This window comes from Parendozoicomonas sp. Alg238-R29 (assembly GCF_947331445.1).
GTDB lineage: Bacteria > Pseudomonadota > Gammaproteobacteria > Pseudomonadales > Endozoicomonadaceae > Sansalvadorimonas.
The window spans coordinates 1-56,400 of the sequence record NZ_CAMZOG010000023.1 but is presented as its reverse complement, the minus strand read 5'-3'; the positions used below and the strand labels follow the sequence as shown (position 1 = coordinate 56,400).

General features: G+C 47.6%; 48 protein-coding genes, 2 rRNA genes and 1 pseudogene. 19 read left to right on the top strand and 32 right to left on the bottom strand.

Annotated features, from left to right (window positions below):
• The 3 genes and pseudogenes from QMA35_RS08055 to QMA35_RS08045 all read left to right on the top strand — a co-directional run.
• Nucleotides 1-436, top strand: a pseudogene (locus QMA35_RS08055) (hypothetical protein); the annotation flags it as partial.
• A gap of 60 nt (nt 437-496) precedes the next feature.
• A complete protein-coding gene (gene pta / locus QMA35_RS08050; RefSeq protein WP_281646631.1) occupies nt 497-2,599 on the top strand; it encodes a phosphate acetyltransferase in 2,103 nt (700 codons plus the stop codon).
• 83 nt (nt 2,600-2,682) lie between these two features.
• The gene (locus QMA35_RS08045; protein ID WP_281646630.1) at nt 2,683-3,570 is read left to right on the top strand and encodes an acyltransferase; all 888 of its coding nucleotides are present in this window, start codon (nt 2,683-2,685) and stop codon (nt 3,568-3,570) included.
• A gap of 79 nt (nt 3,571-3,649) precedes the next feature.
• Here the strand turns inward: QMA35_RS08045 and QMA35_RS08040 are convergent, their stop codons facing one another.
• The 3 genes from QMA35_RS08040 to QMA35_RS08030 form a co-directional block, all read right to left on the bottom strand.
• Entirely contained in the window at nt 3,650-4,300 is a 651-nt protein-coding gene (locus QMA35_RS08040) for an OmpA family protein (protein ID WP_281646629.1), read from the bottom strand.
• 126 nt (nt 4,301-4,426) lie between these two features.
• Nucleotides 4,427-5,074, bottom strand: a complete 648-nt coding sequence (locus tag QMA35_RS08035) for an MBL fold metallo-hydrolase (protein ID WP_281646628.1) — start codon at nt 5,072-5,074, stop codon at nt 4,427-4,429.
• Between the two features lie 24 nt (nt 5,075-5,098).
• Complete coding sequence (locus tag QMA35_RS08030) at nt 5,099-6,721, bottom strand: NAD+ synthase (protein WP_281646627.1); 1,623 nt, start codon at nt 6,719-6,721, stop codon at nt 5,099-5,101.
• A gap of 192 nt (nt 6,722-6,913) precedes the next feature.
• Between QMA35_RS08030 and QMA35_RS08025 the strand changes: the two genes are divergently transcribed.
• Together QMA35_RS08025 and QMA35_RS08020 are read left to right on the top strand one after the other, a co-directional pair.
• A complete protein-coding gene (locus tag QMA35_RS08025; protein ID WP_281646626.1) occupies nt 6,914-8,506 on the top strand; it encodes an ATP-binding protein in 1,593 nt (530 codons plus the stop codon).
• A 72-nt stretch (nt 8,507-8,578) separates the two neighbouring features.
• Nucleotides 8,579-9,949, top strand: coding sequence for a sigma-54 dependent transcriptional regulator (locus tag QMA35_RS08020; RefSeq protein WP_281646625.1), 1,371 nt, complete (start codon nt 8,579-8,581; stop codon nt 9,947-9,949).
• A 42-nt stretch (nt 9,950-9,991) separates the two neighbouring features.
• On the opposite strand, the gene QMA35_RS08015 is transcribed toward QMA35_RS08020, so the two are convergent.
• From QMA35_RS08015 to lspA, 10 genes are all read right to left on the bottom strand, one after another.
• Complete coding sequence (locus QMA35_RS08015) at nt 9,992-11,656, bottom strand: GGDEF domain-containing protein (protein WP_281646624.1); 1,665 nt, start codon at nt 11,654-11,656, stop codon at nt 9,992-9,994.
• Between the two features lie 92 nt (nt 11,657-11,748).
• Nucleotides 11,749-12,213: a type IV pilin protein gene (locus tag QMA35_RS08010; protein WP_281646623.1), complete on the bottom strand. Its 465-nt coding sequence runs from the start codon at nt 12,211-12,213 to the stop codon at nt 11,749-11,751.
• Between the two features lie 99 nt (nt 12,214-12,312).
• Complete coding sequence (locus tag QMA35_RS08005; RefSeq protein WP_281646622.1) at nt 12,313-12,618, bottom strand: hypothetical protein; 306 nt, start codon at nt 12,616-12,618, stop codon at nt 12,313-12,315.
• 2 nt (nt 12,619-12,620) lie between these two features.
• Nucleotides 12,621-16,685, bottom strand: coding sequence for a PilC/PilY family type IV pilus protein (locus QMA35_RS08000; protein WP_281646621.1), 4,065 nt, complete (start codon nt 16,683-16,685; stop codon nt 12,621-12,623).
• Between the two features lie 29 nt (nt 16,686-16,714).
• Nucleotides 16,715-17,284: a PilX N-terminal domain-containing pilus assembly protein gene (locus QMA35_RS07995; protein ID WP_281646620.1), complete on the bottom strand. Its 570-nt coding sequence runs from the start codon at nt 17,282-17,284 to the stop codon at nt 16,715-16,717.
• The gene (locus QMA35_RS07990; RefSeq protein WP_281646619.1) at nt 17,268-18,401 is read right to left on the bottom strand and encodes a PilW family protein; all 1,134 of its coding nucleotides are present in this window, start codon (nt 18,399-18,401) and stop codon (nt 17,268-17,270) included. The genes QMA35_RS07995 and QMA35_RS07990 overlap by 17 nt, the downstream gene beginning before the upstream one ends.
• A 22-nt stretch (nt 18,402-18,423) precedes the next feature.
• Nucleotides 18,424-19,005, bottom strand: a complete 582-nt coding sequence (gene pilV, locus QMA35_RS07985; RefSeq protein WP_281646618.1) for a type IV pilus modification protein PilV — start codon at nt 19,003-19,005, stop codon at nt 18,424-18,426.
• Nucleotides 18,995-19,609 carry a GspH/FimT family pseudopilin gene (locus QMA35_RS07980; protein WP_281646617.1) on the bottom strand — a complete coding sequence of 205 codons (615 nt, stop codon included), beginning with the start codon at nt 19,607-19,609 and terminating at the stop codon, nt 18,995-18,997. The genes pilV and QMA35_RS07980 overlap by 11 nt, the downstream gene beginning before the upstream one ends.
• Before the next feature lie 120 nt (nt 19,610-19,729).
• Complete coding sequence (locus tag QMA35_RS07975; RefSeq protein ID WP_281646616.1) at nt 19,730-20,182, bottom strand: peptidylprolyl isomerase; 453 nt, start codon at nt 20,180-20,182, stop codon at nt 19,730-19,732.
• Between the two features lie 16 nt (nt 20,183-20,198).
• Nucleotides 20,199-20,699 carry a signal peptidase II gene (gene lspA / locus QMA35_RS07970; RefSeq protein WP_281646615.1) on the bottom strand — a complete coding sequence of 167 codons (501 nt, stop codon included), beginning with the start codon at nt 20,697-20,699 and terminating at the stop codon, nt 20,199-20,201.
• Nucleotides 20,700-20,822: 123 nt separating this feature from the next.
• Between lspA and QMA35_RS07965 the strand changes: the two genes are divergently transcribed.
• Nucleotides 20,823-24,518 carry a hypothetical protein gene (locus QMA35_RS07965; protein WP_281646614.1) on the top strand — a complete coding sequence of 1,232 codons (3,696 nt, stop codon included), beginning with the start codon at nt 20,823-20,825 and terminating at the stop codon, nt 24,516-24,518.
• A 95-nt stretch (nt 24,519-24,613) separates the two neighbouring features.
• Here QMA35_RS07965 and ileS read toward each other — a convergent pair whose 3' ends face one another.
• From ileS to murJ, 5 genes are all read right to left on the bottom strand, one after another.
• Nucleotides 24,614-27,439 (bottom strand): isoleucine--tRNA ligase, encoded by a 2,826-nt coding sequence (gene ileS, locus QMA35_RS07960; protein WP_281646613.1) that lies wholly within the window; start codon nt 27,437-27,439, stop codon nt 24,614-24,616.
• A 138-nt stretch (nt 27,440-27,577) separates the two neighbouring features.
• A complete protein-coding gene (gene ribF, locus QMA35_RS07955; protein WP_281646612.1) occupies nt 27,578-28,519 on the bottom strand; it encodes a bifunctional riboflavin kinase/FAD synthetase in 942 nt (313 codons plus the stop codon).
• Nucleotides 28,520-28,695: 176 nt separating this feature from the next.
• Nucleotides 28,696-29,022 (bottom strand): DUF2147 domain-containing protein, encoded by a 327-nt coding sequence (locus QMA35_RS07950; RefSeq protein WP_281646611.1) that lies wholly within the window; start codon nt 29,020-29,022, stop codon nt 28,696-28,698.
• A 205-nt stretch (nt 29,023-29,227) separates the two neighbouring features.
• The gene (locus QMA35_RS07945; protein WP_281646610.1) at nt 29,228-29,437 is read right to left on the bottom strand and encodes a TetR/AcrR family transcriptional regulator; all 210 of its coding nucleotides are present in this window, start codon (nt 29,435-29,437) and stop codon (nt 29,228-29,230) included.
• Nucleotides 29,438-29,496: 59 nt separating this feature from the next.
• On the bottom strand, nt 29,497-31,065 hold the full coding sequence (murJ, locus tag QMA35_RS07940) for a murein biosynthesis integral membrane protein MurJ (protein WP_281646609.1): 1,569 nt from the start codon (nt 31,063-31,065) through the stop codon (nt 29,497-29,499).
• Between the two features lie 330 nt (nt 31,066-31,395).
• Between murJ and QMA35_RS07935 the strand changes: the two genes are divergently transcribed.
• Nucleotides 31,396-32,694, top strand: coding sequence for a WD40 repeat domain-containing protein (locus QMA35_RS07935; RefSeq protein WP_281646608.1), 1,299 nt, complete (start codon nt 31,396-31,398; stop codon nt 32,692-32,694).
• 256 nt (nt 32,695-32,950) lie between these two features.
• On the opposite strand, the gene QMA35_RS07930 is transcribed toward QMA35_RS07935, so the two are convergent.
• Both QMA35_RS07930 and QMA35_RS07925 read right to left on the bottom strand, forming a co-directional pair.
• Nucleotides 32,951-33,628 carry a type 1 glutamine amidotransferase domain-containing protein gene (locus QMA35_RS07930; protein ID WP_281646607.1) on the bottom strand — a complete coding sequence of 226 codons (678 nt, stop codon included), beginning with the start codon at nt 33,626-33,628 and terminating at the stop codon, nt 32,951-32,953.
• A 104-nt stretch (nt 33,629-33,732) separates the two neighbouring features.
• The gene (locus QMA35_RS07925; protein WP_281646606.1) at nt 33,733-34,746 is read right to left on the bottom strand and encodes an NADP-dependent oxidoreductase; all 1,014 of its coding nucleotides are present in this window, start codon (nt 34,744-34,746) and stop codon (nt 33,733-33,735) included.
• Between the two features lie 107 nt (nt 34,747-34,853).
• On the opposite strand from QMA35_RS07925, the gene QMA35_RS07920 reads away from it, so the two are divergent.
• Both QMA35_RS07920 and rpsT read left to right on the top strand, forming a co-directional pair.
• Entirely contained in the window at nt 34,854-35,804 is a 951-nt protein-coding gene (locus QMA35_RS07920) for a LysR family transcriptional regulator (RefSeq protein ID WP_281646605.1), read from the top strand.
• A 218-nt stretch (nt 35,805-36,022) separates the two neighbouring features.
• A complete protein-coding gene (rpsT, locus tag QMA35_RS07915; protein WP_281646604.1) occupies nt 36,023-36,289 on the top strand; it encodes a 30S ribosomal protein S20 in 267 nt (88 codons plus the stop codon).
• A 111-nt stretch (nt 36,290-36,400) separates the two neighbouring features.
• Here the strand turns inward: rpsT and QMA35_RS07910 are convergent, their stop codons facing one another.
• Nucleotides 36,401-36,940 carry a hypothetical protein gene (locus QMA35_RS07910; protein ID WP_281646603.1) on the bottom strand — a complete coding sequence of 180 codons (540 nt, stop codon included), beginning with the start codon at nt 36,938-36,940 and terminating at the stop codon, nt 36,401-36,403.
• On the opposite strand from QMA35_RS07910, the gene QMA35_RS07905 reads away from it, so the two are divergent.
• Complete coding sequence (locus QMA35_RS07905; protein ID WP_281646602.1) at nt 36,939-37,934, top strand: hypothetical protein; 996 nt, start codon at nt 36,939-36,941, stop codon at nt 37,932-37,934. The genes QMA35_RS07910 and QMA35_RS07905 overlap by 2 nt on opposite strands.
• Before the next feature lie 77 nt (nt 37,935-38,011).
• On the opposite strand, the gene proB is transcribed toward QMA35_RS07905, so the two are convergent.
• The 4 genes from proB to rplU form a co-directional block, all read right to left on the bottom strand.
• A complete protein-coding gene (gene proB / locus QMA35_RS07900; protein WP_281646601.1) occupies nt 38,012-39,181 on the bottom strand; it encodes a glutamate 5-kinase in 1,170 nt (389 codons plus the stop codon).
• 53 nt (nt 39,182-39,234) lie between these two features.
• Complete coding sequence (gene cgtA / locus QMA35_RS07895; protein ID WP_281646600.1) at nt 39,235-40,434, bottom strand: Obg family GTPase CgtA; 1,200 nt, start codon at nt 40,432-40,434, stop codon at nt 39,235-39,237.
• Nucleotides 40,435-40,624: 190 nt separating this feature from the next.
• The gene (rpmA, locus tag QMA35_RS07890; RefSeq protein WP_281646599.1) at nt 40,625-40,882 is read right to left on the bottom strand and encodes a 50S ribosomal protein L27; all 258 of its coding nucleotides are present in this window, start codon (nt 40,880-40,882) and stop codon (nt 40,625-40,627) included.
• Nucleotides 40,883-40,900: 18 nt separating this feature from the next.
• The gene (gene rplU / locus QMA35_RS07885; RefSeq protein ID WP_281646598.1) at nt 40,901-41,212 is read right to left on the bottom strand and encodes a 50S ribosomal protein L21; all 312 of its coding nucleotides are present in this window, start codon (nt 41,210-41,212) and stop codon (nt 40,901-40,903) included.
• 356 nt (nt 41,213-41,568) lie between these two features.
• Between rplU and ispB the strand changes: the two genes are divergently transcribed.
• The 3 genes from ispB to QMA35_RS07870 all read left to right on the top strand — a co-directional run bounded on the left by ispB (nt 41,569) and on the right by QMA35_RS07870 (nt 44,226).
• The gene (gene ispB / locus QMA35_RS07880) at nt 41,569-42,549 is read left to right on the top strand and encodes an octaprenyl diphosphate synthase (protein ID WP_281646597.1); all 981 of its coding nucleotides are present in this window, start codon (nt 41,569-41,571) and stop codon (nt 42,547-42,549) included.
• 243 nt (nt 42,550-42,792) lie between these two features.
• Entirely contained in the window at nt 42,793-43,890 is a 1,098-nt protein-coding gene (locus tag QMA35_RS07875; protein WP_281646596.1) for a GIY-YIG nuclease family protein, read from the top strand.
• A gap of 117 nt (nt 43,891-44,007) precedes the next feature.
• On the top strand, nt 44,008-44,226 hold the full coding sequence (locus QMA35_RS07870; RefSeq protein ID WP_281646595.1) for a hypothetical protein: 219 nt from the start codon (nt 44,008-44,010) through the stop codon (nt 44,224-44,226).
• Nucleotides 44,227-44,320: 94 nt separating this feature from the next.
• Here the strand turns inward: QMA35_RS07870 and QMA35_RS07865 are convergent, their stop codons facing one another.
• Entirely contained in the window at nt 44,321-44,515 is a 195-nt protein-coding gene (locus QMA35_RS07865) for a hypothetical protein (RefSeq protein WP_281646594.1), read from the bottom strand.
• Between the two features lie 504 nt (nt 44,516-45,019).
• Between QMA35_RS07865 and QMA35_RS07860 the strand changes: the two genes are divergently transcribed.
• The gene (locus QMA35_RS07860) at nt 45,020-46,285 is read left to right on the top strand and encodes an OprD family outer membrane porin (RefSeq protein ID WP_281646593.1); all 1,266 of its coding nucleotides are present in this window, start codon (nt 45,020-45,022) and stop codon (nt 46,283-46,285) included.
• A gap of 90 nt (nt 46,286-46,375) precedes the next feature.
• Here QMA35_RS07860 and gorA read toward each other — a convergent pair whose 3' ends face one another.
• Nucleotides 46,376-47,734: a glutathione-disulfide reductase gene (gene gorA / locus QMA35_RS07855; protein WP_281646592.1), complete on the bottom strand. Its 1,359-nt coding sequence runs from the start codon at nt 47,732-47,734 to the stop codon at nt 46,376-46,378.
• 356 nt (nt 47,735-48,090) lie between these two features.
• On the opposite strand from gorA, the gene QMA35_RS07850 reads away from it, so the two are divergent.
• Both QMA35_RS07850 and lpxL read left to right on the top strand, forming a co-directional pair.
• Nucleotides 48,091-49,380, top strand: a complete 1,290-nt coding sequence (locus QMA35_RS07850; RefSeq protein ID WP_281646591.1) for an NCS2 family permease — start codon at nt 48,091-48,093, stop codon at nt 49,378-49,380.
• 493 nt (nt 49,381-49,873) lie between these two features.
• On the top strand, nt 49,874-50,878 hold the full coding sequence (gene lpxL / locus QMA35_RS07845; protein WP_281646590.1) for an LpxL/LpxP family Kdo(2)-lipid IV(A) lauroyl/palmitoleoyl acyltransferase: 1,005 nt from the start codon (nt 49,874-49,876) through the stop codon (nt 50,876-50,878).
• A gap of 18 nt (nt 50,879-50,896) precedes the next feature.
• Here the strand turns inward: lpxL and QMA35_RS07840 are convergent, their stop codons facing one another.
• The gene (locus tag QMA35_RS07840) at nt 50,897-51,160 is read right to left on the bottom strand and encodes a DUF1040 family protein (protein ID WP_281646589.1); all 264 of its coding nucleotides are present in this window, start codon (nt 51,158-51,160) and stop codon (nt 50,897-50,899) included.
• Nucleotides 51,161-51,371: 211 nt separating this feature from the next.
• Here QMA35_RS07840 and QMA35_RS07835 point away from each other — a divergent pair, with 211 nt between their 5' ends.
• The 3 genes from QMA35_RS07835 (at nt 51,372) to QMA35_RS07825 (ending at nt 53,163) form a co-directional block, all read left to right on the top strand.
• Nucleotides 51,372-51,878: an 8-oxo-dGTP diphosphatase gene (locus QMA35_RS07835; RefSeq protein WP_281646588.1), complete on the top strand. Its 507-nt coding sequence runs from the start codon at nt 51,372-51,374 to the stop codon at nt 51,876-51,878.
• 139 nt (nt 51,879-52,017) lie between these two features.
• A complete protein-coding gene (locus QMA35_RS07830) occupies nt 52,018-52,470 on the top strand; it encodes an Hsp20 family protein (protein WP_281646587.1) in 453 nt (150 codons plus the stop codon).
• A gap of 192 nt (nt 52,471-52,662) precedes the next feature.
• The gene (locus tag QMA35_RS07825; protein WP_281646586.1) at nt 52,663-53,163 is read left to right on the top strand and encodes a hypothetical protein; all 501 of its coding nucleotides are present in this window, start codon (nt 52,663-52,665) and stop codon (nt 53,161-53,163) included.
• Between the two features lie 87 nt (nt 53,164-53,250).
• Here the strand turns inward: QMA35_RS07825 and QMA35_RS07820 are convergent, their stop codons facing one another.
• The 4 genes from QMA35_RS07820 to QMA35_RS07805 form a co-directional block, all read right to left on the bottom strand.
• Complete coding sequence (locus QMA35_RS07820) at nt 53,251-53,880, bottom strand: thiol:disulfide interchange protein DsbA/DsbL (protein ID WP_281646585.1); 630 nt, start codon at nt 53,878-53,880, stop codon at nt 53,251-53,253.
• A gap of 106 nt (nt 53,881-53,986) precedes the next feature.
• Nucleotides 53,987-54,943: an AEC family transporter gene (locus QMA35_RS07815; RefSeq protein WP_281646584.1), complete on the bottom strand. Its 957-nt coding sequence runs from the start codon at nt 54,941-54,943 to the stop codon at nt 53,987-53,989.
• A 188-nt stretch (nt 54,944-55,131) separates the two neighbouring features.
• Nucleotides 55,132-55,247, bottom strand: a 5S ribosomal RNA gene (rrf, locus tag QMA35_RS07810).
• Nucleotides 55,248-55,372: 125 nt separating this feature from the next.
• Nucleotides 55,373-56,400: ribosomal RNA gene (locus QMA35_RS07805) — 23S ribosomal RNA — on the bottom strand; the annotation flags it as partial.

The following is a 56,400-nucleotide window of genomic DNA, read 5'->3' as shown; positions in this document are numbered from 1 at the left end:
CCTGATCGCCTGTGGTACCCAGGCTCATATCGTCTGTCACTTTGATGACCATGCTATGGCCAGCCTTTTGAAAGCCCACGCGCCCCAGGTTGAGTGTCATATCAGTACCACAACAGAGATGTTGGTTCGCTCCGCTCAGGACCCTGGCTCTTCCCGTGTTCAGAGCCAGCTGCTGAATACTCTGGCCGGCCCGACTCAGTTTAGTCTCCAGGTACCAGCAGACTTTCCAGGGTGCACATTCAAGGAAATGATTACTTACTGTAAATCCAGTCACGATGCTCTTGTACTGGGGCTGGCAGATAGTATTCATGGAGATGATCTGGTATTGAATCCACCGGCCGAACATCCGGTTTTCGCCGGTCAGCTAGTGTACTACATGTCTAAACATCGACTTTTACCCAGCGAGATCGATTGGCAAACTGTGATCAACCAGTAGCTAAAAGATAAACTGACAATCCGCACTATTTTATAAGAACTCACAGGCAGGTTTGCGGTTATGCATATTTTCTACATCACGCCCACCAGTTATGGCGCCGGCCTAACATCTGTTGCACTGGGGCTGGTTCGTGCGCTGGAACGTGTTGGTCTTAAAGTTCGTTTCTGCAAACCTGTGGCACAACAACATGCCTCAGATCAGGGTCCTGAGCGTTCTACTTTATTTGCCAGAGAAACCCTGCACCTTGAGCCACCTAAACCACTGTCGTTCAGCCATGTGGAAGATATGCTTGGCCAGAACCGGCGCGAAGATGTATTGGAAGAGATTGTCAGCCTGCTGAATAATGCAGCCGGTGAAGATGCTGATGCTATGGTAATAGAGGGTTTAACACCAACCCGGAACACACCTTGGGTGACACGTTTTAACAGTGATATGGCCCGCACTCTAAGCGCCGATGTTCTGATTGTTTCCCGTGCCGATGAAAATACCCCAAGAGAGCTAGCCGATCATTTGCGGATCAGTGCCGATAATCATGGTGGCGTAAGAAACTCGTCCATTCTCGGATACATACTCAACAAAATGCCTGAGGAATTGGTAAGCCGCTTTGGCGATAAGCCTGGTGAGCTTAAGGCTCTTCCCAAGATGCCAGCAAAAAGCTTTCCTCCCATCGGTCATATTCCCTGGAATCCGGAGTTGGCGGCTCCTCGTACACGAGATATCTGCAACCGCCTTAATGCTGAAATTATTAATGAAGGAACAATTGATACCCGTCGTGTTGCCCGGCGCATTCTTTGTGCCCGCTCCTCTGCCAAAATCACCCAGCATTTAATTGCCGGCACCTTGATTATTACCCCTGGCGATAGAGACGATATTGTTATGGCAACCTGTATGGCAGCCAGCAATGGTGTTCCGCTGGCAGGACTTTTACTAACCAATGGTGAACAACCTCCAGAAGGCGTCATGCGCCTCTGCCAGCCAGCAATTACTGCGTCACAACTGCCAGTGATGTTGACGGATACCAACTCTTACGACACTGCCACTCTTTTAGACCGGATGAATCCGGAGGTTCCTACAGACGATATCGCTCGTATGGAAAAGGTGATGAACACTGTTGCGGAACATATCGATATTGAGAAACTCCGCAAACACTGTGGCGAGCCTCACAAACACTTCCTGACTCCACCTGCATTTCGTTACAACCTTGTGGAAAGATCTCAGAAAGCTGGTAAACGCATCGTGCTCCCCGAAGGAGAGGAACCCCGTACGATACAGGCAGCGATAACCTGTCAGAATAAAGGTATTGCCGATTGTGTTTTACTTGGAAACCCCGAGAGGATTCAGGAACTGGCTCGTGGGTTAGATGTAACTCTGCCCGACAACCTCTCAATCATTGACCCGGAAAGTATCCGTGAAAAGTATATTGCCCCCATGGTTGAGCTGCGCAAACACAAAGGGCTGAACGAAGCGATGGCAGAAGCTCAACTGGAAGATACGGTTGTTCTGGGCACCATGATGTTGGCACAAAAGGATGTCGACGGTTTAGTATCCGGCGCGGTTCATACCACGGCCAATACCATTCGCCCGGCTTTTCAGTTGATTAAAACCAATCCGACAGCCGGCGGGCTGGTTTCTTCCGTCTTCTTTATGCTGCTTCCCGATCAAGTCGTTGTTTATGGTGATTGCGCTGTAAATCCTGACCCAAATGCTGAACAGCTTGCCAATATCGCTATCCAAAGCGCCCGATCAGCTGAAGCCTTTGGTATAGAACCACGAGTTGCCATGATCAGTTACAGCACAGGGAAATCTGGTCAGGGTTCTGACGTGGAAAAGGTTCGAGAGGCAACCCGTATAGCCAAAGAGAAAGCGCCTGAGCTTTTGATCGACGGCCCGCTACAGTACGACGCAGCAGCTATAGCTTCGGTTGCCGCCAGCAAAGCACCGGACAGCCCAGTAGCTGGTCGCGCAACGGTCTTTGTATTCCCTGATCTGAATACCGGGAACACAACCTACAAAGCCGTTCAGCGAAGTGCCAATGTTGTGAGTGTTGGTCCATTACTGCAAGGGCTTAATAAACCGGTCAATGATCTTTCCCGGGGCGCACTGGTGGATGATATCGTCTATACCATTGCCTTAACGAGCATTCAGGCCAGTCAGAAGCCATGACTTGGATCTGTAACAAAAGTAATCAGATAATAAGAACAAAGTCTGAAACAATAAACGACTGAGAAAATTATAACGAGGTATACATGCTTAGCTTTTTGCCGCCGCTTTTGCGAGGTGTAATCGCCAGCTTGTTATTGGCACTTAATACGATACTGACTTCTGTCGTTCTTTTTTCACTGGCGCTTATAAAAGCGCTCGTACCAGTGAAACCTTTCCAGACCCTATGCAGCAAAGGCCTGGACCAGCTCGTATCCTTTTGGATCAGTATTAACCACAGCATTCTGCACCTGTGCAGCCCCATGAAACTGGAAGCATCGGGGTTTGAAAGCCTGTCTCTGGATCGCTCCTATCTAGTGACCAGTAATCACCAGTCCTGGGCGGATATCGTTCTCGCTCAGGTTTTACTTAACCGGCGCGCTCCACAGCTGAAGTTCTTCCTGAAGAAAGAACTGATTTGGGTGCCGATTCTTGGTTTGTGCTGGTGGGCTCTGGATTTTCCGTTTATGCAGCGTCATACCAAAGCCTACTTAAAAAAACATCCTGAAAAGAAAGGTCAGGATCTGGAAACTACCCGCAAGGCCTGCGAAAAGTTTAAGGATCGCCCGGTCTGTATTTATAACTTTCTTGAAGGCACCCGCTTCAGTGAAACCAAACACAAAAGGCAGAATTCGCCTTATAATCACCTTTTGAAACCCAAATCCGGTGGTGTTGGATTTGTGATTGGAGCTATGGGGCACAATATGCCTTACCTGCTCAATATCACTATTCAATATGAAGGCAAGGTGCCGGATTTTTGGGATTTCCTGTGTGGTCGCTGCCCTGCTGCCAAAGTTCATATGGAAACCATCGATATCCCTAAAGACTTTGTGGGTAAGAACTACATGGAAGACCGAGAGTTCCGGGCTGAAATGCAGTGCTGGGTAAACAATATCTGGGAAGAGAAAGATAAAAAATTAGAAGAAATGCACTGAGCATTTTTCGCTTTAACCACATAATGCAAAAAGCAAAAACGGCCTGTAAATGCAGGCCGTTTTTCGTTCTAAGCGAGGGTTATTGCATGGGTGGCTTCAGATCGATTTCCACCCGGCGGTTCTGTGCACGACCTTCCGGTGTTTTATTAGTTGCAATGGACTGACTTGAGCCAACACCATAGGGGGTGATCCGGCTGGCCGGAACCCCTTGCTGAATCAGGTAAGTGGCAACACTTTGCGCACGCGCCTGAGACAGAGGCATATTGGTTTTCAGTTCATTACCGGTGGAATCTGTATGACCGATGATGACGACAGGATTTTTTTCGTAGTTCTTCATCACTCGAGCAACGGAACTCAAGACTGAATAAAAACTGGTTTTAATGCTGGATTCATTACTGTCAAAAGTAATACTGCCCGGCATAATCAGTTTCAGATCATCACCATAACGAGCAATCTGAACGCCAGTCCCCTGCAACTCAGCACGCAGCGCAGCTTCTTGCTTGTCGGTATAAGCACCGTAGCCAGCACCCGCCAACCCTCCAAGAGCCGCACCGGCTAAAGCGCCATCTTTACCATTAGCTGCTGCACCGATCACCGCACCGGCCAAAACGCCGATACCTCCGTACTTGGCGGACTTGGCAGCTTGCTGTTCACCGGTATAAGGGTTTGTGCTCTGGCAACCAGCGACAATAACGCTGGTTATAGCCAGCACAGCAATCTTCTTCAGCATGAAAAACTCCTTGCAACATTCGCTGATCACATTCTAAACAGTCACAATATTACGACTTTTTTTTGCCGCAATATGTCACAAAATGTACAAATCACGCTGAGAAGATAGACAGAAACTGCCTGGCCGTTAAACGCCTCTGATTACCATATTCTCACGGACTTCCTCGCCAATGGTTGTGTCAGGCCCATGACCTGCCACTACAACAGCTTCTTCATCCAAGGTGTACAACCTTGTGCGAATGGATTTTTCAATAGTTGCTGAATCCCCACCCCAAAGGTCCGTTCGTCCAATCGAGCGACGAAACAATGTATCACCAGCCACCAGCAGCTTTTCATCACCAAACCAAAAGCTCATGGAACCTGGACTGTGTCCTGGCGTGTGCATGGCCACACCATCACAGCAAGGTAAAGCTTCATCATCCTTCAGCCACGCATCGGGGCCAGGAACAGGTTTGTAAGGAACCCCAAACATTTTGCACTGGGTTTCCAGAGCATCCCACAGGAATTTGTCTTCCTTGTGCAGGTGAATAGGTGCTCCGGTTTTTTCCTTCAGTTCACCACTGGCAAGGAAATGATCCAGATGAGCATGGGTATGAATCAGAGCCACAATGGTTAAACCATGAGACTGCACCTTTTCCAGAATCACATCAGCATCACCACCGGGATCAATCACGATGCCACGCTTGGTAATCGGGTCACCGATAATTGTGCAGTTGCACTGCAGAGGGCCTACAGGAAATGTATCCCTGATCATTGCTGGGCTCTGTTCTGTCATGTTTACTTCCTTTTACAATCCGTCTTACAGACCCGGACGCCAACCATTGGTTATGGGGTAACGGCGATCTTTACCAAAACCTCTGGAGGTAATACGCACACCAACCGGAGCCTGGCGGCGTTTATATTCGTTAACATCCACCAAACGCAGAATACGGTAAATAACTTCTCGCTCGTAACCCTGATCAATAATGGCTTCCGCACTCATATCCTGTTCTATATACAGCTCCAGAATGGCATCAAGAATGTCGTAAGGTGGAAGACTGTCTTCATCAACCTGATCTGGTGCAAGCTCTGCGGAAGGCGGGCGGTCAATCACTCGCTGGGGAATCACATAGGAAAGAGTGTTTCTGTATTCTGACAGGCGGAACACCATGGTTTTCGGCACATCTTTCAGCACATCAAAGCCACCGGCCATATCACCATAAAGAGTGGCGTAGCCAACGGCCATTTCACTCTTGTTGCCAGTAGTAAGAACCATGTAGCCTTTTTTGTTGGATATCGCCATCAGGATCACACCGCGGCAGCGGGACTGCAGGTTTTCTTCTGTGGTATCACGGCCAGTGCCAGCGAACTCATCCTCAAGAGTTTCCATAAAGGCATCGTACATTCCTTTAATTGGTAACTCTTTATAGGTGACGCCCAAAGCGTGAGCCTCTTCCGCTGCATCTTCTTTACTGATTTCTGCTGTGTACTGGAACGGCATCATGACCGCTTCTACACGATCAGCTCCCAAAGCATCAACAGCGACGGCCAGAGTCAGCGCAGAATCAATGCCTCCGGAAAGGCCGAGGACGACACCTTTAAAGCCATTTTTATTTACGTAATCTCGCACACCAAGAACAAGACTGTCGTATATACGGGCTTCCAGAGGCTTCAGCATCGCTTTTTCATTATGAAGAAACAGGCCGCTCTGCTGATCAAATTCAGCGATAAGCAGACTTTCCTCATGGGTTGGTGCAGATGTCGCAATCTCCCCATCTTTGTTCATTACAAAAGAGCCACCATCAAAGACCAGCTCATCCTGACCACCCACCTGGTTCACATACACAACAGGTAAATCGTTTTCCAGGCAACGTTCTTTCACAGCCTGATGACGCTCATCCTGCTTATCGACATGGAACGGAGATGCATTCAGGTTAAGAACGACTTCAGCGCCCTCTTCCTTCAGCTCTGCAGAAAGATCAGAGAACCAGATATCTTCACAGACGGTCAGACCAACAGTCACTCCACAGCAGTCAAATGTTTCAGCGGAGCTTCCGGAATGGAAGTAGCGTTTTTCATCAAACACCCGGTAATTGGGTAGATGCCACTTGGCATGACTGGCAATAATGTTTCCATCCCGAATAACAACGGCCTGATTTTCCAGCCCACTGTGAGTTCGCACAGGAACACCAACAACCAGATCAATACCTCTCACTTCGCCAAGAGTATCCAAAGCCTTCTCAATACGCAGATCAAGACTCGGACGCAGTAAAAGATCTTCCGGCGGATATCCGCACAGGGTCAGTTCAGGAAAGACGATAATATGAGCGCCGTGCTGAGAGCTCGCCTCCTCGGCAGCTTCAACGATTCGGCGGGCATTTCCCTCGATATCTCCTACCAGCAAATTCAGCTGTGCAAGGGCAACGCGCAGAGTCGCGGCCATGATTACCTCAAATGAGTCAGATGCAAATGCTGAGTATTCTATAAGTTCTTGCCCTGATTTTCAGTGTTAAAACACGGTCTACTGAGTGTGACGGTGTAGACGTCTTCGCAAATCCGGTGGTTCACGGCGGCGAGGGGGATGTGTAGAATCCACCAGAGCAATAACCAGTATAAAAGCAAGAAGAGAAGAATATTGTCTCCTTACTCTATGTCCTCCGATCACGAACATCCTTTGCCTGATCGCGTGTACAACCTCTACAACAGTTACCGTTTCCTGCTGGCAATTGTTCTTTTTCTGATTGTCATACTGCCGGAAGCGCCACGTTTATTCGCCTCTGCCAGTACTACCGACGCATTGATGTACTGCAGTGTTTATCTGCTGCAGGTTGTGGGTATTCTGATATTTTTCAGATCCCCCCCAGGAAAGACTACACTCTTTGGCATTACATTCCTGGATATCGTTTTACTGAGCATTCTTCTCACTATGGGAACCCATAAGGATAACGGCCTGACCAACCTTCTTTTTGTTCCCATTATTATTGGAAATATTCTAATCCCTGGGCGCACAGGCATTTTGCTGGCAGCCATGGCTTCGATTTTTCTGCTGGTTATTGATTATTACACAGGATCTATTGGGAAAACCTCCCAGCAAATTGACGCCGGACTCAAAGGTATTCTGTTTTTTGTTACCGCACTCATGATGCAAAGCTATAACCTTCGTCTGAAAAATACGGAGAAGTCTGCAAAACTGAACCAAAATCGGGCAGTTGACCTACAGAAACTCAGCCTAAGTATTATGCAGCATATGCGCACCGGCATTGTGGTTCTGCGTGAACCGGATCAGGTTGTTATGATGAATGAGTCCGCAAGTCATATGCTGGCTTGCAGCCAAACATCCGGCGATCTTTCGTCTTTGTCTAGCGAGCTGCAATCCGCTTACTGGCAATGGCGGGATAACCCTTTACTCAGACAGGAAAGTTTCAGGGCAACCCCAGATACACCAGATGTGCAGCCCAATTTTACCCGACTGGCCTATGACGCTGATGTTTATGTACTGATCTTTCTCGATGATAAGGCCACCATGTCTCAACATGCTCAGCAGCTGAAACTGGCAGCCCTGGGACAACTGACAGCCAGTATTGCCCATGAGATACGAAACCCCCTTGGCGCCATCAGCCATTCAGCCCAGTTGCTGTCTGAATCTGAAAACCTTGATAAAGCCGACCAGAAGCTGCTGAATATTGTTCATAAACACAGTCGGCGCATGAATGACATTATCGAAACGATTTTACAGCTTTCCCGAAAGGAAAACTGGAATCCAGAATTACTAGACTTAAATGCATGGATAAATCACTTTGTTCATGAAGAACACTTTACTGGTTTTGATAACCCGCAAATTTATTTTTCTCCAGCAACCAAAGAACTGATGGCTCGGTTTGATAACAAACAACTGCATCAAGTGATCATGAACCTTTGCCTGAACGGCTTACGGTACAGCATGCAGGAAACCGGTACTGCATGGCTGACACTGCAAACAGGAGTCAGCCCTTCTGGGCATCCATGGCTGGAAATTACCGACCAGGGCCCCGGTATTCCTGACAACCAGATCGACAGTATTTTTGATCCATTTTTTACCACAGATAAAAACGGTACTGGGCTTGGGTTATATATCAGCCGAGAATTGTGTGAAGCCAATCAGGCAAGTCTTGAACTGCTTCCTTCAGGGAAAGAGTCAGGATGCACATTCCGTATTTCGTTTGCGCATCCAAACAAACGAATCGAATAAGATAACCATATCATTTACTAACGGGATACCCATGCGCTCTGGCTGTATTGGAATAATAATAAGGGAAGCGGAATGAATCCTCCACGCGTTCTGATTATTGATGATGAACCGGATATCCGGGAACTACTGGAAATCACCCTTGGCCGAATGAAACTCGATACGGAAGCTGCGGCCACAGTGGGTGAAGCGGAACACTTTCTTGAAGAGCAGAAGTTTGATCTGTGTCTGACAGATATGAACTTGCCTGATGGCAACGGTATAGAACTGGTCCAGTTTATTCAGCAACATTGCCCGGAAACTCCTGTGGCCGTTATCACAGCATACGGTAGCATGGATACAGCAATTACTTCATTAAAAGCCGGAGCTTTTGACTTCGTATCGAAACCAGTAGAACTTCCTCGTCTGCGAGAACTGGTGAACCAGGCGCTGAAGCTGTCCCAAACAAAAACCAGAGCAACAAAAATAAAGATGCTGGGGAATTCAGCATCCATTCAAACACTGAAAAAGCAAATAGTGCGAATAGCCCGCAGCCAAGCTCCCGTTTATATCAATGGTGAATCTGGAACAGGTAAAGAAATCGTTGCCCGAATAATTCATGAGCAAGGCCCCCGCAATGACCAGCCATTTATTGCCGTCAACTGCGGAGCAATACCTTCCGAGTTGATGGAAAGTGAATTTTTCGGACATCGTAAAGGCAGCTTCACCGGTGCAGTGTCAGACAAAACAGGTTTGTTCCAAGCTGCTCACGGTGGCACTTTGTTTCTTGATGAAGTGGCAGACCTCCCTCTACATATGCAAGTTAAACTGTTAAGAGCTATTCAAGAGAAGAAAATCCGCCCTGTTGGCAGTCAGCAGGAAGTGTCTGTAGATATCAGAATTCTCAGTGCTACCCACAGAGACCTGAGTCGTGAAGTTCAGGAAGAGCGTTTCCGGCAGGATTTATTTTACCGAATCAATGTTATTGAGCTGAAAGTTCCTCCCTTGCGGGATAGAGGTGACGACATTATTCTTCTGGCCAAATACTTTCTTACAAGGTTGGGAGATGAATGCGACACTCCTCCTCCGGAGTTATCTGAAGAAGCTATTCAGGCATTATCAAGTTATAACTACCCTGGAAATGTAAGAGAACTGGAAAATATTCTCGAACGGGCATTTACGCTTTGTGAGGAGGATATTATTGAACCAGCTGACCTTTACCTGAATAACCAGAGCAGGATTCAAACTTCTGAGAATACGGAAGAAGAGATAGTTGCAACCCCACCAGCAAGTTTCGACAGCCTGGAAGATTATCTTGAGGGAATAGAAAAACAGGCCATTCTGCAAGCCCTTGAAGCCACCCGTTGGAATCGAACGGCAGCTGCAAAACAGCTGGGGATAACATTTCGAGCTCTTCGATACCGACTGAAGAAGCTTGAATTAGACGAACATGAAGTGCAGGAATAGAGCATAACTCCATCTCTGATCTGATGCGATGACACCTGCCCATTACTCATCTGCACTGAAGTCATAGTCCATATCAGGCTTTGGCTTCTGCAGGAAGTAACCCTGCACATAAGCAGCTCCGGTTCTCCAAACCTTGGTCATCACATTCGGGTTTTCGATTTGAGGTACAATGGTCTTCCTTCCCAGTTCCTGTAGTTTTTCAATCATCTCCTGAACTGGTTGTTCCTGTTCGGCATCTCCGGAAAGTGCCTCCGTCAGCTTGCCATCTAGTTTGATGTAATCTGTTTCCAGCTCTTCTGCGATACGCATTGGATTCATAGTGGTACCGAAATGGCTGATACTGGTTCTGCAACCAATTTTATTGAATCCCTTCAGCATTTTCAGAGCCTGATCTTTAAATCGGGCAATGTTTTCTTCGCCTAGCTGGAATATTAAAGAGCTTGGTGCCACACCCGCCTTTTTCAACAACAGGAACAACCAGGGCAAGAACTTGTTGTCCTGAATCGTTGCTCCACTTAAATGGATAAACAAGTGCGAGCCGCCACCGTTTTTCTTATGCTCAATCAAGCGCTTAATACTGTGCAGAATTACCCACTTATCAATTTTCTCAGCCAATGGCGTACGATCTATCGGCCCCATAAATTTACCGGCAGATACATTCTTGCCCTGAGGATCAATAATCCGCAGCAATACGTCGTAATGTTCTTCCTTATCACCACTCAAGCTGGCAACAGGCTGGAAGTACAATTGGAAACTGTTGTTATCAAGGGCATGCTGCACAAGGGCATGGGAATCACCTTCCGTAGCTTGCTTCTCAATAACAACGGCCTGTGAGAACACCTTGAATTTATTCGCACCCATAGCTTCAACCTCCTGTAAAAGTTCTTTTGCACGAGCATTCAATTCTTCATAATCTGCGAATGGGCAATCTAGCGGTACAACAGCCATGCTGATTCCCACTTGTAAACTGTGTTGATCAATATCAATAAACAACTGATCCATTCCACGAGTAATGTCGTGTGCTATTTCTTCCGAAGGCTTTTCTCCAACTTCTGCCATTGCGTAAATAAACTTTTCATCTACGATTTCTAGCAGGGAGTCATTACCAAGGTGAGGTTGGATGATATCAGTTACGGCTTTCAGGATAACGGAAGATTTTTCTTTTCCTACCCTGCTGATTAAACCAACCCAGTCTTGTATTTCGATCATGAAGAAAGTTTTTCCTGATCGACTCCCCATTGGAGTACTAAGCAATTGCGCCAGAGTTTCTCGCACACTGTCGTTTGCTTTTTCTTCTTCCGAGAAAAGACTTGTTGACATATGAGAAGATCTACTAAGCTCTCTCATAGTGACAAGAGCAATATGATCCTTGTTGCCATGGGGAACAACATCACAGGCACCAGCTTTCAGCCATTTAACGACAGTGGCAGATGAATACTCAGATGAAACAATAAATAAAGGCGTCTGGGGCTGGATGTTTTTCTGATGAATCAAAGACTTATCAGGAGCGACAATTGGATCCGATAAGTCGTAGGCAACAATAAGATCAAAAGTTTTTTCGTTCAGAAGTGATTTATATTGGTCGAGACTAGTCGGGTAGGAGAACTCAAAGTCCCCACCTGACTTTTCTAAGGTACTCGACCAAACCGCACAGTCATCCTCAGTGCCATTCAATACGAGTACTTTCCAGACTCGACTATCAGACATCTACACAACTACTTCCTGATAAAAAGACGCAGATATACACTTTTGAGTTTAGTTTGGAGAAGGAGGAGCAGGCAGGTGGTTAAACAGCGCTGTTACCAGCAGTCTTTGGGGTTATCACGAGCTCCGGTCGAGCCCTTGACACCGCGACTGTCAAAATAAACACATGTACAGTCACTGTCGCTTTCCTGAGACTTGCCCGTAACGGGCATAGCAAAGATGGTGTAAGAATTGGTTGCTGTCGTATCACTGACGGCCAGAGCACAATTTGAACCACTCCAGATACCAGTGACGGCAGACAGAGTATAAAGACCTTCCTGGGATTCTCTTCCCCCAAGAGAGTCCATATTCGCAGTATATTGACTATGCACGGCATAAACCCTTTCTTCCGCCATAGCTACCTTCTGAATAGCGACATGGGCGTCGGAACGGCTAGCCCTGATTATGTAATCACGATAAGAGGGGTATGCGAACGACATAAGAATGCTAACGATCGCAAGAACGATAAGAAGCTCAAAGAGGGTAAATCCATTTGGCTTTACTGCTTTTACTACTGCCATAATTCTGCACTTCGACTGCTGAACAACCCATGTCAAACGGCTGTAATCAAATCCCCTCTAGCAGGTTTCTTTCTGATTAACACGAGTTATCGGTACGTATTAATGCATTACAGCCTTACGTAATAATGAGTATGGCCCATGGATAACAATACGAGACACCTTTTTACCGTCTAAAGAATGAAGAGAGAGTGTGAGTCCTGGCAAAAGAAAGTAATGTTTTGACTTTAAATAGGGTGACTCAATTCTGACGTCATCTGTCATTGGGTATTCTTTTCCCGCACTGCCAATTATCAGGGAGCGAGTATTATCATTAATTCCTTTTAGCACGCCTTTCGTCAATTGTTTTTCCTCAGCATAACCAGACAAGGAAAAACACAGCATTAGAACAGATAGAATCCATTTCATTTTTAATCTCCTCTCAGCTCTCTCCATGACTGCCGTCCGAGGCTATTGCCACCAGGGTTTTCATCAACCTTCTCAATAGAACCATCAGAGCCACTCAGATATTTACATTCCATTCCTCTGCCACAAGAGATAATGGCGGGAGTCTGAACGATTCCGTCGTTATGAATTCCAGAAGGAGACTGACAATCACTATCCGGACAAAAGTTCACCAGTGTTTCCGCGGTCCAATTGGCATAATTCAAGTCATCACTATCGAACTCAGCATCCTGGTTAATATCAAATGGTGGTTCGAATAGGTAACTTCCATCGGTGGCACTAAGTTCCATTAGCCAGCTTGTGCCACCTCGTTCGCATGCATCACCAGATGGCAACAATGTTGTAAATACAACACGACCATTTCGCAGAACAGAGTTGGTAACTTGCCGTTCACCACGATTATTACCGGCAAGCTCCAGATTCAATACCCATCCTCTGTGGGTTGGGCCAGAATCACAATCACTCCAACAAATTTCATTATTGGAGGTCGCCCGGAACCTTACTCCATCATCATTGCTGTTATTAACACCATCTCCATTGGTATCGCTGGGATAAAACTCTTGTTCTGCCAGAATAGTTTGAACCAACAAGTCTGACATTGTGATAGAAGAGGAGAAGTTATTATCTTCTCGATTATCATCCCATATTCCAAAAAAGCCTTGGGTTGGTTCCCCAAGAACCTGGTTATCATCAACTTCCATATATTGACCAGAACCGAAATAAATAATGAATCCGGTTTCTGTGGGATGATGCCCGACTTCCGGTGCAGTCGTTATTTGCTTACCGGCACCTGCAGTAAACAGGGGTAAAGGATTACCGCTTGAACTATAAGCAACACCCCAGTTCGCAGCGTTTGAAGAACGTAAATCAAACTTCCATAAGTTACCCTTCAAGTCTCCCGCATAAACAAAGTCCACATCACCATCCTGATCGGTATCTACAGCTGTTGGGCTGGAAAGGCCATTTGAACCGTTGGCACCTGTATCAATTTTTCCGCCACCAGCAATAGGCTCACCGGTTTGTGCATCCAGGATAAACAGCACGGCTTTTCCATTGGTGCTGTCATATCCATTCGCTGTAATTACCCCCCATCTCCCGGTAGGCAGTTTTACTATGAGAGGACGAGAAAAACTGAAGCCCATATCCGCATCATTTTCTGAATTAAATTCCCACTGGAAAATGTTAGATGCCTGCGTTTCTGAAAACAGGCTGGGATCAGTCACATTCAGAGCAAAAATACCTTTACCACCGGAGCGCAGGCCGCTCACCAGCAAGCTCTTCCAGTTACAGCTTGGTGTGCCGGCACACACATCTCCAACGGTGATGGAGCCATTCACATAATATTTGTGGTTGTAGTTCGGGTCGGCCAAGTGATGGAGTTTACTCACCAGTGTGTGAGGTACAAACCCCAAAACCTCCTGCCCCGTTTCAGCATGAAACCCATGGAGCATGCCATCGTTAGCGCCCACATAAACCATAGGAGTACGGGTTGCATAATTGTTTTTAAAACTCTGATAGCCAGAGTCATTTAACAAGGCACTTGGGGCACCTACATACACAGGGTCGGAATGAACAATATCTCCAAGCTTGGAGGCTTTATCCCGAAATCCATAGTTGGTTGTTGTGCCTAAATAGCAGGCTTTTGCAACAGACGGCGCGGGATCACCAAAGACACTGTTGGCACACAGCACTGATGTGTCCATTAGCAGAGTGACCCACCGATTATTGACCCCGTAGCGTACCGTCTGGGTGCCAGACACACTGCAGACACTGCCTTCATCAGCACATTTTGTCCATGTCACCTGTGGCGCACCACCGGAGTTAGATGTGTCCCCCCGTATAAAGTCAGTCAGAGCATCAGCATAATCATCCACAGAGCCATTGATACCCAGAGACGTCATCCCTGCACTCAGCCGCCCGATATAATCATCGGACAACAGCGTGGAGCCACTGTGACGAAAGGGGACACCAACTAATGTGTTCGAGCTGTTTTTATCTGAGGTTAGAATCACTCGGTTGTTATAGCTTCGCGCATCCAGCAAAGAACCAGCCTGCCAACTAGGCGTAGTGCTCACGGCTCCATCAGCTTCCAATGGCAAAGCCCAAAGGTCACCATTCCACACCCCACTGTTAAAACGGGCTTGATAAACACTACTACTGCTTCTCAAGCTGCCGGAGCTTGTGGCTATAGAGGCAGCAGACCCCATGCGTTGAGCAACCTCAGCCAACGCGGAAGACAAACCTTCCACAACCTGGGCAGGGGTTTTGGCAGAGGTATAGAGGCCTTTACTGTTAAAGGCCGCATGCCACATATCATCAATCTTCTCACCGCCACTCCAGTTATGAGGATTTCCCCAATCAGAGCTCTCCGTGAGGTTTACGCCGCCTTGGTCAGGCCAACCATCTCTGTCTCCATCTGTCAGATCACCTTCCACTCCAAAGGCTACAGTGAAAGTTGACATATGCTGATGTTCGGCGCTATTAGTCGGTGAAGTAGGTACGCTATCTTCCAAATCCGGGCGAAGATCTTCCTTATAATAGTAATGAGCAATATCTGCGACAGTGTCTGAATACGGATCACCATCGGAGTTACCGATTGCTCCGTTTGAAAAATAACCTCCCCAATATCCGTCGGTAAACAGTATTGAGAAATTCTGCTGACAGTGTTCAGTAATGGGAGCGCTTGCACCTGTGGTTTTATAGTAATTCCCCACACGGTCAAGTCCCGCCCTCAATGGTGTACCACCGCTGCCCTGATAGGAGGAAAACATCTCATCCAGAAGGTTTGTATTGTGAGTATCCAGATCATCATTATTAGCCGGTGCATTAAACACCATGCTTGAACGGTTGATATAACCCAGAGAATAACGATAGTTCGGTGTCGTCGAAATCAAGGAACTTACAGAAGAAGCCGCCGAGAATAACCGCTTACGGTAATACTGATACCAGTTAGCATAGTTCTGCTTAATAGCACTGACTTCCGATGCATTGGTTATATCAGAAAGGCGAACCGAGCGTCGTACAACATTTTCACCCAGCGAATCATTTTCAAGAGTGAACGTCACGCTCCACCGGGAAATTGATGAACCATTGATCTGGTAAAGGATGTGATTATCCCAGGCATCAATAAATTCATTGGGTGTTGATGAGTAATTCGCATCCCCTTGAACAGGCTTGCTCCCAGTGAAGCCAGCCGAGTTATTAGCAACCGCATAGAAGGAACCCGTTAAATCGCGGGTGGTGGCATAACTTCCATTTGAAGGATGGGGGTGCATGCGCCCGGAAGTAAAGGAGGCATCGGGATAGCCATCCCATGGTGCATAGTTCTCGGCTGGGTCAAAGTAGAGAACATTCAAAGCACTGGCAAAAATGCGCCAGTCCCCATATTCTTCATCAAAAAAATTAACATCTGTGGTGTTGTAGTTGGAATAGCTGCCAAACATGTAAAAGGCGGAAATCCCATTATGAGGATAAAAACGACCACCACTATCAAATTCATTGTTCACGCAACTGCTGTCAGGGCTTGGGGGGTTGGTTGTATAAACTTCAAAGGTTGATACAAGGTCATCAAACCCCGTTGGCATTCTCACTCTGTCAGAAGCTATATCTGTCGTAATACCGCCTTTAGCGAAGTGCTCAAATACGCGCACACCATATCCCGAGCGAACCCTGATAGAAGACCATGTATCATTTATACTTGCCGGAATTCCTCCTGACTGCTTATAGCACCTTTTTGCCCCTCCATAGTTTTCATGCTCATAAAAACAGACCTTGTCATCGTTATCACTAGATGTATCAATTGGCGGATCAGATACGTTCAAGGTAGGTACAATGGCCGGAAGAAATGAGCAATACCGATAATGGTTGTTACTCAAAATCTCCCAGTCCATTGAACCAGAATCATCCAGCATCAAAGAGACATTAGGCAGTGAGCCTGTTGCAAGAAACAGAGGTGTTTCAGAGAGATTCAAAGCTGGTGTCCTGGTTCCCACCAGCAGTAATGAAAAAACCGCAAGCGTCGACAGTCGCATATCCTTATCCTCCCTGTCGCATTCTTATATTAGTCATGCCGAACGGCATAGATGCTTTGCAAAACAACAATGGAACGACTCTTTCTATAGTTCTCGCCATTCCCGTCATCTAAATACTTTGCGTAGCCCGCATCAGTTCCACGGGCAGTCACACGGTAATATTGAATACCTGTTGGATTTTCAGAACCAACAGAAAGGCTGTCAGCAATGAATCGCCACCGTTTCACAACAATTTTCACAAGGTAGTCATTGTCGTAAAAATCCTTTGAATTCCAATAGATACTGTCGTGGTAATCAATTGTGCTGGTTTCCAGATGGATATTTGCGCTGGCTAACAGTGTTTCTGCTTCGTTACCACTTTGTGCACTTTGCAAAACTTCTTCCGCCAGCCTCAAGCCTGTTTCTGCTGCCTGGAACGCATGATTCTGATCCTGGAAACCCTTGCTCAAGTGCATATCCAGCATTGAGGTTCTCATACTGTCTGTACCCATCAGGGTTAACAGCGTCAGCAAGACCATGGCAACAACCAGAGCTGCGCCTTTTTGGTGAGATGGGCTCTGATATCCTTTCATCGCGCTACCCTCACGGAGCTGATTCATCAGCATCGCCTGTCACAATCAATCCTAGTGACCGGTTTCTGAGTGTTACGGTTGTCGTATACTCCCTGCGAATCCTTTTATCCTGAGAGTTCGCAGGGGAATAGGTTCGTCCAAAGAAGAAGAACTCCATGCCATCGGGAACAGCGTCCTCAATCTCAGTTTCCACCAGCATATAAATACGCACACTGATCACATTCGACCAGTCACTGACCTCATTGGCATCAACATAACGATCCGCCGAAAGCTCTGTATCTGTGTTTTCACCAAACTGGAACTGAAGATTCAAAACTCCGGGCAATACTTCTATGGCATTTCTGTATGTGCCATCTGCGTTGACTTCTTTCTTATAAAGAGAGGGTCGATCACGATCCGAGGGAATCGAGAGGTAATACATAATTCCCTGGATCATCACGGCTTGAGGTTGACTCATGGATGTTAGTTGTGAGGAATGACTATTGGTCTTTATAGAATCAAGAGTAACCAAACCAGTAGAACCAAAGGAATCAGCCTTTACCAGAATATTTCTGGAACAGTCACTGACCAACAGCAACCTCTCTGGATCCGCTTCGCTACTATCAGGAAAACCATCCATAGTTGAAGGAACCGCGGTAAGCTGTTTCAGGGAATCAGTTATTGTTGCCCCGGAAATATCCATAACAAAAGGCTGAGCCACCCAAAGCTCCAGCACATCACTTCTCTGGAGCATATCAATACCCGTACCTTTACTCCCGGGGTCATTAGGCTGCCAGTTGCCGGTTGTAAAGGCAGACTGCTGGAGGGAGTGAACATCCAGATCATCACCATACTCAGTATTACTGAAGGCCCACCCTCTGACACCAAGCTCCGGCTGAACCCAGTCCGAGGAAATGTCTACGGCTCTGATAATGTCCTGCCCGCCACTTGATACACAACCTTTATAGCCAGCTAATCGAATATCATCAGCCACAATTTCCACTGCCAGCCGACCACGTTCCTCAATACGAGACAACCCTTCTCTGGCCTTAAAACTGATCCGGCTATTGAGCATAATGGAGAGGGCACCATAGAGAAGCAGGGTTCCAATCAAGCTGGAAACCATCACCTCAACCATAAGAGAACCGCGCTGAAATCCTTTCATAACACGCTCCTTGTCCCTTTACCTACGGCTCGAAAACCATAATGAAATGGCCATCAGACTTTTCAGGATTTGATGTCAGAACCACTACCCCATCACGTTTTGGATCCATATCCCAAACAATGTGAATGACGTAAGTATCCCCCTGGCCATCGCAAGAATTGGGAATCACAGTAAATGGATCGCCGTAATAATCTTCCGGATCCTGGCTGGGAGTACTGTCTTGGCAAACATAGGCATTCCCTTTAGGAAGCACTCTCTCAACAGTATCTCGCCATTCGGTGATGTCATGCCCAGCCATTTCAATTGGCGTACAACCATTCGCAGTACAATCAGAGTCCATAGAAAGGCTCACTCCTTCAGCAGGACTCTTCAGGTCATAAGCACCAGCCTTAGCCGCTTCCATATTGGCTCTTACTCGATCTGAGAACCCCTGAGCCAGAGAGAGGGCTTTATGGTAGTAATGACTGGTCTGCTGTGTTTTCATGGCAACAGCCTGCATGCCTGCAACACCCAGCAACCCAACTGACAGCACAAAGAGCGTCACCAAGTTTTCAACTAGGTTGAAGCCACGCTCTTTACCAGCCCTTACGCAATTAAATCGCATTGCAGTCCTCCTGAGCTTCATCCCGATCAGACATACGTACTCGCCCATGATGAACAACTGTAAGCCCGGCAAAATCTACATCGTCGTACTCATCTTTCAGACAGATCAATACTGAAAGAGTCGAAGGAGCACTCCCTCCTTTCGAGGTGAAACGGACATTGTCCAGCTGGCCGCTACCACTGTTGGTGATGATGATATCCAGAGTGTCATCAACTTCATCGTAAACTTTAAGAATCTGATCGCCTTCACTCTCATCAATGGATGATGGGGAATTGCCACGATCAACAAACAGTAACCAACCCTGCTTCCAAACCCGCTCCTCTTCATCATCAGAGCCGATGCCACCGGCATGACACATTTCAGTATTAGCTTGTCTTGGGCAAAGAACGACATTAGCACGGCGAACAATGGCTTCTGCTCGCGCATAAGAGACAGCACCGCGAAAATTACGGAAGGCAGATTCCGCCTCCAAGCGATTGGTCATACCAACCATGGAGGGAACACCTGCAGCAATAAGGACACCAAATAAGGCCATGGCCCAAAGCAATTCTGGAAGAGTAAGGCCACTCTGGTTTCTTTTGGCAAGCCCATTGAAAACAGGCATGGGCACCTCCCTGTACCTTCTTCGCCGTTATTCACAGCCTAGGCAGGGACATTGAAACCATCAGAACAGGAGAGGTTCAGGCCGATAAACGGCCTGAAGGGGAGGATAAGTGGCTGAAAATCAATCTATAGAGATAATTTCCACATCAAAAATCAAGGCCTTACCAGCCAAAGGGTGATTAAAATCCACGGTCACCGTTTGCTCGTCAAACTCCTTAACAACACCAGGTAATTCACTGCCAGCCTGATCAGCAAAAGAGATCACCAACCCTTCTTCTAAATCCATATCAGGAGAAAAACGGCTACGTCCGATTGTTTGAAGATTACTGGGGTTATGCTGCCCAAAGGCATTTTCAGGCTTAATCCTGAATATTTCACTAGCGCCAGCATCCAGACCATAAAGGCACTTTTCGAAGCCTGCGGGTAAATTGCCATCACCAATCACAAGAGTGGCTGGTTCCCGGTCGAAGGTACTGTCGACTACGTCGTTGTTTTCCAGCTTCAGGGAAAAATGGAGGGTCACTTTGCTTCCCGCCTGTATTGTCTGTACGCCCTGCTCCGCTGTTATCGTCATTATTGCAAAATCCTGTTTACTGCTGTTTTTTGACTTCAGGATTAATAATCATATCGAGAATCATTAATCCGGCACCAGTGGTAATACCAATATCGGCCAAATTAAAAGCCGGAAAAAACCACTCCCGTTTGTAATGCACCAGAATAAAATCGACCACATGGCCTAAAAAGGCTCGGTCTATCAGGTTTCCCACAGCTCCGCCAAGAATAAGGGTCAAAGCAACAGCCTGTAGCTTCTGCTTTTCTTCCAGCCTGGCAAGCCAGAAGGTTAGAACCGAGCTAACGCCAACAGCCACAGCAACAAAAAACCAACGCTGCCAGCCTCCAGCTGTACTTAAAAAGCTGAATGCTGCGCCCTTGTTATAGGCCAGAGTCAAACTAAAGAAATCAGGGACAACAATAACCTGTTGATACATAAAGAAATTATTATCAAACCAGCCTTTAAGAAGCTGATCTGCGACGATAATCAACAGACTTACAAATAAAGAGGTAGCAAAAAGCCGCTTACTGCGAACCATGCATGATTTCCAATCCAGATTTTAATGGCCTGTATTTTAACCACCACCCACGCCACAGCACCAACCATTTTAGAATCCTGATCCATAATAAATAAATACAACCTGCTGGAAAGCACAATTGCCATGGACGGTCAAAATCGCTCTGTCTCGCCTCGCCGGTTTGCACGCCCCTCAACCTTACGTCGTGGTACTCTGGTTGAAAGAGGAGAGCAGCCGCCCCTTAAGAGAAGCCCCAGCCGCCGCTGGTCTCATTCAGAAGCACCAGTGCAAAGCCACTTTGCCAAACACCCCATGGTTTTCCGTCTGCAGCTGCAACAGGCTATCAGCAGCAGGGTTGTGACCAGACTCCGGGAGATGCAAAAAAACACCAGTTTCCTTACTGCATTAATGGAACAAGGCAACAACGTGAGTGAAAGCGAAACTCTGGAAATCGCTAAAAAACATGCCCTGATTCTCAATGATTTATCAGATGAAACGACAGATGATGATGAACTCCAGTATCTGCTGGAAAGCCTGCTCCATGGCAACAGTCTCCACCCAGATAAAAAGAAGGAACTTAAATCCCTGCTAAGAGCTTTGGTTGATGAAACCCCTGAAGCACTCGCCACCCAGGAAGGTGTCGAAGAATTCAGTACGCTGATGAAAGAGTACACTCCACGGGCTCTGGCGATCTTTCTTAGTACAGGCTTTGGCAGCTATGTGCTGGAATGCTTTAAAACAGGTGAACCACTCTCCAATGATGACAGAATCAAAATGGGCAAAGGGCTTCTGCAGATTAAGGCTCGCCTTAATGCCAGAGCCTCTCACCTCCCGGATAGCCCTTTAATAGAGTATGCCAACTTGTTCATGGGGGAGGACATTAACCTCTCTACCCCCGAACACACTGTGCCTATAGTTATGGACACTCTTGAAAGTATCCGAGAACAACACGAAGAATCCCTTCAAGTGGCTGAAGAATTTAAAGAGGAGTTATCTTCAGAAAACCTGGAGAGGCATTTACCCATAGCGCTGAAAAAAATTGACCAGCTCAGAATGCAGGATCTGGAACGGTCTCGAAGGAATGAACCTGGTTCAACACACCCGGTTGTCAACGTTGCACGCCACATAGATAATCACCCTGAACTCAGAGTCCTGCTAAAAGACGAACAGCTCTCAGTTGCGGATCTTAAAGAAGTCACCAGCCATTTAAAGACACTGATGACTAACGACCAAAAAGCTGTTGAAGGCTTAAAGATTCTGGAAAACAAGGTTGCCAATCTTCCCGAAGAAAAAGATGACCTCTCCGATACCTTGTTGGTTGAACTGAGAAAAATTCTGGAAGAAGCTGCCAAGCTAACAAACTCAAGACTCAACAGCCAAACTCTTAACCTCTTGAGAGACCAAATAGACTCGCAAATCCTTAATCGTACCAAGGCGCGTTTTGAGAAAGAGTTCTATAGACAATTACGATTTCTTGAAAAAGGCGGCAGCGAAAAAACCTTTACAGTATCTATTGATGTTGGCGGTGCAGCTTCCATTGCAGGAATAAGTGGCATCTCGGTAGGAGCAAAGCTCGAATATACCTTCAAAGTTACTGGCAACGACGATACGAAAATCATAGAGTGTCATATCGTTAAACCTTCCCTCTCAGTGACCGGGGGGGATGACAAAGTTATTTCAGCTGCAATCGAAGCAGGGACAGCTCATTCTAGTGGGCGAATATTCCAAAACCTTGAAGACTTTGTCCAATTCCGCAGCAATGATTTGGTTCCCATGCTTATGGGAACACTAAGCCATGTAGCGGCAAACACCAAGGGCAGCATTGATTCACGCAGAGCACGTAATCTACAGCAAAAAGTAACAGCTGATGGCCAACTTCTTTCACAAAGGCTGGCGGAGTTAGGCGTTATTCACCCTGGAGACCAAATAAGAGTTTCTCAGGACAGACGTGTAAACTACGCCAACTTTAAACAACACGCTTTTTCCACAAGCCTTAAGGTCAAAGCACTGGCTGGCGTTATTAAAAGTGAGGTAGCAATACAGAACAAAGCTACACACTTTAAAACAAAAACAAATCTTCTTTATATGCTGCGCAATAACCCAGACAAAGCAGCTCCTCCCAAAAAACACAGGAAATACATATCATTCATGGTTCCGGCTTCACCGATAGAGGAACTTCGATACTATGATTTGAAACTACGAAGTGGTATCTCAAGCGAATCTGTCAACCCAATACAGCCTGCAGGAGATGCAGACACGTCATCAGATACTCAGGAACCTGAAGATAGGGCAGTCAATCCTCTTACCGATCAGGAACAAATTCTATTCTCCAATTTCAAAGAAGAGGATGGTGTTATCAGTTTGCGCAAAAGCAGTCAGGATGCTGCAACCTGGATGGATGAACAGGCGGAAACCTTAAAAGATCTTAGAGAGAAAGAACTGGAACTGAACCAGAACCCTGATTCAGAGATATCCTTTCGTGAACAAACAGCCTGCAAAGAGCAGAGACTGGCTATTCGGGAAGTCTTAAAGAAAGCCATGGTCGACCAGTTTATTGAGCGGGATATGTATTATTTCACGGTTAATGCCATGGAGGGTCGTGTTGGTGAAGAGTCTTCGCAAACGCCTTTTCATACAGCCAAACACAGCTTGCAAAAAGTCTATGGAGCTAAAGACAGAGGGGAGTTTATAGCCGCACATATCTACTCATTTTTCCACTTGCACCAGCTCTACAAAGACACATTCCTTCCAGGAGAAACACCAGAGGGCGATGACCCGGTATTTAATAAAGTCCTTCAGGACAATATTGAACCATCATTAGACACTCCCCAACTCAGCCTGAAAGACAATAAACATGTTCGCCAGAGCTTGACTGCAGCTTCCGTTGCCAAGAGTACGGAGAAGACAGCCTCAATGAAGCTCAGTCTGGTCATACCAAAAACCAATGTAGGGATTTCCGCAGATATTAAGCATTCAATCATTGGTAAACATGTTAACCCAGACAATGATGGTAACTATTTCACGTTTGGCCTGAATATTAATTCAGGCTCAACCACGACGGCCTTGGCTATGAAAACCCTGCAAGCCGCTATAGAAAAAACTAAAGGCCGGAATAGTTCAGAAGATAGCGACATACCCGAATTCGCCCTTTCGGCACTCTCCGAGCTAATCCCCCAGATGTCCAGTTTATCTATCGAAGCAGGAATGAGAATAGAGTGCCATTTGGTTAAACGCCATAAAGGCTGGCGCCTGCAATTTACCCGGATACTGGCCAATGACAGTATAGGGTTCTCTGCACCAGACAGCCTAAGCATTCCAACAGGTCCTATAGGCAGTGTAAATCTTGGAGCCAGTGCTTCTATTGCCAGCGTTCATAACTGGTGGGAACAACCAGGAAATAACACTCTCACCTACATATATGCCAAATACAATGGCTGGAGGGGTGGGCACATGCAAAAAATCCCCGCATGGTCTGCCAAGCCTGAAGAGTTCGATAAGTTAACAAAACAAGATGGTGGCAACCCTCTTATCCGATACACCACCCAGCACAAACAAGCGATATCTGAACTTCTTGCCAACCTGGGCAAGGACGGTATGAGTATAAATCAAGAGTTCTATGAAATGCTCGGTCAAATAGATGAGTCAGTACCACCGGGCTATATCGGATTTACTGAGATGTTCGCACGCATGATTGATGAACACGCAAGAAACCCATCGACAGACAATCTCCCCAAAATTCTGCCTGAATTTGAGCGCTTTATGGCAATGCAGTATGAGGTTTACCTCAAGGAAGCCCGCAGCCGTTACAAGCCACACTTCCGTAAAGGTGTCATTATTTAAACTGGCTGTGGCTTTGTAGAAAGTTTAATACCCATAAAAAATGCCAACACGCTTTCACATGTTGGCATTTTTATTTCCAGAGAAAGTATCTTTAATTATGCAAAGTGGCGGGTTTCGCCCTCACCTTCCACGTTGGTTATACAACGGCCGCACAGGTCGGTGTACTTCTCATTAGAACCAACATCTTCCCGGTGATGCCAGCAGCGCTCGCACTTCTCATGTTCAGATTTGCCAACAACAACCTTCAATCCAGCTACATCAGTTTCAACCGCAGCTTCAGGAGCATCGGTCAGAGCAGCCACATCGGCACGAGAGGTAATCAGAACAAAGCGCAGCTCATCACCCAGCTTTTCAAGCTGTGTTTTCAGTTCATCTGAAACATATAGAGTGACATCCGCCTGCAGGCTGCCGCCGATAGCACCACCATTACGGGCATCTTCCATGGCTTTGTTGACAGCGGTTTTCACCACCATAACCTGCTCCCAGTATTCACGAGACAGTTCGGTTTCACCCAAAGCCACAAGCCCGGTGTACCACTCCTGAGTATGAACAGTTTCCCCTCGCTCACCCGCCGGCATAACTTGCCAGATCTCATCAGCGGTATAGCTCAGTACAGGAGCAATCCAGCGTACGAATGCTTCCATGATATGGAACATTGCTGTTTGGCAGCTGCGACGAGCCAGACTGTCAGTCTGAGTGGTGTACTGGCGATCCTTAATGATGTCCAGATAGAAGCTACCCAGATCCAGCGCACAGAAATGGTGAACCTTCTGGTACACATTTACGAAGTTATAAGAATCATAGCTGGACAGAATGTCTTCCTGCAGCTTCAGTGCACGATCCACAGCCCAGCGATCCAGTGGCAGCATTTCGCTCCAGTCCACCGCATCAGTTTCAGGGTTGAAACCATTCAGGTTGGACAACAGGAAACGAGCGGTATTACGAATACGGCGATAACTGTCTGCTGCACGCTTGAGGATGTCGTCAGAAACAGTCATCTCAGTGGTGTAATCGGTGGAAGACACCCACAGACGCAGAATATCAGCGCCGAGGCTATTCACAACCTTCTGTGGAGGAACAACATTACCCAGAGACTTGGACATCTTGCGACCCTTAGGGTCTACAGTGAAGCCGTGTGTCAGCAGCGCCTTGTAAGGAGGTACGCCATTCATGGCGATACCGGTCTTCAGAGAAGACTGGAACCAGCCACGGTGCTGGTCGGAACCTTCCAGATACAGATCAGCGGGAGTCTGCAACTCTTCACGACGATCACACACAGAGTGATGGGTTACGCCGGAATCGAACCATACATCCAGAGTATCCGTTACCTTCACATAGTTAGCAGCATCATCAGCGGAAAGAATGTCTTCCGGATTCAGGTCGAACCAGGCATCCATTCCTTCTTTCTCTACCAGCAGGGCAACCTTTTCCACCAGCTCAGCAGTCTGCGGATGCAGCTCTTCCGTATCCTTATGGATAAACAGAGTAATAGGTACACCCCAGGTACGCTGACGGGATACACACCAGTCAGGACTCTGACCCAGCATGGACTCCATACGATTGCGACCCCAATCAGGAGTGAATTTCACACCTTCCAGAGAAGCCATAGCGGTATCCAACAGACCTTCTTTAGTCATGCTGACAAACCACTGAGGAGTCGCACGGAAAATCAGCGGAGTTTTGGTACGCCAGCAGTGAGGGTAGCTGTGTTCCATCTTGGATTGCGCCAGCAGGCGGCCTTTCTCTTCCAGAACAGCAACAACCTTGGGATCAACCTTGTAAACATGTTCGCCGGCAAACAGTTCTACCTGTGTGCGGAACATTCCGTGATCATCCAGATAGTTCAGTGTGCCAATGTTGTACTTTTTACCAACATTAAAGTCATCCACACCATGGTCAGGTGCAGTATGTACACAGCCAGTGCCGGCGTCGGTAGTTACGTGGTCGCCCAAAATGATTGGCAACTCTTTACCATAGAACGGATGATGAACCATCAGGTTTTCGAGCTTGGCACCGACAGTGCGGCCGAGAATCTTATAAGTCTCACAACCGTAACGCTGCATAGCGCCTTCCAACAGTTCTTCGCCCAGCACCAGACGTGCAGGTTCACCGTTGATCTCACATTGAACCAGTGCATAACCTAAGTCAGCGCCAACTGTTACTGCCTGAGAAGAAGGCAGGGTCCAGGGAGTCGTCGTCCAGATAACCGCGGCGATTTCACCTTCGCCATCTTCATCACGATCAAAGGCATTCAGTACAGCGCCCTGATCAACAGCGGCATAACGCACATCAATCTGGAAAGAAGTTTTATCCTGGTATTCCACTTCTGCTTCAGCCAGAGCGGAGGCACCAACAACACTCCAGTAAACAGGCTTGTAGCCTTTGACCAAGTGGCCATTTTCAGCAATCTTGCCAAGGGAACGGATAATGTCAGCTTCGGTCTCGAAGTTCATAGTCAGGTAAGGGTTGAACCAGTCACCCTGAATACCCAGACGGATAAAGTCTTTACGCTGGCCATCAACCTGGGTCGCCGCATATTCACGGCACTTCTGACGGAAGGTTTTATAATCAACCTTATCACCCGCCTTACCAATTTTGGTTTCTACCTTATGCTCGATAGGCAGACCATGACAGTCCCAACCTGGGATATAAGGCGCATCAAAACCACTCATTGTTTTTGACTTAACAATGATGTCTTTCAGAATCTTGTTAACCGCATGACCAATGTGAATGTCGCCGTTGGCGTAAGGGGGGCCATCATGAAGAATAAACTTGTCACGACCGGCACGGGCTTCACGAATTTTTCCGTAGAGATCCATCTCCTGCCAGCGTTTGAGCATGTCAGGTTCACGTTTCGCCAGATTACCACGCATAGGGAACGCGGTTTCCGGCAGGTTTAGCGTAGGCTTGTAATCGCTCATCAGTCGTTTACCAGAAAATACAAATTCAGCTCAGGGCCGTTTATTCAGCTCGAGGCCGCTCAATCAGCGAATTGCTGCTTCACTTTGGTTGCGGCCAGAATCTTGGGTTCCCGCAAGAACCTTCAGCACCTAAAATTTTTAAACCCCGGCCAGAATAACCCGAGCTCGGGCAATATCCTTCTCAATAGCCTGTTTCAACTTATCAAGATGATCAAATTTTTGTTCACCGCGAATTTTGTTAACAAACTCCACGGAAATCCTGCGACCATAAAGATCACCATCATAATCCAGCAGGTGAGCTTCCAATCGTTCAACCTTACCATTTACCGTGGGTCGCATACCGATATTCGCCACACCACAATAAACTTTTTCGAGGCCGTGCACCCGAACAGCATATACCCCCTGCACCGGACAGTGGCGCCGCCCGATGCGCAGATTAGCTGTAGGTACGCCAAGCTGCCTGCCCAGCTTCTGCCCATGATTCACACGACCAGAGATTGAAAATGGTTTACCCAGCAACTCTTCTGCTTCGACAAAATCTCCATCGGACAACAGCTGTCGAATACGAGTACTGCTGACGCGATCACCATTAACAACCACCGTACGGGTATGATCCACGGTAAAACCATACTGCTCACCAGCAGCCTGCAAAGATTCAAAATTACCTTTGCGGTCACAGCCAAACCGGAAATCATCCCCAACGACAAGATGGTGTATAGCCAACCCTTCAATCAGAACCTGACAAATAAATTCGTCTGCAGTCAGGCTGCGCAATGATTCATTGAAAGGCAAACACAACACTTGATCAACACCGGCTTGCTCCAGCGCTTCCAGTTTGTCGCGAAAAGTCTGTATGCGGGCAGGTGGATTATCATCTGAACCTGATATCCGGGAGAAATACTCCCGGGGCAAAGGCTCAAACACCATAACACAGGTTGGCACGCCTTCCTTTCTGGCAAGTTCGCGCACCTGCGCAAGAATATCCTGATGGCCCAGATGAACGCCATCAAAGTTACCAATGGTGGCAACACACCCACGGTGCTCTTCTGTGATGGCGCCGTGCCCTCGAATCAACTGCATCGACTCTCCATCGATCACTATCAGTCCGCAGAATCAAACGTGGGATTATATAAAGGAAAGCAAGCAAAAGTCAGTGGTGTTCGAAGAAAACAGCCCTAAAAGCAGATTATCTTACTCTTGGCGCTGACCTCCTCACCCTCTTCAGTCAAAAGTTTACAGGACAACGACTGCAGGCCTTAACACACTGACTGCTGTTTAAATGTCAGTCCGGTAAGGTTCACAATACCCAGCAAGTCTCGGTCACGCAGAGATTCATCGGGATTGTGAACATCCCCCCTGGAGGTCTTACCGTCTTCCTCAATCACTTGCGCTCCAAAAATAAGGCGAGAACCATAACGGCCATCTTCAAGTTGAACAAACTCGAAAATGGCATTCCTTTCTTCACTTTGCCATACACCCAAAATGGCATTTTCAGCATATTTATTAGCTGACAAAGGAAAGCTATTAAGAAAAGAACGCGCTTTTTCATGACCTTTATCTTTCCAGTTAGTTATTTCAGTCATTTATCTGGTGATGCACAGCTCACCATCCTCCATAACAGCGAGAAAGAATGTTCGGACTTATCAACTGACGGTAAGGGGACGACATAAACTGCTGAAGGTATGCAAAGTCATTATGGTGCGACTGGGCCCGGACCAGCGTAGAAACATACAGTAGAAACATACAGATGCTGCATCTTCTGCTTAGTGGAATCATCCCGAAACTGCTCTAGCAACATATGATGAAGTGCTCTTTAATATCCAGATACAGTGCCAGAATCAGGCTGTCTTTATTCTTGTAATCATGCAACAGGGTGCCGTTTGATACCCCCGCAAGGGCTGCAATCTTACTTGTCGGTGATGAATGAAAGCCGTGCTCACAGAACAATTGCAAAGCAGCACTGAGAATACTCTTTTCTTTTTCATTGCTGAGCGTCATTGATAACTCTGGACAACGACTAGATTGACTCATCACTCCATTGACGACAAAACACTCGATTAGTGCCGCAAATGCCCTGGACGTAATCCCGATACAATTAATGCCAGCCCATAAGCGCCAAGGCCAGCAACAACCAAAATAGTAAGGTTTTCAATACGCTCCAAAAGCGTCCAGTCGAGCCATACATCCGGGGAGTGTCCGAGCCAGATCAGCACACCGGCCATGGCACCGTTTGCCAACAACAAACGAGATGCATAAACACCCCAACCACTATGTACTTTGAACACACCGGTGCGCACCAACCCCCAAAGAAGCATACCTGCATTCATAGCGGCCGACAGTGATGTTGCCAAAGCCAAACCTGCGTGTTGAAGCGACCAGACCAACGCCAGATTAAACACCATATTCGAAACCATGGCATATACGGCGATTTTCACTGGCGTTTTCGTATCCTGACGGGCGAAATAACCGGGAGCCAGCACCTTAATCAACATAAAAAACAGCAAGCCAGCAGAATAAGCCCGCAGACTCATGGCCGCCATAATGACATCTCGATCTTCCATTCGTCCGTGATAGAACAACGTTGCAATTAACGGTTCTGCCAGCAGAAACAGAGCGATACCAGCAGGAATCCCAATCAGCAGAACCAGGCGAACCGCCCAATCCAGAGTGGCAGAAAATGCCTTCGGATCATCTCCCGCATGCTGGCGGGAAAGACTGGGTAGAATCACTGTGGCAATGGCGATACCAAAAATACCTAGCGGCAACTCCATCAAACGGTCGGAATAATAAAGCCAGGAAATACTGCCGGTTTGCAGGAAGGACGCCAGCACCGTATCCAGCAGCAGGTTAATCTGGGCTACAGACACACCAAACATGGCCGGAGCCATAAGTTTCAGAATGCGGCGAACGCCCTCATCTTTCCAACCCCACAATGGTTTGGGCAACAGATGAATCTGCTTTAAGAAAGGCACCTGCAAAAGCAGTTGGGAAATACCGGCGATCACCACTCCCCAGGCCAAAGCCATAACAGGTTGTTCAAAATAAGGCGTTAGCAGAATCGTTGAACCAATCAGACTCAGGTTCAATAGCACCGGCGTAAAAGCCGGAACCGCAAACTTCCCATAACTGTTAAGAATGGAACCTGCAAAAGCAGTCAGGGAAATCAGCAAAAGATAGGGAAAGGTAATGCGTAACATATCCCCGGCAAGGGCAAGCTTTTCCGCTTCAGCATGAAAACCAGGAGCAAACACCAAAATCAGCAAAGGTGCCGCCAACATAGCTAAAACGGTCACAAGAGTAAGAGTTACTCCCAGTGTCCCGGCTACCCGGTTTACTAACTCCTGAACGGCCTCCTTCGGCCGCTTGGTGCGGTATTCAGACAGAACCGGAACAAACGCCTGAGAAAACGCCCCCTCGGCAAAAAGGCGACGAAGAAAGTTAGGGATTTTAAAGGCAACAAAAAACGCATCGGCCTCAGCCTGAGAGCCGAAGTACACCGCAATGACCACATCCCGAGCCAAGCCCAGAACACGGGAAAGCATGGTCATCACTCCCACAACAAGTGATGAGCGCAACAGGCCACCGCCCGCCTTGTTTTCAGCAGTATCCTGCTTTTCAGACGTCATAAATTCCTGACAATGAGAAGATCAAATCAATAAAGTGTACCTGCCTAAGACCTCAGGATACCAGACGTGCATACAACCATAAGAATCTGTAGACCCGCATCACTGACCAGAGCAGAATTCCCGGCGTATATTTCAGTAACTTTACGAGCTGCCCTACGTCTTACACCAAACATACGGCAAGAAGCATCGTAGCTAAAGCCGGTGATTTTAACCTTTTAGGGGACTCATAAAAATGAACCTGCCCCCAATTAAGCTCAGGAACTAAATACCATCAGCACGGTCAATAGCCTGGTGAGGTAAACATCGTGAATAACAAGGAGGTTCAAGATCATGATATCAGCAGCAGAGGGCACAGCGGGATATTCCACCTATCAGCACGAGATTGGGACGCATGCATCAGCATCACCTTTTGGTAGGGATATTACTCCCAAAGAAAGAGAGACATTACTTTCAAGCAAAGAACTGACAGCGACCCCTATCTATACTGTCAATCACACTGGTCGGATCAGGAAAGTGACCTTCAGCCCTCATGGCAATTATTTGGCCACTTCCAGTCAGGATGGTACCACCAGTATTAGCAAACTCCATGGAGGGCAATGGGCGAAACTCTACACTGTCCCTAAAGCGCCTAACCAGGGTTATAGTACGTACAATTGGGCTCTTTGTGCCAGTTTCAACCCTCAGGAAACCCGGGTTGCAACCTCAAACCACTCAAATGAGATAACAGTTCATAGAATCACCGATAATGGATGTGAAATTGAGGAAATTCTTCGCCCTGGTGGTACTCTTGGCTGCGCAGAAACTATTGCTTTTAGCTCCAGTGGGGAGCGTATAGCAGTAGGAACGTTTCTTCGTCATTCGCACCTTAAAATTTATAAGCTCGATAATGAACACTGGAGTGAAGAAGCCTCAATAAATCTCAAAGGTATAGATGGATCGAATAATCCGCATAGTGTGTCGAACCCGGTTTTCAGCCCTGACGAGAACTACATCATGGCTTCTTATGGTTCCCTTGCTCTCCTTTTCAAGAATGCTGGCAACGGACAGTGGAACAAGGTCGCCGGTACTCTTCATGCTGACTTCGTCACAAGTATTAAATTCAGCCATGATGGACAACGCATTATTTCATCCGACCAAAAAGGGTTCGTCAAAATCCACCAGCTTGAAAATGATCAACTGCTGTTAGAAGATTGCCTAGAGCATGGTAACTATGTGAAAAGTGCTGAGTTCAGCCCCGACGACAAACGTGTTGTCACAGCTTCCTGCGACAAAACCGCCAGAGTCACACAGCTCGCCAACGGGCGGTGGCAAACTGAGCATACCATAGCTCATGACAACACCGTTGAGGATGCCAGATTTTCCCCCGACAGCTGCCATGTTGTCACAGCCTCTTTCGATGACAAGGCTCACGTACACGGGCTGTATGGAGGAAAGTGGGTAAGAAAAGTCACCCTTGAAAATGGTGGCCCTCTGATGAGCGTCAACTTCAACCACAATGGCACTCAGGTTATTACGGGGGGTACGGGTGCAAGAACAGGGGAGAGAGTTGAGCTGGTTGGAGGGGGCTGGGTAGATCGGTTTGCAAAAGACAATGAAGCCAAAGTCTGGTTGCTGGAAAAAAAGAGTTGATACCAGGGGACATGGAGGCATTCTCAATTAAACATACGACTCAGTGGCGCTGAAAGTCGCCAGGCGTTAGGAAGGCTTGTGAAAATCGTAGTTATTCTACATTGAACAAGCCTGACGCAGCGTATGGCGGCTTTCAGCACCACCCGAAGGATATTGCCTAATTGATTTCCCTAGCTCTTCAAGAAGCCAGGTAACACGGGTTGACCGGGATTTTTTTTCAGATGGTGAACCTTCATCATTTTCAACAGCTCCAGCTTTACTTAAGAAGAGATAAAACAGCTTCGGCAACGGCTTGTGAAGACGCTGGGTTTTGCCCTGTAATCAACAAATCATCTTTCACACAGTAAGGCCCCCAATCTTCACCTTTGCTGTATTTCCCTCCTTTTTCTACCAAGGCATCTTCTAATAAGAAAGGCACCACATCGGTTAAAGCCACAGCGGCTTCTTCAGTATTCGTAAAACCGGTAACAGCTCGACCATTAATAAAAGGTTCACCGCTGACAGACTTTGCATTCAACAGCACGCTCGGAGCATGACATACAGCCGACACAGGCTTACCTTGTGTCGCGAATGCTTCAATCAATGAAATCGAGTGTTGGTCATTTGTAAGATCCCAAAGCGGCCCATGACCTCCCGGGTAGAAAATGGCATCAAAGTCATCTGCTGATACTTCTGCCAACTTGATCGTCGTGGAAAGCTTGGCTTGTAATTCTTCATCATTATCAAAACGACGGGTTGAATCTGTCTGAAAGTCAGGCAGCGCACTTTTGGGATCAATCGGTGGCTGCCCACCTGCAGGAGAAGCCAGCACAACCTGAGCACCTGAATCACTGAAGGTGTAATAGGGCGCGGCAAATTCTTCTATCCAAAACCCCGTTTTTTCGCCTGTATTTCCCAGCTGATCATGAGATGTAAGAACAAATAAAACTTTCATAGATATCCCCTCGAAGAAGTGATGCGCCGTGGGTGACACACAAACATCCACAGCACATAACCCTTCTTTATTACTATTCGTGCTCGTGATTCAACAGAAGATTGTTACAGTGCCAGTTTCACTAACATCTTGCCGGTATTCTTCCCGGTAAACAGGCCAATAAATGCATCAGGTGCCTGAGCTATACCGTCGTACACTGTTTCCCGGGCAACAATCTGACCACCTTGCAGCCATTGGCTCATCTCTTGTACAAATGCGGGATATTCATCCCAGTGATCAAAAACAATAAAGCCCTGCATTTTTAGTTTTTTGATAATCAACTGAGAAAGGTTAGAAGGCCCAGCGACAGGAGTCGTTGCGTTGTACTGGTCAATCATCCCGCATACAGCAATACGGCCATAGTCATTCATCAGATCAAGTACAGCTTCCAGGTGAGCGCCGCCAACATTCTCAAAATAAACATCAATACCATTTGGGCAGGCTTTGGCAATATCGGCTTTCAGGTTTTTTGTTTTCTTATAATTCACGACAGCATCAACACCGAGCTCATCCTTCAGATAGGATTCTTTTTCATCAGAGCCGACACTACCTGCAACATAACAGCCTTTCAGTTTGGCAATCTGGCAAACAATAGCTCCCACTGCCCCAGATGCCGCAGAAACAAACACCTTATCACCTTCTTTCAGCTCTGCGATTTTTAACAACCCGGTATAAGCCGTCATACCAGGCATCCCCAGAACACCCAGAAAAGACTGAACTGGAGCGGTGGTTTCAGGAAGGCTCTGCAACCCTTCTCCGTTGGAAATAAAAAACTCTCTCCACCCCTGCATACTGGACACCTTGGTACCCTCTGGAAAGCTTGGGTTGCGTGATTCAACAACCTCCCCGACAGCGCCACCCTCCAACACTTCGCCAATCGCAAAAGGAGCGATATAACTTTTCCGGTCTGTCATACGCCCACGCATATAAGGATCAACAGACATCCACAGATTTTTAACCAGAACCTCACCATCTTTCAGCTCTGCGATTGAGTCTGAGACCAGTTCAAAATCTTCAGAAACAGGCAAGCCTTGTGGTCGACGGGTTAAGTGAATTTTCTGATTTTTCTCAATATACATGAAGCACCTTGGCTGTTCGTGTTCTAAGCGACGTGGCTACTCTATTCCTGTTATCATCATGCATCTAATGCATTACATGCATAATCGGTATAACCAGAAATCATTGCATGAGTATTTCCAGCCTTTCATCAAAAGATCTTAACCTTCTGCCCGTACTCCAGATGCTTCTGGAAGAACGCAATGTCACCAGGGCTGCCGGGCGACTCAATCTATCCCAACCGGCCATCAGCAGAAATCTTTCACGTTTGAGAGAATTATTTAACGACCCTCTTTTTACTCGCACCCCAAAAGGGCTAACGCCCACTCCACGTGCAGAAAAGATTGCCCTGCAACTGCAGCGCTCACTACAAGACCTGAGCCTGTTAATAGAACCCGACGAGTTTATTCCGGCCAAAGCCACAACACGCTTCCGCTTGGCAACAACAGATTACGGTTCACAGGTTCTGCTGCCTTCAGTTATTCGCCGCCTGAGAGAAGAAGCCCCGGGAGTCAATCTGGAAATCACGCCTTGGAAGGAACGCTTTGTCCACATACTGGATCAGCAGGATATTGATCTGGCTGTTTGTACAGTCAGTGATGCGCCGTCTATGATTCACGGCCGAGGCGTGGGGGAAGATCAGTTTGTTTGCGTGGTGAACCAATCGCACCCCTTGGTCAAACAGTCACAGATAAGCGAAAGTTATCTTCAGAATTATGCCAGCCATGCGCACACTCTGATTACAATGGGGGGAGAAGCAAAAGGAGCTGTCGACCACCTCCTCGAAGAACAGGGGCTCGAAAGACGCATTGCTCTGCGGGTTCCTCACTTCGTTGCCGCTCTGGCTTTAGTGGCCACAACAGACCTGGTGCTTACCATTCCTTATGGCCTGGCTACCAGCTGTGCCACCCATTACAACTTGAAGACCCTACCTTTACCCCTCAGACAAAAGCCATTCACTTACTCAATTATCTGGCACGAACGCCATAGGAAAGATCCCGGACACATATGGTTTCGCCAGCTCGTATACGAAGAACTCTCACAAACCATCAGGGATATACAGGCCAGATACGTGTTTTGAAGCCTATCTCTGGCGGCAGAGGCTCTTGACCCACAGGGGCATGAATGCCAGAATCCGCGCACCCGTATTTTTATCTCCCGAAATGTGTCATCGGGATGCAAATCACTGGCTTGATTCAATGTCATTTTGGCGCGGCTGCTTGAAATTGACAAAAACTGATCAACCCGGCATATTTGCGCGTTTTTTAAATACAACCGAATTTTCGAGGAGCTATCCAGATGGCAAATTCTCCATCCGCAAAGAAGCGTGCACGTACTCAAGAGAAGCGCCGTCAGCACAAAGCTGGTCAGCGTTCCATGGTTCGCACCTACATCAAGAAAATTATCGCCGCTGTTGAAGCTAAAGACTTCGAAGCTGCAACGGCCGCTTACGCTGCTGCTGTTCCTGTAATCGATCGTATGGCTGACAAAGGCCTGATCCACAAGAACAAAGCTGCTCGTAACAAGAGCCGCCTGAACGCTAAGGTTAAAGCTCTGGCCGCTTAATTTGCCGCCTGACAAACCTTATGAAAAGGAGCCAGTCGGCTCCTTTTCTTTTGCCTGATTTTCTCCACTTGCAGCTCTACCTCCGCAACCTCTCCTCAAGCCAGACGCATATCAACCGAAAGCTCTGATATGTCCAACCTGATACCCACAAAACCCGGCCAGTTCGTTGAAGGGCGCCTGATCAATACCACGATCAGCCCGGGCGCTGTACACCGCTACTGTTACCTCATAGCCGGAACCCACGGCGATGAGCCAGATGGGCTGACCGCCAGCACCAAAACTAACGCCAATGGCGCTGATCTTGACCACAACCTGCCAGCCCCCAATTGGATTCCAGAGCAAAGGTGCGACCACTACAACCCCGGCAGCAAAGCTGGCAACGAACCGGAATACCAGCACCTGCTGAGACTTTTTGAGAGGCATCCAGCAGGGTTTATCATCAGTTTTATGTCTGGAAACCTTTTTTAAAACAGCAATGGGAAATACGAGGAGATTCTCACCCTTCTCCACAAGGTCAATCATTACCCAATTATTCGGGACGAAATTGAGGGGCTCTGCGGACTTATCAACCCAGACTGATTGAGAAGAAACTGCAAGAAATACAAAGCCGATAGACACAAAACCGATCTGGCACCAAGGAAGGATAGCCATGCGTATCACAAATCAACTGACCACTATACTGCTGGCATTAGTTATTTCTCTGCCAGTGTTTGCCAGCCAAAGCATCCTGCACCTGCCGGGAGGCTATTTCTTCACACCAGCCACTCTTGTGGGTACACCAGCAACTGACGAGGACAACCCTAAAATCAATATCGACAAGCTTCAGGCCAAAGCTCTTTATCCATACGCTCTAGCCAGCCACATGGCTCACAGCTACAAACTAGAACGCTCCAAGCCGGCAGATCATCACTGGAATTTCGATCGCTTGGAATTCCTCAAGCTTGAGCAAATAAAAGCTATCGACTTGCCAGTGTCCGCAAGCAAAACCTTTAAACCCAGAGTCACTAAACGTTTTGAGCACTCTCACTCTGGATTACAGGCCCGAGGATTTATCCACAGGCCCACCAGCACAGTTATTCTTGCCTTTGCCGGTACAGATTTTGATGCCACTTACCGTAGCGCGGTAACCATCTCAGCTTCATCACAGATTGCCTATGGGTTTCGTCATCAGATACTCACTGAAGCCAGGCGCTTATGTCGGCATCTGAAAAACACACCCTCTATCAAAAGCATTGTTTTAACGGGGTCCTCACTGGGGGGAGCTGTGGCACAGTATGCAGGCCTGGCCTGCAATGTACCGGCCGTTGCTTTTAACAGCCTTGAACTGCCAGACAGCCTGAGGCGCGATGCCATTTATCACCGGTCAAAAGAAAACCTAACAGAAGAGACTGCGACAGAAGCGATTAACACCTACAACAAAAACTGGTTAATTCTGGCAGAAGTGGAAGGCGAGTATCTCAACAACAAAAGCACATGGGGAAACACCCTCTTCCAGAACCCTCATCCAGAGGGCGTACCTGTTTACGTTATTCCTGCAAACACCACAAAACTCTCCATCAAAAAACGCCACTGGACCCCAGCCTTGGTGGACTCAATAGAAAAAGCGAGCAACTATCAATTCCTTCAGAAACCCACAAACAAGTAATCCGCATATATGCAAAGAGCCGCTCCAGATATCCGGGGCGGCTCTTTAAATCAGAGAAACAATAAAACAATAAACGGTTAATCTATGACCATATTATCCCGGTGAACCAACTCCGGCTCACCAGTAAAACCAAGCACTTCAGCCATTTGACTGCTGGGCAACCCCAGAACCTTACCCACCTCGCCTGATGAGTAATTCACCAGGCCGCGGGCAACCTCTCGGCCTTTCTCATCCACACAAACCACCATTTCACCACGCTGGAAGACACCTTCAACTCCGCGCACCCCAACAGGCAAAAGACTAGAGCCAGCATTACGCAACGCTCTGACGGCTCCTGCATCCAGCTTCAACCTGCCCTTCATTTGCAAATGGCCAGCCAACCAGCGTTTACGCGCTACAGTTCGCTCCTCATCAGGAAGAAGTAGTGTACCTAAAGATTCAGCCTTGTAGAGGCGCTCAATCACATTCTCAATGCGCCCACCCACAATAACCGTACTGGCACCAGAGCGAGCAGCCAATCGAGCAGCCCGAAGCTTGGTAAACATGCCACCTCGACCGAGCACACCTTTACTTTCACCGGCCATTGCATCAAGAGAAGAGTCACTGGCATGACGCAAATCTACCAACTCAGCATCAGGGTTACTTCGAGGGTCAGCCGTGTAGAGACCATCCTGGTCAGTCAAAAGAAGCAATGCATCCGCTTCAACAAGATTGGCAACAAGAGCGCCCAAAGTGTCGTTATCACCAAAACGGATTTCATCGGTAACCACACTGTCGTTTTCGTTCACAACCGGGATTACCCCCAATCCCATCATGGTATTCAAGGCACTACGGGCATTCAGATAACGCTGGCGATTGGAAAGGTCGGCGTGAGTCAAGAGAACCTGGGCCGTTTCTATACCATGCTCGGCAAAGGCACTCTGCCAGGTCTGGGACAAACCCATCTGCCCAACAGCGGCAGCTACCTGCAGCTCATACATAGCTTTAGGCCGAGCCTTCCACCCAAGGCGAGTCATTCCTGCAGCCACTGCACCAGAAGACACCAATACAGGCTGTATCCCTTTTGCTTTCAAGGCTGCGATCTGCGCTACCCAACAATGGATACCTTCAGCATTCAGTCGGGTACCATCGTCAGTTAGCAGAGCACTGCCAATCTTAATCACCCAACAACGACTGGCAGAGAGCAGGCCGCGAGCGACCTCAGGATCATTATATTTTACTTCTAAATCCACGTTACTCTCCCCCATGTTTTACCCCCTCGGGAATAATACTGCTTAGCGCTCGCTCATGACTATTTATGCTATGGCACGTAGAAGACTTCTACATCATGGTCATCATCGTCTTCTTCTGCTTGTGCAGCCATTTTTTCAGCCTGACGACGAGCACGACGCTCAGCAGCCAACTCTTCAATACGAACACGAGCTTCTTCTTCCATGCGCTCACGCTGTGCCTGCTCAGCTTCAGCGTATTCTTCATCCTGATTTTCCTGAAGATTACGCTCTTCGATGAAAGTCATCATGTTCTGACACATCTGCATGGTGCCATCGCTACTAATTGCGGAAATGCGATAAACAGGGCCTTCCCAGCCCAGCTCACTGACAATGCGATCGCAAAGCCCATCGCGCTCTTCTTCTGGAACCAGATCCAGTTTATTCAGAACCAACCAGCGCTCACGGCCAGCCAGCGCTTCACTAAACTCTTCCAGCTCACCAATAATGGCTTTGGCAGAATCAACGGGATCAGTGCCATCAATCGGAGCAACATCCACAAGATGCAATAGAATCCGGCAGCGGGCCAGGTGCTTTAGGAATCGAATGCCCAAACCTGCACCTTCAGCCGCCCCCTCAATCAAGCCTGGAATATCAGCAACTACAAAGCTGCGGTGCTTCTGAACACTTACCACACCAAGATTTGGCACCAGCGTTGTGAACGGATAATCCGCGACCTTCGGTTTAGCGTGGGAAACAGAACGAATAAATGTTGATTTACCAGCATTGGGCATACCCAGCAGACCAACATCAGCAATAACTTTCAGCTCCAGCTTGATGTTACGAGCCTCACCAGGTTTTCCTGGAGTTGCAACACGGGGTGCACGGTTGGTACTGGACTTAAAACAGGTGTTACCAATGCCGTTATGCCCACCCAGAGCCACCAGCAGTTTTTCACCAGCCTGAGTCAGATCACCAATCACTTCCTGGGTGTCTTCGTCAACAACAGTTGTTCCTACCGGAACTCGCAGAACAGTGTCTTCGCCCTTGGCACCGGTACATTGCCCGCCACGGCCCTGCTCACCATTCCTGGCCTGATAACGACGCGTGTAACGGTAATCCACCAACGTGTTCAGATCGTTATCTGCCACCATATAGATGCTGCCACCAACACCGCCGTTCCCCCCATCAGGACCACCTTTGGGGATATATTTTTCCCGCCGGAAACTTATACAGCCATTACCACCCTTACCAGCTTCAACATGGATATGGGCTTCATCAACAAATTTCATTCTTAACCTCCACACCAGCGCTACAACTGCCAGTGCTATCAATCCAGGCGCCTGTCGGCTTATGTTAGATATCTCTGATCAAAACACGAAATAACTAACATAAACCGGGCGCTGACTTTTGTTACCTACATAATAAAAAAGCCCCGCAAGCGGGGCTTTGGGGCTTTTAATGAAAAAAGCCAGACGCCAATTAAGCCGCTTCTACACGAATGTACTTGCGGTTCTTGGGGCCTTTTACTTCGAAAACAACCTTGCCGTCAGCTTTAGCGAACAAGGTGTGATCCTTGCCCATACCAACGTTTTCACCAGCATGGAACTTGGTACCACGCTGACGAACCAGGATGTTACCAGCCAGTACAACTTGGCCGCCGAAACGCTTCACGCCAAGGCGTTTACTTTCCGAATCGCGACCATTACGAGTACTACCGCCTGCTTTTTTGTGTGCCATGAGTCAATACCCTCCGAATCAGGCGCTGATGCCAGTAATTTTGATTTCAGTGAACCACTGACGGTGGCCCATTTGCTTACGGTGATGCTTCCGGCGACGGAACTTAACGATAGTCACCTTCTTGCCACGACCGTGAGCAACGATCTCAGCGTTAACCTTTGCACCTTCAACAACAGGAGCACCGATCTTAACGTCTTCACCGTTGGCAACCAGCAGAACCTGGTCCAGCTCGATGGCTTCACCAGTGGCAATGTCCAGTTTCTCAACCTTCAGGGTTTCCCCTTCGGCTACACGGTACTGTTTGCCACCAGTTTTAATAACTGCGTACATGGAATTCTCCGAAAAACCTAGCCTTTTTGTCAAAGGCATCCACACAACGTGGAGTTTTTTTGTTAACCGCCTGCTTACGAGATAGCGCCCATGAAACGAATTCCTGAATCTGGTTGACTCAACAAGCCTCCAGCTTCCTGACCGATCATAACAAACAGCTGCTATCAAGACTTTCAGAACGGATCGCGCATTGTAGAGAATGACTCACACTGAAACAAGCCATTCTGGCACCCAAAGCGGACATCTACTGCCAACAATCAGTACGACTGCCTTCCAGACCGTGTATTTCCTTGACACCCCTGTGGGCACCCCATACGATCAGCCCGTCTACCAGATTCACACAAGTATCGCCACTAATGCCTCAGAACGACGATCTCCGCCGTATCTACTCTACGGTCAAAGAGGAATTCCAGACCGTAAACGAATGCATCATGAATCAGCTGCACTCGGATGTTACGCTGGTAGAAAAAATCGGCCACTACATTATAGATGCTGGAGGCAAACGCCTGCGCCCTCTGCTTGTTTTGCTCAGCGCCGGTGCCTGCGGCTACAAAGGCAAACAGCAGGCTACCCTTGCAGCCGTTATTGAGTTCCTTCATACCGCCACACTGCTTCACGACGATGTAGTGGATTCTTCCGATCTGCGCCGAGGCCGATCTACCGCCAACGCAAAATGGGGCAACTCACCCAGCGTACTGGTTGGTGACTTTTTGTTCTCCCGTTCCTTCGAGATGATGGTCAGCATTGGCGATATGGATGTCATCTCCGCACTCGCTACCGCCACCAACGTTATTTCTGAAGGTGAAGTGATGCAGCTTATCAATGTACGCTCTCCTGACCTCAGCGAAGAACAGTACATGGAAGTCATTCGCTGTAAAACCGCCATGCTGTTTGAAGCATCTACCCATACAGCCGCACTTCTCGCCAAAGCCTCACAAGAAGAAACCGAAGCACTGAAAGCTTATGGCAACCATCTTGGTCTGGCTTTTCAGTTAGTCGATGACCTTCTGGACTACACCGGTAACAGTGAAACCATGGGTAAGAATGTGGGCGATGATCTTGCGGAGGGTAAAGTCACCTTACCTCTGATTTACGCTATGAAAAATGGCAACAGCGATCAAAACGCTGTTATCCGTAAAGCCATTCGCGGAAACGGTATGGATCATCTCGACGAAGTCATGAATGCGATTAGCGCTACCGGCGCATTGGGTTACACCGCTCAACGCGCAAAGGAAGAAGCTCAAAAAGCGATTCATGCAGTGAGTATTCTGCCAGAAAGCGCACACCAGCAAGCCATGATTGATCTTGCTAATTTCTCAGTAAGCCGAACCGCCTAACCACACGACCCTATCGGCCTGAACGCATCTTTCAGGCCGAACCTATTTTTTAAACCACCTTTTTATTTTCGCAACTTATACGACAACGGTTATTCCCACTCCCATTCAATAACCCAAAGTTCCAACACAATAAAATATTCGTGAAATACTGACTAAAAACCCACTTCACACTCTCGCCAAGGTCGCTATAATGTCGCGCCTCGCGCTTCAGTCATTACTCCAGTCAAACAGGGTTGCAGCCTCTTGATAATTTTTACCGTCACCAACACGATTACCCACCAGGTTTATGTCGGCTCCACCCGCAACGATCTGGATGCTCAATGGGAACGCATGGTGGCCGCTGCTGAGCAGAATCTTGATTTCCCTCTTTACCGTGACATTCGCACCTACGGTTGCGATGCTTTCATCCGTGAAATCTACGATATGGCGGACTCTCGCCAAGAGCTTGCGGAACTTGAACAGGACGCCCTTGAAACCCTGAATGCCATTAGCCTTCGCGGTCACAAAACCAGTGTTGTTGTTATCAAGAAAAAGACACCGGTTAGGCGCAAAAAATCAGAAGCTGAAAAAGAACTGCTCGATCTACTGGACACATTCGCTACTGACAGTGACAACGCCACTGACGACACTCCAACAGAGCAAACAAAAGCCAAAGTTTCTGAAGAAGCTAAGCCTGCAGAAGCAAAAGGCCGGGTTATCAAGGCAGAAGCCCCTGCCCAACCTGCCATCAAACAAAAAACCAGCATTCCGAAAGCCGCCAAGCCGACAGCCACAAAATCTTTCAGCACCAACTCTTCTTTTGATGCTGTTGCCGCAGCCAAAGCTATTCTGGCCGCAGCCGCAAAAGAAGAAGATCAAAAAGCGGCCGCGCAGCCAAAGCCTGTTGATCCAAAGCGTACATCCCGTACCACGGGCAACGTGAAGCTGGACGTAAGCATTGACGATACCATTAATGCTCAACTAGCGGCTATTACCGCTGCGGTTGATGGCGTTCTTGCTGGTAACGCTCAGGCAGCCAGCCAACTGGAAACACAGAAAAGAACCCAGCCTGTTGAAGCTGACTCTTTATCTGAAGCGCCTAAAGCTTTCCAGCAAACGGAAGCCTCAGCAGAAGAGCCCACTGAACCAGAGACCATTGAACAACCACTGGAAAAACCCGCCAAGGTTTTCAGTGAAAAAGAACTACGACTCATAGAAGCTATGGAGCGCCACCGTGAACTACGCGTCAAGCGCACCAGTGATGTAATTGATGCCGAAAAGAATCAGATCAAAGAGCTGTTGGCCGAGCTCAATAACCGTGTAGCTTCCATGCCAGTAGATACTGCCGCTCTTTATCATTAATTAAATACCATAACGTTCTGAAACCCGGTTCTGCCGGGTTTCTTTTTATCTGACCATCCAGCTGCCCAGACTGGTCTAAACTGAAATCTGAACAGATAAGAGACGGATTTCGGCAGAATGAACAATCAGAATGCACAACACAACACGGAGCAGGAATACACCGACAAACTTCAGAAGGCATTAAAAAATCTGAAGAAGATGAATTTCAGTCTGATTAGGCTTGAAGAAAAACTGGCTCGGCAAAACGCCCGATGCCAAAAGGTGACGCAGGATATGAAAAAGCTGCAGCAGTCTCTTTCACAAACAACAGCCACAACCCGAAGACCATCAAATTAGTTGAAGCGTTACATCATTTCGATGCCACTTTCTTGCACAGTCCGGCTACTGGTTGATGCGGAAACCAGATTCAAATCCCTCTCCATCACTCGACTCATACATTGATCAATGCGATCCCGGAACCTGCCGCACCACCAGTCAGTTGCTCGTCGAGTACTTCCTTCAATGGTGTATAGAAAGAAATATAATCACTCCCTGCCAGAATAGATTTGGTCGCAGTAAAGCTGGGGCTGGAGGTTTTGGGTTCAACGACCAGCCGGTTTACCCGTGAATAAATTGCCTGCGCCATCTCAGAAAGCGTTGTTCTGTTTCCTGTTCGAACCAACAGCCGATCACACAGCCTTCACGCAATTGCGCCAGGTTTCAACTCATTGCTGGCTGAGTTACACAGAGATGTTTTGCCGCTTCCGTCACACTGCAGCAGTAGCGCTTTAAGGCTGGGCACCACCTACAATCAGCAAATTAACCGAGCATACCTGATCTACACCATGGAAGTACTCTAATTCCAGAATCTACCATATAGCGTTCTAACGGGAGACATTAACACTTCTCCCGTTTTTATTTGCCTCTCAGAAACCATTCAATCTGGTGCAAAAAACTTTTTACGCCATTTTTCCTGCACCAGTAGTTTTCAAAACAAAATTTGTTACATTCTTTTTACCAACACGGGCAAAAAATACGCATTTGCACGTGCAAAACAAAAAAATCTTCTGATATGCTCATAGCGCACGTCGTTTCTTACAAAGGAATGACGTAATAATTACAAACACACAACAAATTAGAAGACACACATATGAAGCTGAAAGCATCCTTATTGAGCGCAGCTATCGCTGCTGCTGTAGCTACCACTTCTGCTCAAGCTGCAGAGGTTGTAACTTTTGATCCTTCCCTGAAGCTGAGCTACAAGAACCACCTCTGGGATGAAGACTACGATTACAACAATGTTCGTAAAAGTGATGGTTCTCTGCAAGGAGATCTCGAGCGTGACGAATGGGCTCAGGCTATCATTGCTGACTTTGACACTGGCTACATCAATAATGTCATTGGCGCCGTTGTCACTGTTGGTGCAGCTCACTCACTGAAGAACAACGACGATTCTAGCAACTCTAACCTGCCTACTGGCTCCGATGGCGAGGCTAATGACTTCGCAGGTGTTCAGCAAGCTTACCTGAAAGCCAAGTACGCTCTGGGTGATTTAAACTTGGGCGGTTCTTGGGGTGTTAAGAAGCGCGGCTTTGAGCTATTCGGTAACTCTGGCTCCCGTATCCTGAGTGCTAGTTCTTACGGTCTGGACGTAACAGCTGAATACATGGGCCTGAACCTGTATGCTTCTAATCTGACTGGCGGCAGCAAGCGTGACCAGTCGTCCTTCAATGATGACTACAGCAGTGATTACGTACGTATTGTGGGCGCCAGCTACAGCGTCGCCGGCGTTGATCTGAGTGCTGAACATCTTCGCGCTGAAGACTTTGTAAAGAAGAACTTCCTCAAAGCTGCTTACAGTCTGCCACTGGCAGAAGACCTGTCTGCTGACTTCGACGTGCGCTATGCCACTGCTGACGCAGACAGTAAGTCTGGCAACGAAGATTCCAACTACTACAACCTGAACGCCACCCTGAACTTCGGTAATGCTTATGTTGGTGCTGGTTACAACCGCACCCGTGACGGCGACTGGATTGGTAAAAACACGGACACCAACCTCGGTAACGATGACACCTTTAATTCTTCCCTGTCTCAGTGGGCTGACTACTCGGCCAAAGGCGAAAAAGCTTACCTGCTGACTGCTGGTTATAACTTTGCCGACCTGGGCCTGCCTGGTTTGAGCATCGATCTGGCGACTGCCAAAGGTAGTGACAAGGCTGACACCAGCAAGTTTGATCGTCGCGAGTGGAGCAGCTATGTATCCTATGCCTTTGACGGTCAATTAGAAGGTCTGTCTGTCGCTTGGTACCACTACGACTACAGCCTGGATGAGCGCGGCGATACTGATACAGTTACTGCCAAGAGCGACGAAAAAGGCGATCGTCTTTACCTGAAGTACTCTGTGTCTGTATTCTAATTCAAGCTTGAATTAATACACCGAGTACAGCTCCAAAAGAAAAGGGAAAAGCCCTCCCCGGCTTTTCCCTTTTTTATTGCCCTTGAAAAATTATTCGGCAGGCGTACGCATAGTCACAAATTCTTCCGCAGCGGTTGGATGAATACCAATCGTGGAATCAAAAATTTTCTTGGTGGCCCCGGCTTTCAATGCTACTGCCAAGCCCTGAAGAATTTCACCAGCATCAGCACCCACCATATGGCATCCTAAAACCCTGTCAGTTTCGCCATCCACAACCAGTTTCATGAATGTCTTTTCCTGACGGCCACTTAACGTGTGCTTCATATGCCGGAAACGGGATTTAAACACCTGAATATTGCTGTACTTTTCCCTGGCCTGCTCTTCGGTTAAACCAACAGTTCCAATATTGGGCTGGCTAAATACCGCTGTAGCAATATGCTCGTAATCCATAGCTATCGACTCTTTATCACCGTAAAGGTGATTCACCAACGCCATACCTTCGGAAAGGGCGACAGGTGTGAGCTGCAGGCGATCAATCACATCACCCAATGCATAGATGCTTGGCACTGAGCTTTGGAAATTGTTATTCACCTTGATGGCTCCGTTCTTCGCCATCTCAACACCAATATTTTCCAGTCCAAGATTACTGGTGTTAGGTACACGCCCAGTAGCGTAAAGAACCGCATCGCAGCTTTCAGTAGAACCATCGGCCCATGTAATTGTTAAACTGCCATCAGCCTCTTTATCAACCTTCTCTACATTACTGTTAAAACGCAGATCGATACCTTTGCCTATCATTTCATCCCGCAGTGTTTCCCTTACGTCGTTATCAAAACCACGGAGAAACAGCTCACCACGATAAGATTGTACGGTTTCGGCTCCCAAACCATGGAAGATGCCGGCAAACTCAACAGCAATATAACCGCCACCAACAACCACAACTTTCTTCGGGAAGGTTTCCAGATAGAAAGCATCATCAGAAACAATCACATGCTCTTTACCGGGAAAATCTGGAACGAAAGGTTTGGCACCAGGCACAACCAGAATACGCTCAGCTGAATACTGCTTGCCCTTAATCTCAACCGTGTTGGCATCTACAACTTTGGCGTAACCGTTAATAAGCTCAACACCGGCATTTTTCAGCAGGTTGTCGTAAATACCATTGAGGCGTTCAATTTCTTTGGTTTTGTTATCTCGCAGTGTCGGCCAGTCAAACTTTGCGCCTTCCACTGTCCAGCCATAGCCGCGGGCATCTTCAAAATCTTCCGCGTAATGGGCGCCATATACAAACAGCTTTTTTGGTACACAACCAATATTTACACAGGTTCCCCCAAGGAAACGACCTTCTGCAACAGCTACTTTTGCACCTGCAGCAGATGCCATACGACTAGCTCGCACACCACCAGAACCGGCACCAATTACAAAAAGGTCGTAATCAAATTCACTCACTCGAGGATTCCTCTCAAATATTGCCCGCAGTCTGGGCGCAAACAAAATTCTTCTAGCCTGATAATACGCCTTTTTACACCCTGCGCATCTGACCTCTAGCAGTAACTACGTATATTCGTTCAATTCAGAGTCACAACCCTAAGACGAGAAATACAAGCAGAGGACGAAAAGCCACAAAGAGTTCCAGTTCATACCGAACTCACACCAGATCTATACAGAAAACCAACAATCCACACGACAATCACTACTAATATTTATAGTTGTTATATAAACTACCGGCCCTCGAAGCCCTGACACCCATCAGGGTTTTCTCACCTTCGCTCACCCTTAAAATCACCCACGAGTTTATTAGTTGTATGCTCGAGAAAATCTTTCATCTTTCAGAAAATAACACCAACGTTCGACAGGAAGTCCTTGCTGGCGTCACTACATTCCTGACGATGGCGTATATTATTTTTGTTAACCCCAGTCTGCTGGCAGCTGCTGGCATGGATCACGGAGCAGTGTTCGTAGCTACCTGCCTTGCGGCCGCAATTGGCTGTTTCATTATGGGCCTTTACGCCAACTACCCTGTAGCTCTGGCTCCCGGTATGGGACTGAACGCATTCTTTGCTTTCACTGTTGTTGGCCAAATGGGATACACATGGCAGGTTGCCCTGGGTGCTGTTTTCTTCTCCGGCATCTGCTTTTTCCTGATGAGTGTTTTCCGAATCAGGGAGTGGATTATTAACAGCATTCCATTATCACTGCGTGGTGGTATCGGTGCAGGTATTGGCTTATTTCTTGGCTTTCTCGGTTTGCAGAATGCCGGCATTGTTATCGAAAATCCCGCAACCATGGTCTCTCTCGGGGATATGACCAGTTGGGGGCCAATGATGGCGAGCCTTGGCTTTATTATTATCGCGGCGCTCTATCACCGTGGAGTGACTGGCTCGGTAATGTTCGGCATTTTAACGGTTTCACTGATCAGCATTGCCGTTGGTGAAGTTCAAATCGATGGTGTTTTTGCCCTGCCTCCCAGCATTGCGCCGACCATTCTGCAGCTGGACTTGGCAGGGGCGATGGATATTGGCCTGATCACCATTATATTCTCATTCTTATTTGTAGATATGTTTGATACATCTGGCACCATGATCGCCGTAGCCCAGAAAGGTAACCTGCTGAACAAAGATGGTTCTCTGCCACGCATTGGCAAGGCACTGATGGCCGACAGTACTGCCACTGTTGCAGGCTCTCTGCTGGGCACCTCCACAACCACAAGTTACATTGAAAGTGGCGCTGGTATTGCCGTGGGTGGCCGTACGGGTTTGACGGCCGTTGTAGTTGGCATTCTTTTCCTTCTGTCTCTATTCCTTTCACCTTTGGCTGCCGCCATCCCTGCTTACGCCACTGCACCAGCCCTGATCTTTGTTGCTGTTCTAATGTGTCACAGCCTGACAACAATCGATTGGGAAGATATTACCGATGTTGCCCCTGTCGGCATCGCGGCTTTGGCAATGCCTCTAACCTATTCTGTGGCCTCCGGTATTGCTTTCGGGGTTCTGTCCTGGACAGCTATTAAACTGCTGGCAGGTCGTGGCAAAGAGATTACTCCGGCTATGATTATTCTCTCTGCTTTATTTGCTATAAAGTTTGTTATTGTGTAACAGGAACTCCCCTCCTGCTCCGGTTTTCTACATTGATGCTTGAATCAAGAAAACCGGAAAACAAGCCTCATTCCCTACAATAATAACCTTCTGCGTGTGTTGCCTGTCATGTCAGCTATTTTTGTTGACATGATGTCTACGCTCTCATCACCTCAATGATCGTTGCCACTTTTTACAGTGATATATTCCTTGCCAATAGCTCTCAAACAACCCGGGAACTGATACTGGGCAATGGGGATTTCCTGGTCCGCTTTTGCCTGCAGCTTCTTTGCTGGTGATTTAACAGCTTTACTGATTTCTTATATATCCATGGAATGGCTTCTCTTCTCAGGTGGGTTATTTATGGTCACTGAAGGCTTATCTGCCAAGTTTCATCTGCCAGAATCCGCTAGAAAGTAACAGAAACTCAACAAACCATCGTAAAGTTACCAATTATCCTTTGCCTGCTTCCGGTATAATGCACTGATCTGATTTATCAAACTTGAGAAGTGCGTTGAATCCGGAGATTGATCACGAAATCCCTTTTAGCAAAAGGGAATACACAGCCAACTACAACTTTAAGATGGCCTATCTGCACCCTAGATACTGGCCACTGTGGTTACTTATTGCTTTCTTGTTTTTGGTTGGCCGCCTTCCATTCCCCTGGGTACTGGCCCTTGGTCGCCGGATAGGGCGAATGTTTATGAAAATGGGCGGCAGTCGGGTAAAAGTTACCCGCAGAAACCTTGAGCTATGCTTCCCAGACAAATCCAGCGAAGAGCGTGAAGCGTTACTGGTAAAGAACTTCGAATCGATTGGAATTGCTTTACTGGAACCCGGAGTTGCCTGGTTCTCGTCACGGAAGCGCATTGAGCGCATCAGTCGTTTTATTGGCTGGTCACGGGTTTTAAAAGCTCAAGACAGCAATCATGGTGTGCTAGTCAGTGCATTGCACATGACCTGTCTGGAAATGGCTTGCCGCATTGCCAGCGAACGTTTCTCTTTCAATATTCTCTACCGGGTTCACGACAACCCTGTTTACGAATATGTGAGTGGAGTTTGCCGTAATCGCTATCGCCATAAGTCCCGTTTTATCCCACGGAAGCAAGTGAAAGATCTTCTTCACTTCATTAAACAAGGAGAGGTCGGCATTATCCTGCCCGATCAGGATATGGGCCGTAAGCGCAGCCACTTTATTCCTTTCTTTGGTATTGATGCCGCGACTATTCCGAGCACATCAGATTTTGCCCGCCTGGCAGATGCCAAAGTAGTCACCGGTTCTTATTTCCTTGACGATGACAATCGTTATATTGTCGAGTTTTCCGAACCTCTGGAGAGTTTTCCAACAGAAGACAGTCTGGCAGATACCACCAGAATTGCTGAACTGACCGAATCCACAATTCGCCAACACCCAGACCAATACCTCTGGCAGCACAGGCGCTTTAAAACCCGTCCGGAAGGAGAGACCTCCCTCTACGGCAAGAAAGAGCCTAAAAAGAAGAAGAGGAAGAAAAAATAACGAAAAGGGTGCACAGACTTAGGCCTTGCACCCTCTTGCTTTCATAAGGGCGGAACGAAAATCGGGAATATACTCGTTATGCACCCCACCTAACCGAGGACTACATCCACCGCTATTTTGCTCAAGTTGATAAAACAGCACTTCATCCTTCAGATTGCTAGTACTTCCCAAATGCCCGGCTGACGCAGCGATATGCTCAACTAAACGCATCAGTTCCAGTTCTGGTTCTTTTTCCCAGGCTTTCAGCAATAACGAAAGCAACTCCTGTTTACACTCAGTCATTTTATAGGCACTCACAAACTCAAAGAAACACAGACAAACACCTGTAGTGTTATTCTGTGTGCGCTTGAGTATCCCTTACGAAAACAATGAAATCCCTGACAAAAATCAAACTTTAAGTGAAAGTCGCAGGTGCAACCAAGCTTCTGGACATTCCCATGGATCAAGGCCAATCTTTGCCAACTCTTTTTACTTTCTGAGAATGGATGCCGACGTGCTCACGCATGCAAAAATAAATAGTCTTGAAGATATCGACTGGGATAACTGGCAGGCCAAAGATCCGGCCACATTGGTCTTTGTAGTCAAAGATGGCCAGATTCTTCTTATTCGCAAGAAGCGGGGGTTGGGAGCTGGAAAAATTAATGGCCCAGGCGGAAAGCTTGAACCAGGAGAGACTCCTGAACAGTGTGCCACACGTGAAGTTCAGGAAGAATTACACATCACTCCACACAACTTAACCTACCACGGCGAAAACCTGTTTCAGTTTGTGAATGGCTACTCTATCCATGTGCACGTGTACACCACAGGCTCCTTTGAAGGAACGCCGACAGAAACAGAAGAAGCCATCCCGGTATGGTTTCCTGTGGATGCTATCCCTTATTCAGAAATGTGGGCAGACGATGAAATATGGCTCCCGCTGGTTCTGGAAGGCAAAAAGATCCATGGTCGTTACATCTTTGATGACGATACAATGCTGGATTACAGCCTGACGGAAAAATAAATTCCCCACCCCACTTGGAATCGAAAAAAGCGCCCCTATATCTTTGAACAAGAGAGGTTGCTCATTGGAGGACTTCTCTTACTGACCTGTCTCCGGAAGGTCGCCTTCATCACAATATTGCTCATTTGAGGATATGAATATGCGTACTATCGATTTCGACTTGTCTCCCCTGTATCGTTCCGCTATTGGCTTTGATCGCATTGCCAATATGCTTGAGAACATCAATCACACTGGTAACCAGAACGGCTACCCCCCCTACAACATCGAACTTCTCGATGAGAACAGCTACCGGATCACCATGGCAGCCGCTGGCTTCCAGGAAGATGAACTGGATATTGAAAGCCGTGAAAATGTTCTTACCGTTAAAGGCAAAAAATCTGAAGGTAAGACTGAACGTAAGTACCTTTATCAAGGCATTGCCGAGCGTAACTTCGAGCGCCGTTTCCAATTGGCCGACTATGTTCGTGTAACAGGTGCTGCTATGGAAAATGGGCTACTTCATATTGATCTTGAAAGAGAAATTCCCGAAGCAATGAAGCCTCGGAAGATCAATATCAACAACGGCAAGCTACTGGAAAGCGAAGCTAAATAACACTGAGCCCTAAAAACTGTACAGGGGAAGGTATACGCTATACCTTCCCTCTCCGATAACACTTCTCTCTTTTCCCTTCTTTCTTACCTAAGTTCCCCTACCCGAAAGCTGCTGGATAGTGGCAAACCAGAGCAGAGATTTGTAGTTACTGATGGTAAACTTCACGGTTTTTCCGAAGGATACAGTAGTCATATGTCCTCCACTTCTGAAGCTCTCTCTCTCGACAAATTACAGGCTGAGCTCAAGCAGCTGAAAGCCGAGAACAAAGCCTTGATGGCAGACAACCCAAAGCGCCTGAAGACCCAGATTAAGCGCCTGCAAGATGACAACCGCAGCAAGAATGCGGAACTCAACCAGCTGAAAAGCCGCCTGAAGAAGGCTCAGCAGGAAAGTACAGAGAAGGATTCGTTTCTTGATGAAATGAGTGACTCCCTGAACACTCTAAAAGTTCTGGAAAAGCCTCACTGGGAATCAGAAGACAAGAGCTGGGCGGTTTATCTGGAACTGGATAAGGATGGTAAGGAAGCTGAGCAGCCTGACTTCAACCTGCGCCTTGTGGACCGCAAAACTGGTGGTGCAAAAATGCCTCACATGGACGAAGGCAAAGACGGCAAGCCAGTTTTGAGCTGGCCACGCATGCGCACTATTCCAAAAGATGTTAAAGTCGTTATCGAAAACCTTGTAGAGCTCTAAGAACCCTACAAGGATCTTTCAGGAGCTGTTGATACCAGGGGCGCTCTCAATTAAGCACCAGCGTCAACAGCCCCTGTGAGGAAGGTTTTACTGCTGTTTGCTTTCTTTCTCCATCAGGTACTCTGCAACTTTCAGCATTTCAGTATTGCTTCCGGCAGACTGCGCAGATAAACGGTACTTGCCGTTTACAATCAGAGCAGGAACACCTGTCAAGCGCGAGCCTCGAACGACAGCATCAGCCTGACGCATCTGGTTACGCACACCAAATGACTTAAATGCTTTTTTAAAGTCGGCCTCAGAAACACCATACTTACTGAGTAGTTGAACCATCTCTTCTTGAGTGTCCAACTTACGACCCTGCTTGTGAATGGCAGCGAAAACATCTTCATGTGCGGCAGTGCCAAGCTTCAGAGCATCGACAGTAAAATAAAGCTGGGCATGGTTCTTCCATACAGGACTGAACTGAGCAGGTACCTTTCTGAAAGAAGTGTATTCCGGTAGAGTCTTTTTCCACGCTTCAATAGTTGGTTCAAGCGTAAAGCAGTGAGGGCAGCCGTACCAGAAGGCTTCTGCGATTTCGACTTTATCTTTTGTTTGAGTAGGAACAGGGGTATCCAGACGGAAATAATGGACACCTTCCTGGTAGGGTTCTGCAGCCATAGCGGCTAGAGGGGAAATAAACAGTAAGACGAAAAACGCCTTTATCAATCTTGTCACAACCGACACTCCATTGATCTTTATTTAAGATACTCCGGCATTGTGTCAGAAATGATTGCGCTGTCCTACCCCTGATGATGAAAGGCGTGTAACGACAGGTAAAAGGTTAAATCAAGCTGAAATAGCGGAGAAGAAAAATTCCCAGACTATTGGTGAAAATGGCACCAATAGTGGTTATTGCAATAATATTTGCGGCAAGAGTCCCTTGCCCGGTTACAGCTTTAGCCATGACAAAGCTGGCGGCAGCAGTTGGGCTTGCGAATAATACAAAGAGAATCCCAAGCTCCATTCCCCGATAGCCCAAAAGTCCCGCAATAAGAACACCAGCCGCAGGTAAAACAACAAGCTTGAAAACGGCTGCCCCAAAGGATTCAAAGCTCGTTTTCACCATGGACTGCAAATTAATTGTTCCTCCAATCGATAGCAGTGCCAACGGCAGGGCAATTCCGCCAAGATATTCTACAACTCGATAAGCCAGATCGGGAATTGTCCATCTTGATATACTGATAGCGAGACTTATGGCAACCGATATGATTAATGGATTCTTAATAATACTGTGAATAAGCGTCGAAGAAGATAATCTGGATTGCTTGCCTTCCTCAACAGCATAAAACTCAAGAACAATTATCGAAAAAATATTGTAGAAAATAATGATCAGGGAAATCAGCAAAGATGACTGCGCAACACCTTCCGCTCCATACATGTTGTTGGCAAAAGCCAACCCCGTTATTGCAAGATTCCCACGAAATGCTCCCTGAACAAAAATCCCTCTCAGCTCTCGCCGCTTAACCGTCATTACAGCAAGCACCCAGGCAAGCACAAAGCTGATGACAGTAACACCAAGGCTGAGGAAAATAAGAGAGGGCTTGAGACTGCTGTTTAAATCGAGTCGGCTCAAACTCATAAACAGCAAGGCAGGCATGCTGATATTAAAAACCAGTTTTGATGACGTTGCGATAAACTGATTATCGATAAAGTGAACGCGCTTCAGGACAGTCCCAAGAAGAACCATCAAAAAGATGGGAAGAGTGACTCCAGCGGTATAAAGAAGAGTTTCTAACATGAAGCATCAGCCCGCATAACCAACCTTCCCCAAACAGTGTACTTGGCCATACTATCATTGCGATAGCTGGCCATACGGAACCACTCTCTAGAAAAAGAACACACTGAAAAGCAAAAACCCCAGCCATGTTCTTCGTAAAGAACGCAACTGGGGTTTTGCAGCCTTGAGCGAACTCAAGGAGAATGAAAGCCTGGCGATGACCTACTCTCGCATGGGGAAGCCCCACACTACCATCGGCGATGCTTCGTTTCACTGCTGAGTTCGGGATGGGATCAGGTGGTTCCAAAGCTCTTTCGTCGCCAGGCAAAACTGTTGGTTGTTGTCTTTCAACAACAACCTATGAAATCTGTCTTTTAGTTACTGCGCACATTGTCGTATGTGGTAAATCATTTCGCGTTATTTACAATCCTGAGATCGCTTTGGCGTTATATGGTCAAGCCGCACGAGTCATTAGTACTGGTTAGCTCAACGCCTCACAACGCTTACACACCCAGCCTATCAACGTCCTGGTCTTGGACGGCTCTTCAGGGGCTCAAGGCCCTGGGAAGTCTCATCTTGAAGGGGGCTTCCCGCTTAGATGCTTTCAGCGGTTATCCCGTCCGAACTTAGCTACCGGGCAATGCGTCTGGCGACACAACCCGAACACCAGTGGTTCGTCCACTCCGGTCCTCTCGTACTAGGAGCAGCTCTTCTCAAACTTCCAACGTCCACGGCAGATAGGGACCGAACTGTCTCACGACGTTCTAAACCCAGCTCGCGTACCACTTTAAATGGCGAACAGCCATACCCTTGGGACCGGCTTCAGCCCCAGGATGTGATGAGCCGACATCGAGGTGCCAAACACCGCCGTCGATGTGAACTCTTGGGCGGTATCAGCCTGTTATCCCCGGAGTACCTTTTATCCGTTGAGCGATGGCCCTTCCATTCAGAACCACCGGATCACTATGACCTACTTTCGTACCTGCTCGAGTTGTGACTCTCGCAGTCAAGCTGGCTTGTACCATTATACTAACCGCACGATGTCCGACCGTGCTTAGCCAACCTTCGTACTCCTCCGTTACTCTTTGGGAGGAGACCGCCCCAGTCAAACTACCCACCACACACTGTCCTCACGCCAGATCATGGCGCGGAGTTAGAACTCCAACATTACCAGGCTGGTATTTCAAGATTGGCTCCACCGAAACTGGCGTTCCGGTTTCAAAGCCTCCCAGCTATCCTACACAAGTAATGTCAAAGTCCAGTGTGAAGCTGTAGTAAAGGTTCACGGGGTCTTTCCGTCTAGCCGCGGATACACAGCATCTTCACTGCGATTTCAATTTCACTGAGTCTCGGGTGGAGACAGCGTGGCCATCGTTACGCCATTCGTGCAGGTCGGAACTTACCCGACAAGGAATTTCGCTACCTTAGGACCGTTATAGTTACGGCCGCCGTTTACCGGGGCTTCGATCAAGAGCTTC

Bases quoted from the DNA above. Each gene is read 5' to 3' on its own strand.
- QMA35_RS07830 (WP_281646587.1), top strand. From the start codon at position 52,018: ATGCGTACTATCGATTTCGACTTGTCTCCCCTGTATCGTTCCGCTATT.
- QMA35_RS08005 (WP_281646622.1), bottom strand. From the start codon at position 12,618: ATGAAATGGATTCTATCTGTTCTAATGCTGTGTTTTTCCTTGTCTGGT.
- QMA35_RS07905 (WP_281646602.1), top strand. From the start codon at position 36,939: ATGCGTATCACAAATCAACTGACCACTATACTGCTGGCATTAGTTATT.
- rplU (WP_281646598.1), bottom strand. From the start codon at position 41,212: ATGTACGCAGTTATTAAAACTGGTGGCAAACAGTACCGTGTAGCCGAA.
- QMA35_RS07865 (WP_281646594.1), bottom strand. From the start codon at position 44,515: ATGGCGCAGGCAATTTATTCACGGGTAAACCGGCTGGTCGTTGAACCC.
- ileS (WP_281646613.1), bottom strand. From the start codon at position 27,439: ATGAGCGATTACAAGCCTACGCTAAACCTGCCGGAAACCGCGTTCCCT.
- QMA35_RS08015 (WP_281646624.1), bottom strand. From the start codon at position 11,656: ATGTCTGATAGTCGAGTCTGGAAAGTACTCGTATTGAATGGCACTGAG.
- QMA35_RS08045 (WP_281646630.1), top strand. From the start codon at position 2,683: ATGCTTAGCTTTTTGCCGCCGCTTTTGCGAGGTGTAATCGCCAGCTTG.
- QMA35_RS07860 (WP_281646593.1), top strand. From the start codon at position 45,020: ATGAAGCTGAAAGCATCCTTATTGAGCGCAGCTATCGCTGCTGCTGTA.
- QMA35_RS07995 (WP_281646620.1), bottom strand. From the start codon at position 17,284: ATGAATCAGCTCCGTGAGGGTAGCGCGATGAAAGGATATCAGAGCCCA.
- proB (WP_281646601.1), bottom strand. From the start codon at position 39,181: ATGGGGGAGAGTAACGTGGATTTAGAAGTAAAATATAATGATCCTGAG.
- QMA35_RS07870 (WP_281646595.1), top strand. From the start codon at position 44,008: ATGAACAATCAGAATGCACAACACAACACGGAGCAGGAATACACCGAC.
- QMA35_RS08010 (WP_281646623.1), bottom strand. From the start codon at position 12,213: ATGGCAGTAGTAAAAGCAGTAAAGCCAAATGGATTTACCCTCTTTGAG.
- QMA35_RS07840 (WP_281646589.1), bottom strand. From the start codon at position 51,160: ATGACTGAGTGTAAACAGGAGTTGCTTTCGTTATTGCTGAAAGCCTGG.
- QMA35_RS07925 (WP_281646606.1), bottom strand. From the start codon at position 34,746: ATGTATATTGAGAAAAATCAGAAAATTCACTTAACCCGTCGACCACAA.
- QMA35_RS07975 (WP_281646616.1), bottom strand. From the start codon at position 20,182: ATGACGATAACAGCGGAGCAGGGCGTACAGACAATACAGGCGGGAAGC.
- QMA35_RS08040 (WP_281646629.1), bottom strand. From the start codon at position 4,300: ATGCTGAAGAAGATTGCTGTGCTGGCTATAACCAGCGTTATTGTCGCT.
- cgtA (WP_281646600.1), bottom strand. From the start codon at position 40,434: ATGAAATTTGTTGATGAAGCCCATATCCATGTTGAAGCTGGTAAGGGT.
- QMA35_RS07980 (WP_281646617.1), bottom strand. From the start codon at position 19,609: ATGCCTGTTTTCAATGGGCTTGCCAAAAGAAACCAGAGTGGCCTTACT.
- QMA35_RS07850 (WP_281646591.1), top strand. From the start codon at position 48,091: ATGCTCGAGAAAATCTTTCATCTTTCAGAAAATAACACCAACGTTCGA.
- lspA (WP_281646615.1), bottom strand. From the start codon at position 20,699: ATGGTTCGCAGTAAGCGGCTTTTTGCTACCTCTTTATTTGTAAGTCTG.
- QMA35_RS07990 (WP_281646619.1), bottom strand. From the start codon at position 18,401: ATGAAAGGATTTCAGCGCGGTTCTCTTATGGTTGAGGTGATGGTTTCC.
- ribF (WP_281646612.1), bottom strand. From the start codon at position 28,519: ATGCAGTTGATTCGAGGGCACGGCGCCATCACAGAAGAGCACCGTGGG.
- QMA35_RS08030 (WP_281646627.1), bottom strand. From the start codon at position 6,721: ATGGCCGCGACTCTGCGCGTTGCCCTTGCACAGCTGAATTTGCTGGTA.
- QMA35_RS08020 (WP_281646625.1), top strand. From the start codon at position 8,579: ATGAATCCTCCACGCGTTCTGATTATTGATGATGAACCGGATATCCGG.
- QMA35_RS07950 (WP_281646611.1), bottom strand. From the start codon at position 29,022: ATGACTGAAATAACTAACTGGAAAGATAAAGGTCATGAAAAAGCGCGT.
- pilV (WP_281646618.1), bottom strand. From the start codon at position 19,005: ATGCGATTTAATTGCGTAAGGGCTGGTAAAGAGCGTGGCTTCAACCTA.
- QMA35_RS07935 (WP_281646608.1), top strand. From the start codon at position 31,396: ATGATATCAGCAGCAGAGGGCACAGCGGGATATTCCACCTATCAGCAC.
- QMA35_RS07945 (WP_281646610.1), bottom strand. From the start codon at position 29,437: ATGACGCTCAGCAATGAAAAAGAAAAGAGTATTCTCAGTGCTGCTTTG.
- QMA35_RS07815 (WP_281646584.1), bottom strand. From the start codon at position 54,943: ATGTTAGAAACTCTTCTTTATACCGCTGGAGTCACTCTTCCCATCTTT.
- QMA35_RS07910 (WP_281646603.1), bottom strand. From the start codon at position 36,940: ATGGCTATCCTTCCTTGGTGCCAGATCGGTTTTGTGTCTATCGGCTTT.
- ispB (WP_281646597.1), top strand. From the start codon at position 41,569: ATGCCTCAGAACGACGATCTCCGCCGTATCTACTCTACGGTCAAAGAG.
- QMA35_RS08000 (WP_281646621.1), bottom strand. From the start codon at position 16,685: ATGCGACTGTCGACGCTTGCGGTTTTTTCATTACTGCTGGTGGGAACC.
- QMA35_RS07930 (WP_281646607.1), bottom strand. From the start codon at position 33,628: ATGAAAGTTTTATTTGTTCTTACATCTCATGATCAGCTGGGAAATACA.
- QMA35_RS08035 (WP_281646628.1), bottom strand. From the start codon at position 5,074: ATGACAGAACAGAGCCCAGCAATGATCAGGGATACATTTCCTGTAGGC.
- QMA35_RS07825 (WP_281646586.1), top strand. From the start codon at position 52,663: ATGTCCTCCACTTCTGAAGCTCTCTCTCTCGACAAATTACAGGCTGAG.
- rpmA (WP_281646599.1), bottom strand. From the start codon at position 40,882: ATGGCACACAAAAAAGCAGGCGGTAGTACTCGTAATGGTCGCGATTCG.
- rpsT (WP_281646604.1), top strand. From the start codon at position 36,023: ATGGCAAATTCTCCATCCGCAAAGAAGCGTGCACGTACTCAAGAGAAG.
- QMA35_RS07965 (WP_281646614.1), top strand. From the start codon at position 20,823: ATGGACGGTCAAAATCGCTCTGTCTCGCCTCGCCGGTTTGCACGCCCC.
- pta (WP_281646631.1), top strand. From the start codon at position 497: ATGCATATTTTCTACATCACGCCCACCAGTTATGGCGCCGGCCTAACA.
- QMA35_RS07920 (WP_281646605.1), top strand. From the start codon at position 34,854: ATGAGTATTTCCAGCCTTTCATCAAAAGATCTTAACCTTCTGCCCGTA.
- murJ (WP_281646609.1), bottom strand. From the start codon at position 31,065: ATGACGTCTGAAAAGCAGGATACTGCTGAAAACAAGGCGGGCGGTGGC.